The sequence below is a fragment of the Stenotrophomonas sp. genome, assembly GCF_032061965.1.
Classification (GTDB): Bacteria; Pseudomonadota; Gammaproteobacteria; order Xanthomonadales; family Xanthomonadaceae; genus Stenotrophomonas.
In genome coordinates, this window is the sequence record NZ_DAMBEF010000009.1 from 11,615 (window position 1) to 69,285 (window position 57,671).

General features: G+C 65.0%; 40 protein-coding genes and 2 pseudogenes (1 of these 42 cut by a window edge). 17 read left to right on the forward strand and 25 right to left on the reverse strand.

Annotated features, from left to right (window positions below):
- Positions 1-518: 518 nt before the first annotated feature.
- The 6 genes and pseudogenes from RT460_RS06620 to RT460_RS06645 form a co-directional block, all read right to left on the reverse strand.
- A pseudogene (locus RT460_RS06620) lies at positions 519-3,887 on the reverse strand (SbcC/MukB-like Walker B domain-containing protein); the annotation flags it as partial.
- 73 nt (positions 3,888-3,960) lie between these two features.
- A pseudogene (locus tag RT460_RS06625) lies at positions 3,961-4,581 on the reverse strand (DUF4194 domain-containing protein); the annotation flags it as partial.
- Positions 4,582-4,642: 61 nt separating this feature from the next.
- Positions 4,643-6,112, reverse strand: coding sequence for a DUF3375 domain-containing protein (locus RT460_RS06630; RefSeq protein ID WP_313317927.1), 1,470 nt, complete (start codon positions 6,110-6,112; stop codon positions 4,643-4,645).
- A gap of 22 nt (positions 6,113-6,134) precedes the next feature.
- The gene (gene folE, locus RT460_RS06635) at positions 6,135-6,734 is read right to left on the reverse strand and encodes a GTP cyclohydrolase I FolE (protein WP_313317928.1); all 600 of its coding nucleotides are present in this window, start codon (positions 6,732-6,734) and stop codon (positions 6,135-6,137) included.
- A 151-nt stretch (positions 6,735-6,885) separates the two neighbouring features.
- Positions 6,886-8,169, reverse strand: a complete 1,284-nt coding sequence (locus tag RT460_RS06640) for a HipA domain-containing protein (RefSeq protein ID WP_313317929.1) — start codon at positions 8,167-8,169, stop codon at positions 6,886-6,888.
- Positions 8,169-8,417, reverse strand: a complete 249-nt coding sequence (locus RT460_RS06645; protein ID WP_313317932.1) for a helix-turn-helix domain-containing protein — start codon at positions 8,415-8,417, stop codon at positions 8,169-8,171. The genes RT460_RS06640 and RT460_RS06645 overlap by 1 nt, the downstream gene beginning before the upstream one ends.
- A 406-nt stretch (positions 8,418-8,823) precedes the next feature.
- Here RT460_RS06645 and RT460_RS06650 point away from each other — a divergent pair, with 406 nt between their 5' ends.
- Complete coding sequence (locus tag RT460_RS06650; RefSeq protein WP_313317933.1) at positions 8,824-11,235, forward strand: membrane-bound PQQ-dependent dehydrogenase, glucose/quinate/shikimate family; 2,412 nt, start codon at positions 8,824-8,826, stop codon at positions 11,233-11,235.
- Between the two features lie 54 nt (positions 11,236-11,289).
- On the opposite strand, the gene RT460_RS06655 is transcribed toward RT460_RS06650, so the two are convergent.
- From RT460_RS06655 to recC, 5 genes are all read right to left on the reverse strand, one after another.
- A complete protein-coding gene (locus tag RT460_RS06655) occupies positions 11,290-11,805 on the reverse strand; it encodes a hypothetical protein (protein ID WP_313317934.1) in 516 nt (171 codons plus the stop codon).
- A 283-nt stretch (positions 11,806-12,088) separates the two neighbouring features.
- Positions 12,089-12,628: a DUF3828 domain-containing protein gene (locus RT460_RS06660; RefSeq protein WP_313317935.1), complete on the reverse strand. Its 540-nt coding sequence runs from the start codon at positions 12,626-12,628 to the stop codon at positions 12,089-12,091.
- A gap of 324 nt (positions 12,629-12,952) precedes the next feature.
- Complete coding sequence (gene recD / locus RT460_RS06665; protein WP_313317936.1) at positions 12,953-14,992, reverse strand: exodeoxyribonuclease V subunit alpha; 2,040 nt, start codon at positions 14,990-14,992, stop codon at positions 12,953-12,955.
- The gene (gene recB / locus RT460_RS06670; RefSeq protein ID WP_313317937.1) at positions 14,989-18,615 is read right to left on the reverse strand and encodes an exodeoxyribonuclease V subunit beta; all 3,627 of its coding nucleotides are present in this window, start codon (positions 18,613-18,615) and stop codon (positions 14,989-14,991) included. The genes recD and recB overlap by 4 nt, the downstream gene beginning before the upstream one ends.
- Positions 18,612-21,974 (reverse strand): exodeoxyribonuclease V subunit gamma, encoded by a 3,363-nt coding sequence (gene recC, locus RT460_RS06675; RefSeq protein ID WP_313317939.1) that lies wholly within the window; start codon positions 21,972-21,974, stop codon positions 18,612-18,614. Before recC ends, recB begins: the two co-directional genes overlap by 4 nt.
- Before the next feature lie 225 nt (positions 21,975-22,199).
- On the opposite strand from recC, the gene RT460_RS06680 reads away from it, so the two are divergent.
- The 6 genes from RT460_RS06680 to RT460_RS06705 all read left to right on the forward strand — a co-directional run bounded on the left by RT460_RS06680 (position 22,200) and on the right by RT460_RS06705 (position 26,442).
- The gene (locus tag RT460_RS06680; RefSeq protein ID WP_313317940.1) at positions 22,200-22,997 is read left to right on the forward strand and encodes an ABC transporter ATP-binding protein; all 798 of its coding nucleotides are present in this window, start codon (positions 22,200-22,202) and stop codon (positions 22,995-22,997) included.
- Between the two features lie 100 nt (positions 22,998-23,097).
- Positions 23,098-23,847, forward strand: a complete 750-nt coding sequence (locus tag RT460_RS06685; protein WP_313317941.1) for an MlaE family lipid ABC transporter permease subunit — start codon at positions 23,098-23,100, stop codon at positions 23,845-23,847.
- A 104-nt stretch (positions 23,848-23,951) separates the two neighbouring features.
- Positions 23,952-24,476, forward strand: coding sequence for an outer membrane lipid asymmetry maintenance protein MlaD (gene mlaD / locus RT460_RS06690; RefSeq protein ID WP_313317942.1), 525 nt, complete (start codon positions 23,952-23,954; stop codon positions 24,474-24,476).
- Positions 24,473-25,141 carry an ABC transporter substrate-binding protein gene (locus RT460_RS06695; protein WP_313317943.1) on the forward strand — a complete coding sequence of 223 codons (669 nt, stop codon included), beginning with the start codon at positions 24,473-24,475 and terminating at the stop codon, positions 25,139-25,141. The genes mlaD and RT460_RS06695 overlap by 4 nt, the downstream gene beginning before the upstream one ends.
- Positions 25,113-25,439: an STAS domain-containing protein gene (locus RT460_RS06700; RefSeq protein WP_313317944.1), complete on the forward strand. Its 327-nt coding sequence runs from the start codon at positions 25,113-25,115 to the stop codon at positions 25,437-25,439. The genes RT460_RS06695 and RT460_RS06700 overlap by 29 nt, the downstream gene beginning before the upstream one ends.
- Before the next feature lies 1 nt (position 25,440).
- On the forward strand, positions 25,441-26,442 hold the full coding sequence (locus RT460_RS06705) for an MlaA family lipoprotein (RefSeq protein ID WP_313317945.1): 1,002 nt from the start codon (positions 25,441-25,443) through the stop codon (positions 26,440-26,442).
- Between the two features lie 169 nt (positions 26,443-26,611).
- Here RT460_RS06705 and RT460_RS06710 read toward each other — a convergent pair whose 3' ends face one another.
- Entirely contained in the window at positions 26,612-27,157 is a 546-nt protein-coding gene (locus tag RT460_RS06710) for a glutathione peroxidase (RefSeq protein WP_313317946.1), read from the reverse strand.
- A 275-nt stretch (positions 27,158-27,432) separates the two neighbouring features.
- The gene (gene rmuC, locus RT460_RS06715; protein WP_313317947.1) at positions 27,433-28,971 is read right to left on the reverse strand and encodes a DNA recombination protein RmuC; all 1,539 of its coding nucleotides are present in this window, start codon (positions 28,969-28,971) and stop codon (positions 27,433-27,435) included.
- Between the two features lie 120 nt (positions 28,972-29,091).
- On the opposite strand from rmuC, the gene RT460_RS06720 reads away from it, so the two are divergent.
- Both RT460_RS06720 and leuE read left to right on the forward strand, forming a co-directional pair.
- Positions 29,092-29,637 (forward strand): nucleoside 2-deoxyribosyltransferase domain-containing protein, encoded by a 546-nt coding sequence (locus RT460_RS06720; protein ID WP_313317948.1) that lies wholly within the window; start codon positions 29,092-29,094, stop codon positions 29,635-29,637.
- 29 nt (positions 29,638-29,666) lie between these two features.
- The gene (gene leuE, locus RT460_RS06725) at positions 29,667-30,299 is read left to right on the forward strand and encodes a leucine efflux protein LeuE (protein WP_313317949.1); all 633 of its coding nucleotides are present in this window, start codon (positions 29,667-29,669) and stop codon (positions 30,297-30,299) included.
- A gap of 12 nt (positions 30,300-30,311) precedes the next feature.
- Here the strand turns inward: leuE and RT460_RS06730 are convergent, their stop codons facing one another.
- Entirely contained in the window at positions 30,312-31,109 is a 798-nt protein-coding gene (locus RT460_RS06730; RefSeq protein WP_313317950.1) for a rhomboid family intramembrane serine protease, read from the reverse strand.
- A gap of 94 nt (positions 31,110-31,203) precedes the next feature.
- Complete coding sequence (locus RT460_RS06735; protein ID WP_313318033.1) at positions 31,204-32,163, reverse strand: TerC family protein; 960 nt, start codon at positions 32,161-32,163, stop codon at positions 31,204-31,206.
- 283 nt (positions 32,164-32,446) lie between these two features.
- Between RT460_RS06735 and RT460_RS06740 the strand changes: the two genes are divergently transcribed.
- The 3 genes from RT460_RS06740 to RT460_RS06750 all read left to right on the forward strand — a co-directional run bounded on the left by RT460_RS06740 (position 32,447) and on the right by RT460_RS06750 (position 36,990).
- Positions 32,447-33,616, forward strand: coding sequence for a class I SAM-dependent rRNA methyltransferase (locus RT460_RS06740; protein WP_313317951.1), 1,170 nt, complete (start codon positions 32,447-32,449; stop codon positions 33,614-33,616).
- Positions 33,617-33,891: 275 nt separating this feature from the next.
- Complete coding sequence (locus tag RT460_RS06745) at positions 33,892-35,619, forward strand: hypothetical protein (protein ID WP_313317952.1); 1,728 nt, start codon at positions 33,892-33,894, stop codon at positions 35,617-35,619.
- A gap of 129 nt (positions 35,620-35,748) precedes the next feature.
- The gene (locus tag RT460_RS06750) at positions 35,749-36,990 is read left to right on the forward strand and encodes a dipeptidase (protein ID WP_313317954.1); all 1,242 of its coding nucleotides are present in this window, start codon (positions 35,749-35,751) and stop codon (positions 36,988-36,990) included.
- Positions 36,991-37,284: 294 nt separating this feature from the next.
- Here the strand turns inward: RT460_RS06750 and RT460_RS06755 are convergent, their stop codons facing one another.
- The 10 genes from RT460_RS06755 to rpmH all read right to left on the reverse strand — a co-directional run bounded on the left by RT460_RS06755 (position 37,285) and on the right by rpmH (position 49,327).
- Positions 37,285-38,721, reverse strand: a complete 1,437-nt coding sequence (locus RT460_RS06755; protein WP_313317955.1) for an amino acid permease — start codon at positions 38,719-38,721, stop codon at positions 37,285-37,287.
- A gap of 143 nt (positions 38,722-38,864) precedes the next feature.
- Complete coding sequence (locus RT460_RS06760; RefSeq protein WP_313317957.1) at positions 38,865-39,224, reverse strand: DUF488 family protein; 360 nt, start codon at positions 39,222-39,224, stop codon at positions 38,865-38,867.
- A 45-nt stretch (positions 39,225-39,269) separates the two neighbouring features.
- Positions 39,270-40,301, reverse strand: coding sequence for a glycerophosphodiester phosphodiesterase (locus RT460_RS06765; protein WP_313318034.1), 1,032 nt, complete (start codon positions 40,299-40,301; stop codon positions 39,270-39,272).
- 127 nt (positions 40,302-40,428) lie between these two features.
- Positions 40,429-42,042: an ATP-binding cassette domain-containing protein gene (locus RT460_RS06770; RefSeq protein WP_313317958.1), complete on the reverse strand. Its 1,614-nt coding sequence runs from the start codon at positions 42,040-42,042 to the stop codon at positions 40,429-40,431.
- A 214-nt stretch (positions 42,043-42,256) separates the two neighbouring features.
- Entirely contained in the window at positions 42,257-42,643 is a 387-nt protein-coding gene (locus RT460_RS06775; RefSeq protein WP_313317959.1) for a VOC family protein, read from the reverse strand.
- 56 nt (positions 42,644-42,699) lie between these two features.
- Positions 42,700-44,049, reverse strand: a complete 1,350-nt coding sequence (gene mnmE / locus RT460_RS06780; protein WP_313317960.1) for a tRNA uridine-5-carboxymethylaminomethyl(34) synthesis GTPase MnmE — start codon at positions 44,047-44,049, stop codon at positions 42,700-42,702.
- 3 nt (positions 44,050-44,052) lie between these two features.
- Positions 44,053-46,731 carry a polysaccharide deacetylase family protein gene (locus RT460_RS06785; protein WP_313317961.1) on the reverse strand — a complete coding sequence of 893 codons (2,679 nt, stop codon included), beginning with the start codon at positions 46,729-46,731 and terminating at the stop codon, positions 44,053-44,055.
- A gap of 255 nt (positions 46,732-46,986) precedes the next feature.
- The gene (gene yidC, locus RT460_RS06790) at positions 46,987-48,690 is read right to left on the reverse strand and encodes a membrane protein insertase YidC (protein WP_313317962.1); all 1,704 of its coding nucleotides are present in this window, start codon (positions 48,688-48,690) and stop codon (positions 46,987-46,989) included.
- Positions 48,690-49,148, reverse strand: coding sequence for a ribonuclease P protein component (rnpA, locus tag RT460_RS06795; RefSeq protein WP_313318035.1), 459 nt, complete (start codon positions 49,146-49,148; stop codon positions 48,690-48,692). The genes yidC and rnpA overlap by 1 nt, the downstream gene beginning before the upstream one ends.
- 38 nt (positions 49,149-49,186) lie before the next feature.
- Positions 49,187-49,327, reverse strand: a complete 141-nt coding sequence (rpmH, locus tag RT460_RS06800; protein WP_006404565.1) for a 50S ribosomal protein L34 — start codon at positions 49,325-49,327, stop codon at positions 49,187-49,189.
- A 252-nt stretch (positions 49,328-49,579) separates the two neighbouring features.
- Between rpmH and dnaA the strand changes: the two genes are divergently transcribed.
- The 5 genes from dnaA to RT460_RS06825 all read left to right on the forward strand — a co-directional run.
- Positions 49,580-50,911, forward strand: coding sequence for a chromosomal replication initiator protein DnaA (gene dnaA, locus RT460_RS06805; RefSeq protein WP_313317963.1), 1,332 nt, complete (start codon positions 49,580-49,582; stop codon positions 50,909-50,911).
- A 316-nt stretch (positions 50,912-51,227) separates the two neighbouring features.
- Positions 51,228-52,325 carry a DNA polymerase III subunit beta gene (gene dnaN, locus RT460_RS06810; protein WP_313317964.1) on the forward strand — a complete coding sequence of 366 codons (1,098 nt, stop codon included), beginning with the start codon at positions 51,228-51,230 and terminating at the stop codon, positions 52,323-52,325.
- Positions 52,326-53,513: 1,188 nt separating this feature from the next.
- On the forward strand, positions 53,514-54,614 hold the full coding sequence (gene recF, locus RT460_RS06815; protein ID WP_313317965.1) for a DNA replication/repair protein RecF: 1,101 nt from the start codon (positions 53,514-53,516) through the stop codon (positions 54,612-54,614).
- A 109-nt stretch (positions 54,615-54,723) separates the two neighbouring features.
- Positions 54,724-57,183, forward strand: coding sequence for a DNA topoisomerase (ATP-hydrolyzing) subunit B (gene gyrB, locus RT460_RS06820; protein WP_313317966.1), 2,460 nt, complete (start codon positions 54,724-54,726; stop codon positions 57,181-57,183).
- Between the two features lie 203 nt (positions 57,184-57,386).
- Positions 57,387-57,671: the start of a CPBP family intramembrane glutamic endopeptidase gene (locus RT460_RS06825; RefSeq protein WP_313318036.1), read on the forward strand. It continues 459 nt past the right edge of the window; only the first 285 of its 744 coding nucleotides appear in the window; its start codon is at positions 57,387-57,389; the stop codon falls past the right edge of the window.

The following is a 57,671-nucleotide window of genomic DNA, read 5'->3' on the forward strand; positions in this document are numbered from 1 at the left end:
AACAGCATCCCGCTGGGAGCAACGGCAAAAGCGCCCCCACCCGCCCCTTCGGGGCGCCCTCCCCCGCAGGCGGGAGAGGGGACAGCTGGGTCGGCTCGCGCCGGGTGGATTGCTGGGGTGATGCTTAGACTTTGCTTTTATGCCGTCATTCCCGCGAAGGCGGGAATCGCTCTGGCTCTTGCCTTACCTGCAAGTAAGGTCAACAGCATCCCGCTGGGAGCAACGGCAAAAGCGCCCCCACCCGCCCCTTCGGGGCACCCTCCCCCGCAGGCGGGAGAGGGGAGGACCGCTGGATCGGCAGCGGGAGAGGGGCCGACGGCGGGCTCCTGTGATCAAGCCGGAATGTTCTTCTTTGTTGAAGCCTTCTTCGCGGCCTTCTTCGCGACAGGCTTGGCTTCCACTTCCTGCTCGGCCTCGCCATCGCTCGCCACCGATACCTGTGTGGCAACCTCCGCCGCTTCAGCGGCAACAGCCGCCGGCACATCCACAGGCTGCTCGTCCTGTTCGCGCGCAACTGCACCGCGCGCGCGCTCGGGCAGCTTCAAACGGTTACCCGCTTCATCGTATTCGATCAGCAACACGCCCGAATCATGGCGACCGCTGATTTCGACGAAACAGGCGCCGCCGATGAACGGCTCCAGCGTCATGACCGACTTCAGCGGCGTTGCCACGACCATCTGGAAACCGAAGTTCTCGAAGATGTTCATCGCCAACGCGGTGAACTCGTTGTCGGCCTTGTCGAAGGCTTCGTCCAGGACCACTGCTGCGTAACGCGGCAGTTCGCCGTCCTCGCCGCCAAGCTGGTAGCGCAGGGCCGCAGCAAGGCAGGTCGTGGCCAGCTTCTGTCGCTGACCACCGGACTTGCCGGCGCCACTGCGATAGATCTCGACCTGCTCGCGGGTTTCGGCGTCCAGTTCGACACCGATGAACTCAACGTGCATGCGCACGTCCAGCACCTGCTCGCGCCAACGGCGCAGCTCCGGCTCCTGCGCACCCAGGCGTCGTACCAGTTCACGCAATACGTTGAACTGCGATTCGGCCAGCGAACGATCGTCGGTCTGCTGGTGGGTCAGCACCGCGCGCAGTTGCAGTTGGAAGTCCTGTACTTCCGGCAGCCGGCGATCACTGACATCGATGGCCAGCACCGTGCCGCGGTTGAACGCTACCTGCTCCAGCGAGGCGTTGACCTCGTCCATGCGCTGCTTGATCGCCTTGTGTGCTTCGGCAGTGTGACGCTGCAGTGCCAGCAGGTTGTTCTTGCTCTGGGTCTGCAACAGCTCGAAGAAGCGGCCTTCATGGCGCGGCAGGCCATCGCTTTCCAGACGCGCAAGACGTGCCAGGAAGTCATCGGCGCTGGTCAGCGACACGGTGAAATCACCCGAATCTTCCGGCCACTGCTGGATGTATTTGCGGAAGCAGTCCAACAGGTGCTGGCTGAGCTTGGCATCACGGCCCTGGCTCTGTCCCAGCTCCTCGGCCAAGCCGCGTTCGACCACGCGGAAGTGGCTTTCCAGGCTGTCCAGGTTCAAGCCCGGCAGAATCTGCAGGCGCGCTTCCAGGCCTTCACGCTGCTGTTCGGTCAGCGGCGCGCTGGCCACGCGGGCCTGGCCGTTGTCACGCAGCTGTTCCAGACGCGCGCGCTCACGCGAGAACTGGCCGCGCTCCAGGCGCACGTCTTCATACGTGCGCTTGCCCTGGTCGCGCAGGCCACGGGTCAGTTCGATCTGCTGGCCGATGCGGGCCAGGGCGCTGTCGCCCTCGCGCAGATCCAACAGCTGTTCGTCGATGTCGGTCATGCGCTGCAGGCGTGCACTGACGTCGATTTCATCCCAGTCGCGCTCGACCAGCGAGTGTGCGGCAAGCTGCTTTTCCTGACCGCTTTCGCGTTGCTTGCGCAGCATTGCCACGTCTGCTTCGCTGCGTGCGATGCGCTGTGCCAGTTCCTGCGCCTCGCGCTCGTAGACACGGCGCTTGTCGCGGTTGTCGTGGCCCAGCATCCAGCGCTTGCGGTCGTTGACGGCGTGGCGGTCGTCCTTTTCGTAACGGTCGCCGGGGTGCTTGATCTGGCCTTCGCGGGTGATCGCGCGATCTTCATTGCGCAGCTGGCCGGCGTTCTCCACGCAGGTGTAGTCGAAGCGACGCAGCAGCTCGTTGTAGACCCAGTCGCCATAGGCGTGGTCGCGCAGCTGCAGCTTGTGGATCAACGAACGCTTGTCCGGCTCGCGGGCATGCAGCAGTTCGTTGTCGCGCACGCGGAAGTACACCAGCTTGGTGCCCAGGTGCGTGCGGTTGGCCCACTCGGCCACCTGCTGGTGGTTCTTCTCGTCCACCAGCAGCGACTGCGCAAAACCGTGCAGCACGCGTTCGATCGAACCGCGCCAGCCAATCTGGTCCTCGCGCACCTGGATCAGCTCGCCAACGAACGGCACCGCCGCTTCGGACAGGCCGGTGTCTTCGCACAGGCGTGCGCGCATCTGCTGCAGCGGCGCCGGGATCGAGCTGGGTGCGGACTTCAGCGACTCAAGTTCGATACGCAGCGCGGAAAAGCGCTTCTCATCATCGCGACGCTCGGCCATGCGCTCGGCGATGGCGTCATCAACGGTGCCAGCGCCATCGCGGCTACCGTCAATCAGCGCACGCGCCTGCTCGACCTGCTCGGCGAAACCGGTGGCCGTATCGGCCAGGGCCATGCCCAACTGCCGGCACGCCAGCTCCAACTGCTTGCGACGGCGGCCGCGCTCTTCCACTTCACGTTCAAGGCGGGCGCGCTCGCGCTCCATTTCCTCGACGCGCTCGCCGCCCTGCTCGCGCTGTTGGCGCTCAAGGTCGACCAGCTTCTGTTCGTGGTTGTCCAAGGCCTGCCGGCGCTGCCCTTCCTCGCCCATCAGGCCGCGGTCGAGCATCTCCACTTCCTTGAGGCGCTCGTTGACCAGGGCCAGGCGCTTTTCCTCGCGGAAACCATCGATGCCGATCTGCAGATCGCGCAGCGTGGCCACGCCTTTGCGCAGCTCCATCAAGTTGTGGTGGAAGTCGCGTGCCGGGGTCAGGGTCTCGACCTGGCGGCGCGCGGTGACCACCGCATGGTGGGCACCATCCAGTTCGGCGAAGTCATCGACCAGGCGATCGGCGGCTTCGAAGGTACGCGGTTCTTCCAGCATGAAGCCACGCAGGAAGCCGTTGAGGTCGCCCAGGTTCTTGGCCGACTGGGTCTTGTGCAACAGGCGCAGCGCCATGTCGTTGCCGATGCCCAGCAGGTGACGGAAGCGCTCGGCATAACCGGTGAAGGTGTCGAAGTGGGCAACGTCATCGGCCAACCGCGCACGCAGCTTGCGCAGGTCCAGGTCGAAGCCTTCCATTTCCTTTGCCAGGTCGAAACGACGCGGGATCACCATGTAGTGCTTGCGCACGTCATTGGCCGAGGTGCCGGCACCAGCGATCCAGAACAGGCGCACGATCGACACCGCATCGCCGCGGGCGTTGAGGTATTCCAGCGCGAGCGCGCTCCAGGTAGCCCCCTTGCGCAGGTACTGGGTGGCGATTTCGCCGGACTCGCTGTCCTGCTGGTCAGCCCAGGCACCGCGCACATAGGACACCAGCGAGCGGTCACGACCGGACCGCTCGGCCTCGCGTGCGGCAGCATTGAAGTCGACGATGCTCGGCGGCGTCAGCAGCGCGCTCATGCCGTCCAGCAGGGTCGATTTGCCCGAACCCGAGCGGCCGACGAACAGGAAGCCGCGCTCGGCGATCGGCACCTCGGTCAGGCCCGAGAACGTACCCCAGTTGAGCACCTGCAGGCGGCGCATGCGGAACTGGCTTGCACGCGCGTCGCTGGCCGGGTCGTTGAACAACGCGGCAGTGGGAAGCAGGGTGTGGGACGTGGTTTCCATACGGCTCATCCTTCAACCACCGCGCAGGCGCGGCGGCAGTCATTCTTGGTCACGCTGGCACGGCGGCCAGGCATCATTCGTCGGCGTCGTCGCTGGCGGCGAACAAGGGGCTGTCGCCATCACGCAACTGGCGGTAGGCCTCGCCCAGCGCCTGCACGTCCTCGGCCGAGAACAGCAGCTTCAGCGCCGGCGACACTTCGTAGCGGTCTTCGCTGCCGCGCAGCTTGGACAGCAGCTGGTTCTCGCGCATCTTGGCGATGGCCGCGGCCACGCGCTTGCCGTAACCGGCCTGGTCGGTGGACACGTTCTTCTGGTAGATGCTCATCGCTTCCACCAGCTGGAAATCGGCCACCACCGCGCGTTCGCCGCGGGTGTCGGCTTCGGCCAGCTGCTGGCGCAGGAACAAAAGCAGCACCGACTCGATGAAGGTCAGCGGTGCCGAGCGCAGCAGCGTGGGCGAATCCAGCTCGGCGGTGTCGTACTGGCGGGTGAAGGCAACGCCACCGTCGCGGTCCAGCACCAGCTCCAGGAACAGCTCGCACAGCAGGCTGCGTACTTCGTCTTCGTTGCGCAGCAGTGCCGCCCACTGCGCCGGCTGGCGCTGTGCATCGACGCTGGGGCCGGCCAGCAACAGGCACAGCGCGCGACGGGCTTCCAGCGGCAGGCTGCCGGTGTCGCCGACAAACAGGGCGCCGCCGCTCAGTACCGGTGCGGCCGGTGCCGGCGTTGCCTCGATTTCGTTTTCGGTTTCGGTCTCAGACCAGTTCATCGCGTCTTTCCTTGAGGAACCAGACCAGCGGCACGCGGGCGCGTCGCACCACGCCATCCGCGCCGGTCCATTCCACGGTTTCCAGTTGGTCGGCCATCACCTTGCCGTGGCGGGTGCCGATGGAGAGATAGCCGATCACGCTGCCCAGGCCCTGCCGCGCCGGCCGCTCGCGCAGTACCTGCGAGATGCTCAGGCGCGGGCGGTTGCCCAGCAGCATGAAGAGATTGTCTTTCAGGGTGCGCACGTCGATTTCCGACTGCGCGACCAGGTCGCCGACGCTGTCCAGGCTGATCTCGGCGGCCTCGGCGTAATAGATCGACGTATCGACCTGGTGACTACGCGGGTCGTGCAGGCGCCATTGGCCGATCGAGCGCACGCGCGTGGAGGACAGCGGCAACACGAAACCGGTAGGCGCAGTGGGCCGCACCTCGTCGCGCAGCAGCAGTGCCTGGCCCTGCGCCTGCTTGAGCAGCTGGTTGAGGCGACGCTGTTCCAGATAGCCACGGCTCTGCACGAAGCCACGCAGGCTGCGCGCGAAATGCTGCATCACCTCGTGCACCTGGCCACCGCGCTCGAGCAGGGTGCTGGTGAAGTTGCGCAGGAAGGTGCGCTCGTTGCGGTCCAGCTTGCGGGTGAAGCCACGGTTGAGCACGGTGTCCAGCGCCGCATCAAGCTCGGCACTGCGCTGCGGGTCGTTGAGCAGGTCCCAGAAGGCCTGGAAGCTGCGCCCGGCATCGGACTCGCCGATCACATCGACGCCGTTGAACAGGCGGTCGAGTACATCGCCGCGTGCGCCTTCGTCGTCGATGATGCGCTCGCGGAAGCGGCGGTTGAGCTGCTCGAAGTCATCGCGCACGCGGCGGAAGTCCTCGGCCAGATCATCGGCCAGGCGGATCACGTCGCGGGTGCGTTCCAGCGCGCGCTTGCCATCCAGCGCGCTGACCTTGCCGGTGCCAACCTGCGCGATCTCGGCATCGATGCGGTCGCGCTCGGCCTTGAGCGCGGCCAGTCGTGCTTCCGGATCGGATTCGGTCTGCTGGGCCAGCTGCGACAGCTGCTGCATGACCATCGCCAGGCGGCTTTCCGTCGCCAGGCTGGCGTTGTGCTCGATGCCGGCGATGAAACGGATGGCCTGCGTGGCCTGCCGCGACAGCTCGTATTCTTCTTCGCTGGCACCTTCGGGCAGGCGCCGCTCCAGCCAGCCCTGGGCCAGCCAGTAGGCGATGTAGGCCTGCGCGGTACGCGGCAACTCGACATCGAGCTCCTCGCCGTTGAGCGCATCCAGCTGCTGTTGCAGGCGCTCGGCAAGGATGGAGCCGGGAATGCGGCGGTCCGCTTCCAGCAACAGCCCCTGCAGCAGGCCGATCAGGACCGGGGCGCGGTCGGAGGCCAGCAGTTTCCATAGCGGCTGCTCGCGCAGGCGCTGGTAGCTGGCGATACGTTGGCGGTACTTCATCGAGCGCGCGCGGTCCCTGGGCTCAGCGTCGGGCGTGGCCGACTTCGATGAAACGCAGGAACTCGGCGCGAGTGCGCGCGTCGTCGTGGAAGGTGCCGCGCATGCGCGAGGTGACCATCGACACGCCACGCTTGTGGATGCCGCGGGTGGTCATGCACTCATGCGAGCCTTCCACCACGATGCCCACGCCCATCGGCTGCAGCACGTCCTGGATCACGTCGGCGATCTGCGCGGTCATCTTTTCCTGCACCTGGAAGCGGCGCGCATAGGCCTCGACCACGCGAGCCAGCTTGGAGATGCCGACCACGCGGCCGTTGGGCACATAACCGACATGGACGCGACCGATGATCGGTGCCATGTGGTGCTCGCAGTGGCTTTCGTACTCGATGTCGCGCAGCACGATCATCTCGTCGTAGCCGGCCACTTCCTCGAAGGTACGGGCCAGATACTCGCGCGGGTCGTCATTGTAGCCCTTGAACCAGTCGCCATAGGCCTCGGCTACCCGGCGCGGGGTGTCGAGCAGGCCTTCACGGGCGGGATCTTCACCGGCCCAGCGCAACAGGGTGCGCACGGCCTCTTCGGCCTGGGCCTGGGTGACGGATGGGTTCTTGGAATCGGCCATTACAGAACTGCGCTTGGATTACGGGGTAGACATGCTACCAGCCGGGGGTGTGGAGGGCATGGAGAGGCCGATCATCACCTCACGCCCCTATGCCGGCCCATGAATAACTCTTTGTTTTTCAATGGTGTTTTGCATGAACGCCTGGCAGCGGTCAGGAACGGCTCCAACGGAACGCCCACGCCAGCGCATCGGTGATGGGGCCGTACACAATCTGCCGCAGCAAACGCGCCTCGCCCGGGTCCACCTGCTGGGTGATGCCCTGCTCATAGGCCTGCAGCATCGCCTGTGCTTCCCGCCACAGGTCCTTGGCCAAGCGCTCCAGCTCCAGCAAGGTCAGCCGTACCGGAACGCCGATGCTCTGACCAAACGCCCCTATCTCTGCCTTGGTGACATTGGCAAAGCGCGTGGCACCGCCCATCGGAAAGACCAGGTCCTCTGCATCCCACTCAGGCGCGCGATAGACCGACGTACTGAGCAGGTCGTAATGCGGTGCCAGCTCCCAGCCCCTGCCGCTCCATAGAAAACTGAGGTTCTTCAGATGGGCATCCGCATTGCCGATGAAGAAATTGAACAGCTGCCAACGCAGCAATGCCAAGCGTGTGGCCGCCGGCATCCGGGTGATGTCCAGCAGCTGCCGCAGGGCGGTGCTGTTGGCCTGTTGGTACTTGAAGACCGCGTCCAGCGACAGCAACTGGCAGCCGTCCAGTGCATAGCGGCGGCGCACCTGCAGCCCCTCGCCTTCACGGTCGAAACGGCGCACCAGATAGACCGCCTCCGGTACCCGCCGCACCTGCACCTCCGGCACCGGCAAGCCGCAAGCGCCGGCCAGACGCATGCAAAACCATTCATTGATCACACTGTGCGGGTAATCCTCCACCTGCTCATGGTCCGGCTTGAGGATGTGGGTGGAGGCGGCCTGGCCGACGGGTTCCCACAGCTGTTGCTGGTCCAACACCACGGCCAACTTGTGCTGCGCGCCGGCCAGCGACATGCGCTTGGGCGCGCCATGCGACAAGGGCAGCCGGGGCAAGGCCTGGATGCGGGCAGAGAGTTCGGCATCAGGCAGGGCCCGCAACTCGGCCGGCGACAGCTGCTGCCCGGGTGACAGCAGGGTCAATGCGCCGGCCGATTCCGGGCCAAACCGCTGCAACAGACCAAAGGCATCAGCGGCGTTGATGCCGGCATCAGCAGCAACCAGTTGGCGACCCGCCTCCTCCGGCAATAGGTTGTCGAAGAACCATTGCACCGGGCGCAGGCTGCTGCCGTCGTGGATCTCACCTGCGCTGCGCGGCAGCGCGGGTGACAGGTCAAAGCCATCGTCACGCCAGGCAGGGTCGTAGTGCAGTGCCCACACATTGCCCTGTTCGTGCAGTTCACCTATGCGCCGCTGCTCCAGCCAGACATCAAGCTGCCTCGGTTCGACCTCGATCGCCATCAGCCCTGCTCCGCAGTGGACGGGGGCAGCTCCACCGGCAGATCCAGCTGCACGCGGATCCCCAGCTGCCGCAGCAGTTCAAACACGCGGCCGATCTGCACGGTGTCCTTGCCCCGCTCCACATTGCCCAGCACCACGTGGCTGGTGCCTGCCATCGCCGCCAGATCATCCTGACGCAGGCCCTGCGCCTTGCGCACGGCGCGGATGTACTGGCCGATATCCGAAGCCTGATCGATCTGCACCTGCATATGACGCTCCAGATATAAAGCCTACGTTAGATTATTGAAGCCAATGACGAATAACAAGGGAAATATAACGTCTGCTTTATATTTTCAGCCACAGTCATCGTTCTTGGATGAAGTCTAATGCATGCGTTAGATTTTCTAGAAAAATCAGCAGAATCCAGTACCAACTAACGTCTGCGTTCTTTTCACTCTGCTGCCCCGTTTCGGCATTGCCTATCACCTTGCCTGCATCCTGACTCAGGCACTATTTCGTTTGTGCGGCGCAACATATGTCGCATTCACCGAAAGATCGGCCCGTCTCCACGACGGAAGGGGACTGCCTGAAGCGTCCTTCCGCCCCGCGCCTACGTGCGCCTGCCGGGGGCAATGCCGCTCTTTCCCTGATCCCGTCCACCGAGCGAGACATGTCATGGTCGACCCATCTGGATCACCGCGCGGCAGCCTGCTGCGTTCCCTCCCCCGCCTTCTATTGGCACTGGTACTGCTGCTGTCGGGCCTGGCCCTGCTTACCGGCGGTATCCGCCTGCTGAGCCTGGGCGGCTCCTGGTATTACCTGCTGGCCGGTCTGGCCTACCTGGTATTGACGGTGCTGGTGCTGCGACGCTCACGCCTGACCGCGGCGGCGTCGCTGCTGCTGTTTGCCGCCACCCTGGTCTGGGCGCTGTTCGATGCACCCAGGCTGGGCTACTGGGAACTGCTGCCACGGCTGGTGGTGCCGGCCCTGCTGCTGATGCTGACGCTGTGGTCCAGCGCGGGCTACCCCGGCACCGGCAACGCCGCCCGCCGCTGGCGCAATGGCGGCGCACTGGTCACCTTCGCGGCATTGCTGGCAACGCTGGTCGCCGGTTTCTTCCCGCATGGCGGGCTGTCCAACCCGGTAGCACTGAGCGGCAACCCTGCCGCCGCCAAGCCCAGTGACGGCAACCCGGGCAACTGGGAGTTCTTCGGCCGCAATGCCGCCGGCACCCGCTTCGCCCCGTACGCGCAGATCACCCGCGACAACGTGGACCAGCTGCAGGTGGCCTGGACCTACCACACCGGCCGCCGCACCTCGGTAGGCGTGGACGAGAACACCCCGCTGCAGATCGGCGCCACCCTGTACTCCTGCACCCCTGAGAACAAGGTGGCCGCCATTGATGGCGACACCGGCAAAGCGATCTGGAGCTTCGACCCCAAGGCCCGCACCGCCGAGCACGTGACCTGCCGTGGCGTGGGCTACTACGACATCGACAAGGACCGCAGCCTGGAAGCCGCCGCCAAGGCCGCCTACACCGACACGGTGTGCCGCCAGCGCATCCTGGTGTCCACCGTGGACGCCCGCCTGTTTGCGCTTGATGCGCAGACCGGCAGCCTGTGCCCGGGCTTCGGCAGCGACGGCTATGTCGACCTGAAGCCGCAGATGGGCCCCACCGAGGACAGCAAGCGCTACCACCCGACCTCGATCCCGGTGGTGATGGGCCACCTGGCGGTGATCGGCGGCTGGGTGCGCGACATCATGGAGGGTGAGCCCTCCGGCGTGGTGCGCGCCTTCGACGTGCGCGACGGCACGCTGGCCTGGGCCTGGGACGTGGGCAAGCCCGATGACCTGGCCCGGCCTGGGCAGGATTTCGAGCTGGCCACCCCCAATGTGTGGACCATCCCCACCTACGACCACGAACTGAACCTGGTCTACCTGCCCACCGGCAACGGCCCGCCCGATTACTGGGGCGGTGAGCGCAATGCGGTGAAGGAGAAGTTCGGCTCCTCGGTGGTGGCGCTGGATGCCAGCACCGGCAAGCTGCGCTGGAGCCAGCAGCTGGTGCACCACGATGTGTGGGACTACGACGTGCCCTCGCAGCCGGTGCTGTATGACGTGACCAATGCGCAGGGCCAGAAGGTGCCGGCGCTGATCCAGACCACCAAGACCGGCCACATCTTCGTGATGGACCGCCGCACCGGCGCCTTCGTCACCGAGGTCAAGGAAACCACGGTGCCGACCAGCCCGCAGGCCCAGGGCGAGCGCCTGTCGCCGACCCAGCCGCTGTCGGTGGGCATGCCGGTGATCGGTGCCGAGCCGCTGACTGAGAGTTCGATGTGGGGCGTAAGCCCGTTCGACCAGCTCTACTGCCGCATCAAGTTCAAGGACTCGCACTACCAGGGCATGTTCACCCCGCCCACCGAGCAGCCCTACATCGAATGGCCGAGCCTGCTGGGCGGCATGAACTGGGGCGGCATCTCGATTGATGAAACGCGCAACCTGATGTTCGTCAACGACATGCGCATGGCGCTGCGGATGTCGCTGGTGACCCGTGAGGAAGCCAGGAAATACAAGATCTCCACCGACGAAGTGCCCGGCTTCATGGGCACCATCCGTCCGCAGCTGGCCGGCCCCTATGGCGGCGTCAAGATCGACATCCTGCAGTCGCCGCTGGGCGTGCCCTGCCCGACCCCGCCGTTCGGCACCATGAGCGCGATCGACCTGACCAGCAAGCAGCTGGTCTGGCAGGTGCCGCTGGGCACCGTGCAGGACACCGGTCCGCTGGGCATCAAGACCCACCTGCCGATGCCGATCGGCATGCCGACCCTGGGTGGCCCCACCGCCACCGCATCGGGCCTGGTGTTCTTCGCCGGCAGCCAGGACTACTACCTGCGTGCGCTGGACGCGGACACCGGCAAGGAAGTGTGGAAGGTCCGTCTGCCGGTAGGCGCGGTGGCTGCGCCGCTGGTCTATGTGTCACCGAAGACCGGCAAGCAGTACGTGGTGATCTCGGCCGGCGGCGCCAGCCATTCGCCGGATGTCGGCGACTACCTGATTGCCTACGCGCTGCCAGACAGGAAGTAAGCCGCACGTCGGTAATGGACACGAAAAAACCCCGGCCTGCGCCGGGGTTTTTGTTCACCACGTCACCAGGTTGGATCTGGCCTTCTCCGGCGGAATGGGCATGTGAGGATGGGGATAGCCCAGATGCGGCGTGGTTGCCATCCCGGGCAACACGATGTGGACCTTGCGCGGTGGGGAGTCATCGTCAGGGCGTCGCCCCAGGTTCACCTCGAACATGCGTGATTGCCCCGCTTCCACGACGCTGGTCGGCCCTTCGCACAAATCCACCGGCCTTGGCTCCCAGTTAGGGGGATAACCGCCCTCAGGCAACGCCACAAACCACATCATCTGCCCATTGCAGTTGCTCAGGTACAGCGTGTCATCCGCTGTGGCGGTGATCACAACACGGTATTTGCCTGCGCCAATGCGCTCGGCATGCAGATAGCTCTGCTCAGCACTCGCCTGCACGGCGTTCTGCGCCGGAACATCGTTCGCCCGCGTGACGGGAGCCGGCTGCCCACCTGCATGTGCGGGCAGCGCTACTAGTGCGGCCAAGGTCACCAACGCTGACCAGCATCGAGATGCGTCCATCGAGCATTCCGCCGTAGTTTTCTTTTCTTTTAGAACAACGCCCGTGAAAGGAGCATTTTCTTCCTGGGCGCGACCACGTGCCGTAGCCCGGGTAAGCGCAGCGCACCCGGGGCTGTTGGCTGACACTCTGAAAGACTTCCATATCCCCATTCCCCGGGTGCGCTGCGCTTACCCGGGCTACGCCTGCTTCAAGCCTTGCGCGAAGAACAACGCTGCGCCCATCCGAGACGTGTCGTCTGGAGGAAGATGCACGACGGAGCGCTTCGGTATCGACCCGGTTATCTCAAGGCTTGGCGCTTTTCGTCGCCGTCGCGGTGTCGCGCTGCAGTGCCTGCAGCAGGCTGGGCACGCTGGGTGTGGCGATATCGGCAACCCGCCAGTTGCTGCCTTGGCGCTGCAAGGTCAACTGCAGGTCCAGGGGACGTTCGGGCTCATCCAGCCGGGTACTGGCGCGCAGCTGGCCATCTGCCAGTGGCTGGATGTCGAACGTGAGCTGGCGCAGGTCCTGCGCGGTGTCCTGGCAGTCGCAGAGCGGGTCGCCGTCCAGATAGCCGACTTCGCCGTCATGGGCTTCGCTGTTTGCCTGCATCGCCGCGAGCAGTATCGGCGCGTAGACCTCTTCGTCGGGCAGGATGGCGTCCAGCCCGGCGTCGGGGTGATAGCCGGCGTAGATATGGCTGAGGAAGACGCGGGCCGAAGCGATGTCCTGCTCGCTGCTGCTGGCTGATGCCGAGACGGGCGCAGGCGTGGCAGTGGCCGGTGCGTCCTTGTTGCAGCCGCTCAGGGCCAGGACCAGCAAGGCGGTGACGGTCAAGGTTTTCATCTGCTTCCTTGCGTGTTCGTTTGTCGGATCTTTTTAGGCGGGACTGTTGGGGAAAGCAAAGGCTTTCAAGCACCCCTCCCCAGCCCTCCCCTCCGCCTTCGGCGCAAGGGAGGGAGACAAGCGCTCTGCCCCCTCCCCTTGGCATAGCCAAGGGGAGGGTTGGGGAGGGGTGCTCTGCGCGGACTGACAGCACCGTAGCCCGGGTAAGCGCAGCGCACCCGGGGAACAGGGATCTGAAAGTCTTTCAGAGTGTCAGCCAACAGCCCCGGGTGCGCTGCGCTTACCCGGGCAACATCGGGGCCGCTCCAAGGCACTGCCCTTCGCCTACTGCAAAAGAGCGGGCGCCAAGCGCTGTGCCAGGCCCGACCAGCGGCTGGCATGGCGGGCCAGCGCGGCTTCGATCACCTCGGCGCTACCTGCCAGATGCAGGCCATTTCGCGCGCGGGTGATGCCGGTGTACAGCAGCTCGCGGCTGAGCACGCGGTTATCGCGGCGTGGCAGCTGCAGCCAGACCTGGTCGAACTCCGAGCCCTGTGCCTTGTGCACGGTCATCGCGAAGGCGCTCTCGTGCAGCGGCAATGCCGCCGGGTGGAAGGCGCGCGGGTTGGCCGGGTCGTCGCCGGGAAACCAGGCGCTGATGCCGCTGCCATCACGCAGGCAGATGCCGACATCGCCGTTGAACAGACGGTGGCGGTAGCTGTTCTCGCCAATGATCAGCAGCCGACCGTGGAACCAGCCCGGGCCCAGCGCGCGGCCGCGGTTGCCGGCCAACAGGTCCTCGATGCGGGCATTGAGCCCGCGCGCGCCCTGCGGGCCTTCGCGCACGGCAGTGAGCAGGCGCATGCGGCCGGCCAGCGCCAGTGCATCGGCCGGGCTGGCGGCATCGGCCAGTGACTGCCAGTACTGCTGCAGCGGCTCGCGCCAGGCCTGCAGCGGATCGATATCGCCTTCGTGGAAATGCACGCCGGCCAGTTGCGCCTCGCGCAGCAAGGCCAATGCCTGCCCCGCATCGCCGTCGCGCATGGCATTGGCCAGTGGCGCCAGCTGCAGGGCTTCACTCTGGCGGTAGCCGCGCTGCAATTGCACGCGGGCTCCGGCGAAGTCAGAAGGTTTGGTTTCGATCGCCTCGGCTGGCAGTTCGCCCAGCAGTGTGCGCAGAGCTTCGGCATCGGCCGCGTTGCTGCGCTGGCCATCACCGGCGGCACGCAGGATGGCGCTGAGTACGTCGCCGGCTTCCACCGACGGCAACTGGTCGGGATCGCCGAGCAGCACCAGCCGCGTGCCTGGGGCGATTGCTTCGACCAGCTTGGTCATCAATGGCAGATCGATCATCGAGGCTTCGTCGACCACGATGACCTCGTAGGGCAATGGGTTGTCGGCGTGGTGACGGAAGCGCGGGGAATCCGGGATCACCCCGAGCAGGCGGTGCAAGGTGGTGCCGGTGCTGGGCAGTTGTTCGCACAGGGCGCTGTCGATACCGGCGGCCGGCAGCTTCTGCAGGGCGTGGCGCAGGCTTTCGGCCATGCGTTCGGCAGCGCGGCCGGTGGGTGCAGCCAGGGCGACGCGCGGGGCCGGCTGGTTTGCCGCCTGCGCCTGTGCGGCCAGCAGCACCAGCAGGCGGGTGATGGTGGTGGTCTTGCCGGTGCCGGGGCCGCCGGTGATCAGCAGCAGGTTATGGCGCAGGGCGGTGGCTGCGGCGCGGGCTTGGTGATCTAAAAGCTTCCCCTCATCCGCCCTTCGGCCACCCCCGCCTTCGCGGGGGCAGGCCCTTTGATCTCCCGCAGGCGGGAGAAGGAAGAGATCCGACTGCGCTGAGGTCTGTGGGTCTTGCGGCGCTGCACGCTTCTGGCCCCCTCTCCCTCCGGGAGAGGGCTGGGGTGAGGGTGCGCCTAACAGATCTGTTTGCGATGCAACGGCTTGCCCCGGAAACAAGCGCGCAAACACTTCCGCCAAGCCGGCAACATCGCCGCCAACAACCGGTGCCTGGCCGATCCGCTGCAAGCCCGTTGCCAAGCGGCGCTCGTACTCACGATAGCGGCGCAGGTACAGCAAGCCGTTTTCCCAGACCAGCGGCGCCTGTTCCGACGCCGCGTTGTTATCCACAGCACTGGCTATCCACTTCGATGCAGCCAGCTGTGCAATCCACGCTTCGGCCGCCGGCCATTCCACGCCGGCATCCACCAGCCGCTGCGGCTGGGTCGGATCAAAGCCGGCGTGGCCCTGCGATACCGCCAGCGACGCCAAGGCTGCTGCCGCCAGCACCGCATCCGGTGTTTCCGGGTCCAGGCGGCGCAGGCTCTGCGCCAGGGCATGATCCAGCGCGCGCAACGCACCGGCTTTGTTCAATGCGGCCAGCAGGCTCATGCCTCGCCTCCCAGTCGTGCCAACAAGGCCGCGTGGCCGTCGCGACCACCGGCAAACAATTCATCCACGGCGTGCACCAGTTCCGCGGCGAAGTTGTGCGCGTACAGGCCCGGCGATGGCGTGCGTGTTGCATCCAGGCCGCGGCAGAACAGGTAGCGGATGCCGCCGAAATCACGCGCATAGTCGTAACCAGCACCGATGCGGAAGCGCAACCAACGATGCAGGGCCACGGTGTAGATCAGTGCCTGCAGGTCGTATTCGCTATGCCGCATGGCCGCGTCCAGTTGCGCCGGGGCGTAATCGGGCAGGCGGTTGGATTTGTAGTCGAGCACATACCAACGCCCGTCGCGGACGTAGGTAAGGTCGATCTTGCCGGTCATCAGCCCTTCCAGCTGGCGGCGCAGGCCAAAGCCTTGGCGGCCACGCACCACCCCGTGTGCATGCAGCACGCGCAGCAGTGCCGGCACCGTGGTCGGCTGCATGGCGAAGTGGAACTCGATTTCAGCGCGGCGCTCGCCCTCGCCCAGCGAATGCAGGGCGCCGCCTTCGGGCAGGGTGACGGTCAGGGTCTGGCCGATCAGTTGGGTCAGCAGCGCCACGCCGTCGGCGATTTCTTCGTCGATATAGCCATCGGCGCGCATGGCTTTCTCGATGATCTCGGCCTGCCCCTCCGGTGCCGCATCGCCGGGCTGCCAGTCGCGCCAGGCACCGAAGTCGACGTTTTCCAGCGCGGCATGCAGCACGTTGCCGAAGCGGCTGCCGGCAAAACGCGGATCGAATACTTCCGGCTGTGCGGTGCTGGCCTCGCTGGCCGGTTCGGCATCCACATCGACCTGCGCCGGTTCGTCGGCGGCACCGCCGCTGTCTTCGGTAGAGGCGGCGGCGGTGTCGTGGCCGCCTTCGGCATGGGCCAGCTGGGTGAAGCTGTACACCCACCAGTCGTGCGGCACGCTGCGGCGTACGTCGCGCACCGGCGGCAGCGCCTGCTCGCGCTCGGGTGGCAGCCGCGCCGGCGCCGGGCCGGTGTCGCCTTCGATCACCGCGATGTCGGCATGCGCCGGCAAGCCCTGCAGCATCGGCCCCAGCCGCGAGCTGGCCAGCCCGGTCAATGCGCCACCACTTATCCACAAGGCATGCTCGGCGCGGGTCAGGCCGACGTAGAGCAGGCGCGCGGTCTCGGCTTCTTCATCGGCGTTGACCTGTTGGCCGATGGCCTTCCAGTCCGGGTCTTCCTTGTCGATCTTCCAGTGCAGCACGCGTTGTTGACCATCGTGCACGGTGCGGTGGTTGCTGCTGTCCGGCGCATTGGTGGCGATGCCGACGAAGGGCAGGTAGACCAGCGGGTATTCCAGGCCCTTGCTCTTGTGTAGGGTGATGATCTGCACGCGGCGTGCGTCCGATTCCAAACGTAGCAGCTGCGCTTCGTCGCCTTCGTCGGCGTGCGCGATCTGGGTCTGCAGCCAGTCCAGCAGGCCGTGCAGGCCGATGCTGCGGTTGCTGGCTTCCTGCAGGGTTTCGGCCAGCTGCAGGTAGTTGGTCAGGCGGCGCTCGCCGTCGATCAGCAGCAACAGGCGCTCGGCCTGTTCGGCGCACAGGTCCGACAGCAGGGCCAGCACGCCGCCGCGCTGCCAGCGCTCGCGCCATTGCAGCAGGCGCTCCTGGTGCAGGCGCTGTTGTTCGCCTTCGTATTCCATCGCGGCGATGCGGGCGGCGCTCTCGCCCAGCAGCACGGTGGCCAGCGCGGCGCGCAGGCGGCCTTCGTCGGCCGGTTGCAGCAGGGCCAGCAACAGCAGGCGCAGTTCGTGGGCTTCGGCGCTGGCAAACAGGCTCTGCTTGCCGGCGGCTACCGCCGGGATGCCCAGTGCGGCCAAGGCCTGTTGCACGCGCGAGGCTTCCTTGTGCGAGCGCACCAGCACGGCGATATCGCCCGGCTGCACCGGTTTGCCATCGACCAGCGCGCGGCCTTCGCGGGCAGCGCTGAGCACCCTGTGGATATCTGCAACACAAGCCGCGGTGGCAGCATCGCGCGAGGCGTCGGCCTTCAAGGGTTTGCCATCGGCATCAGCGGCAATCAACTGCAGGGTCAGCGCGGGGGCGGGTTCGCCATCGAACAGATAGTCGGCGTCGCTGCGCTTGCTGCCCGGCAGGACCGGCTCGAACTGGATGCGTTCGTCGAGGAAGGCCTCGGGGCCAGCATTGTCGTACAGCGCCTGGATCGCGCGCAGCACGCCGGGACGCGAGCGGAAGTTGCGGTCCAGCGCCGGCGCCGCTTCGGCCAGCGCCTTGGCCTGCAGATAGGTATGCACGTCGCCGCCACGGAAGCCGTAGATGGCCTGCTTGGGGTCGCCGATCAGGAACAGTGCGGCGGCCTCGTCGTCCGCGGCGAAGATGCGGCGGAAGATGTCCCACTGGCGCGGGTCGGTGTCCTGGAATTCGTCAACCAGCGCAAAGCGGTACTGCGCGCGCAGGCGTTCGGCCAGATGCGCGCCATGCGGGCCGTGCAGGGCATTGGCGACGTTGTCGATCAGATCGTCATAGGTCTGCTGGCGGCGCAGCTGCTTGAGCTTGGCCAGACGCTGGCGGACCTCGCCGCGCAGCTGGTGCAGCAGCACGATGGATTGCTGGCGCTGCCACTGCGTGACCTGCGCCAGCGCCTGCAGGTAGTCGGCAATCAGTGGCTGCAACGGCGATTGCGGGGTGCTGCCGGCCTTGGCCTTGTTGGTCTTGGCGGTGAGTGCCTCCAGCGTCAGCCGCTCCAGACGCTCATCCAGCTCGGCGCCTGGATCCGGATGGCGGCTCCACTGCAGCAGTTGCTGGAACAGCGGCTCGATCCAGTCGGCTTTGTAGCTGGCCTTGTTGAGGATGCCGCCATCAAGCGCGCCACGCAGTTGCTGCAGGTAGCTCTCGCCGTGTTCTTCAATGCCGGCGGCAAGACGCTGCGCGGCGCCGTCGCGGAAGGGGCGCGTGTCTTCGATCAGGGTCTGCGGTGGCTGTGGATAAAGCGGCAGCTCGGCGGCCAGTGCGAGCAGATCACGGGCCAGGGCATCTGGGCTTTTCCACAGGCCCAGCAAGGCCTCCAGATGCTCGCCCTGCCCTGCATGCAGGCGCCACAGGTCGGCCGCCAACTCGTCATGCAGCGCGCGGGTATTGGCCAGCAGCTCGGGCGCGGCAAAGGTGTGGCCGCTCTCCAGCGCGTATTCGCCCAGCACCCGCGTGCAGAAGCCGTGGATGGTGAAGATCGAGGCCAGGTCGGTTTCTTCGGCGGCAATGCGCAGGCGCCGGCCCAGCTGTGCGGCGGTTTCGCTGCCTTGTTGCAGATGACGTTGCAGGATGGCGCGGGTGAGCGTGGTTTCCGGGCTGTCGTCGTCTGCGGGACTACTGTCGACCACGCGCGCGGCCAGTTCCAGCCGCTCGCGGATGCGCTTGCGCAGCTCCTGGGTGGCTGCATCGGTAAAGGTCACCGCCAGGATCTGGCCCATGCGCAGGCCCTGCTCCACCACCAAACGGGTGAACAGTGTGGCCACGGTGAAGGTCTTGCCGGTGCCGGCGCTGGCCTCGATCAGGCGCAGGCCATCCAGCGGCAGGTGCAGATAGGGATCGGATTGCAGCGCGTCAGTGCTCATGCGCCAGCTCCGGTGACAGCATCGGTTTGGTCGTCAAAATCGGGCAATACGCGGCCCTCGCGCAGGGCGGTGAATATCAACAAGGCGTTGTGGATAAACCTGTGTGCAGTGGCCGGCGAAGCGAACGGATCGCGGCCGCGCAAGGCCAGTTGCAGGGCTTCGCCATTGCGCTCGCCCCAGCTGTGTTCGCTGCCGAACCAGCGCGCCTGGGCAGCGCTTTCACGCTTGTCATCGGCAGCGTTGTAGATGTCCCAGCCGGTGTACGGGGCAAACAGCAGCGGCTGTTGCATGCCTTCGGAACGTAGCTGCAGCAAGGCTTTCAAGGCTGTTTGTGCGGCTTCTGGCGACAGCTCCGGCAAGTGGTGCGGGCCATAGCCGGCCTGCCCGTTGTCATGGAACTGCAGCATCGCCGACGGTGTTCCCGCGGCGTTGGCCAACAGCCAATCCAGGCCGCCGCGCAGCACATAGGCCACACCTGCGGAGCCCGCATGCAGGCGCACCAGCCCCTGTGGATGGATTTGATCGACACGCCCATGCAGGCGCACGCCATCCAGCTCCACTTCGTAGCGTTGCGAGTCCAGCGGCTGGCCGTCGTACCACTGCGAAAACGCCTCCGCACAGGGACGGATGCGGCTGAGCATGCGTTCGAACTGCTGCCGTCCCAATGCACCCGAAGGCAGCAGCGCGCGCGCACGCAGGCGCTGGTACAGGCCGGCTTCGCGGCCCTGCAGCAGTGCGCTGAGCACGTGCTGCTGCAAGGAGGAATGCAGACGGCCACCGCCGGGCACCAGCAGCGGCTCGACGTCTTCGCTGTCGTCGATTTCGCCCGCCAGACGCAAACCCAGGCGCTGGCTGAGGAACTGCCCCGCCGGGTCGCTGAGAAAGCGCCGCAGTGCGTCCAGCGACAGGCTGTCGTCGTTGAGCGCGCTGGGCAGCGGTGCGTCCAGCGGGCCGTCGAACCACGGTGCCAGGCGCTGGCGGCTGCCGCCGACCGCACTGGCGGCCGGGTGCCACTGGCGCCGGTAGCTGAAACGCCGCGGTTCGCCATCGCCACCAAACGCGGCCGGGGCAAACGGCTGCAGCGGGTGCCGCACCACCAGCTGCTTGCGGGCAGCGGCGGGATCCTGGTGATAGGCGGCCGCCGCATTGACCAGTTCACTGACCAGCACCGACGGCTCACGCACGCTGCCGTCGCGGGCATCGGCGCCCAGATAGCTCAGGTAGAACACTTCCTGGGCGGAGGCGAACAGCTGCAGGAACAGGAAGCGATCGTCCTCGCGCAGCGAGCGATCGCCATAACGGCGGCGCTCGGTGCCGAGTTCGGCGGTAAGCCGGCTCAGGCCGGCGGCCGGGTCGCGGCGGGGGAAATCGCCATCGTTCAAACCCAATACGCAGATCACCCGGAACGGCAGCAGGCGCATCGGCACCATGCGGCCGAAGCTGATGCCGCCGGTGAGCAGCGGCGCGCGGGTATCGGCCTCTGACAATACCGAGGCGAAATGCGCACGCACCACGTCGGCCGGCACCGACGCATCAAAGCCGGCCTTGGTGGCTTCCTCGGCAAACTCGTTGACCAGTTTGCGCAGCCGGTCCAGCGCGCGCACGGCGGACGGCTCGCTCGGGTTTTCAGGCAGCAGTGCGTTCAACAGGCCGAGCAGGCGCTCACGCCATTGGTTGGGGCTCAGGGCTTCGGCCAGGGTCTTCTGGTGGCGGGCCAGCACCCGCAGCAGGCGGATCAGCGCATCCAGCGCGGCCAGGCCGCCACCTTCCAGTTCCGGCCACGGGGCGACACCGCCGATGTCCTCATCGCTGCCGCTGGCGTGGCCGAGTAGCAGCCGGTCCAGCGCGAACTGCCAGGTGTAGGCATCGTCGGCCGGTGCCTGATGCTGCTGACGGTGCTTTGCGTCCAGCCCCCAGCGTGCGCCGGCGGCCTGCAACCAGGCGTGCAGGCGTTCGAAGGCCGCCGCGTCCAGGCCAGAGGCGGTCGCCAGTGGTGCGCTGGACAGCAGGTCGAGGATTTCATTGAGACCAAAGCGCGATACCGGCAGGCCCAACAGCTGCACGAAGACCTCGGCCAGCGGTTCGCCCTGCAGCGGGCTGGCATCGGCCAGCGCCCACGGAATATGCGCATCGTTGCCGCCACGGCCGCCGAACACCGATTCCAGGTAGGGCACGTAGGGATCGATATCCGGCGCCAGCACGGCGATTTCGCGCGGCTGCAGCGGCGGATCGAAGCGCGGGTCTTCCAGCAGCGCGCGCAGTTGCTCGTGCAGCACCTGCATCTCGCGCAGGCGGGTGTGGCAGGCGTGGATCTGGATGCTGGGGTCGTCCAGCCGCAAGGCTTCGAGCAGCGGTGGCGAGGGCAGCGCGCGGCGATGGAACAGGTCGGCCTGCAGGCGATGCAGCAGGCTGTCGCCAAGGCCACCGGCATCCAGGCCGGGCAGCGGGATGCTTTCCGGATCGACATAGGCGGCGATTTCGCCGCTGGGGTGGACCACTTCGTAATCGCCCAGCACCGCCATGAAGTCGCGGCCAGCCTCGCCCCAGGCCTGCAGCAACGGGTTCTCACCGGCCTCGATGCCGAACGGCTCGGCCAACCCGCTGCGCAGTTTTTCCTTCAAGGTCTGCAGGTCGCCCCAGTAGGAGCGGGTCGGCGTCGGCATATAGAAGTGCAGCGTGCCGACCCGTGCCTGGGTGGCGATCACCCGCAGCACGTCCGGCGAGACATTGAGCGTGGCGAAGGCGAACAGCCGCTGCGGCAGGCCCTGCGGCAAGGGCTGGTGCTCGCCTTCGAAGCGGGCCAGATAGTCGTTGATGCGGCGCGCGCGGTAATTCTGGCCACCGGCGATATGCCGCCACAGGATGGCCTGCGGGTCGTCCGGCTCGGCACCGTCCTCCCAGCGCAGCAGCCAATCACGGCGCCAGGCCTGGTACTTCTCGAACACCCCGCCCAACTCGGCCGCCAGCGCCCAGGGCCGCAGCGGATCATCGCGGTCCAGGTAGGCGCGCAGCCCGGCCATCGCCGGTTTCTGCATCACGGTGTTGTCGGTCAACGCCCCATATAGCCGCCAGTGCAGGCCGGTGGCGCCCAGGTCATCGCGCTCGCCCGGCACATTGGCCTTCAGCGCCTTGGCGACGAACTCACCGGGAGTCAGGAATTCCAGGTTGGCCGACACCCCGTACTCGGCCGCCAGGGTGGACTGCAGCCAGCGCCGCATCGCCACCTGCGGGATCAGCACGATATCGGCGGCCAACAAGGGCTGGCCGGGCGCCGGCTCACGCAGCGCGTGGGCCAACAGCTGGGCCAACACGTCCAGGGCATTGGAGTGGTACAGGCGAAAATCGGGGGCATTGCTCATCGCGCCATCTTGCCGCAGTGGCATCGCAAGCGGCGAGACATGAATGCGTTGCGCACATTTGCCGCCGCCTTACTCTCCCACCCCGTGCACACACTGTTGCTGTCAGAGTCGCAAGGTATGCATGGCGTTGGACGCTGGCAATGCGACAATACTGCACGGTCCAGTACGCTTATGTTCAGGCGGTGCTGGCAATCTTAGAACGTTGGTTTTCCGTTAAAGGCCATCATGCCCTCAGCTCGGACTCCCTTGGTGCAGTTGTCCAACGTGCGAATCGATCGCGGCGGACGCACCATTCTGCGCGATGTTTCGCTGCAGGTACCGCAAGGCAGCATCACCGCCGTGCTGGGCCCGTCGGGCAGTGGCAAGTCGACCATGTTGGCAGCACTGACCGGTGAGTTGCGGCCGGTCTCCGGCACCGTGCAGTTGTTTGGTCGGGATATCCCGCACGGCAACCGTGAGCTGCTGGAGATGCGCAAGAACGTCGGCGTGCTGCTGCAGGGCAACGGCCTGCTGACCGACCTGAGCGTGGCCGACAACGTGGCGCTGCCGCTGCGGGCACATACCAGGCTGCCCGAGCCGGTGCTGCGGCGCCTGGTACAGATGAAGCTGCATGCCGTGGGCCTGCTGGCCGCTGCCGATGCCTGGCCGCGTGAGCTATCCGGCGGCATGGCGCGGCGTGTGGCGCTGGCCCGCGCCTTGGCGCTGGACCCGCCGTTGATGATCTACGACGAGCCGCTGACCGGGCTGGACCCGATCGCCTCGGGTGTGATCATGAGCCTGATCCAGCGTTTGAACGACAGCCTGGGCCTGACCAGCATCATCGTCAGCCACCATGTGCATGAAACCCTGCCGATCTGCGATCAGGCCGTGGTGATCGCCAATGGCGGCATCGTGTTCTCCGGTACGCCGGACGAGCTTCAGGCCACCACCGACCCGCTGGTGCGGCAGTTCCTGCATGGCGAGCCGGACGGCCCGATCCCGTTTGATGCGCCCACGCGCAATTACGGATTGGAGAACGCGTGATGCTGAAGATGCACGCGGTGTCCGCTTCGGGCACCTTCTCCCGTAAACGGGAGAAGGGCATGTCGTCCAGCACCTTCAGTACCTCAAGGGACGCCAGCTGATGCCCTTCACCTCCTCCATCCGCTCGCTGGGTCGTGCCGGCCTGTTCTCGCTGACGGTGCTGCGCGGTTCCCTGCCGACCCGCGACTTCCTGGCCGAGCTGATCCGCGAGATCTACAAGATCGGCGCGCGTTCACTGCCGATCATTGCCGTTGGTGGTGCCTTCGTTGGCCTGGTGCTGACCCTGCAGGGCTACCGCACGCTCACCACCTTTGGTGCCTCCGATGCGCTGTCCACCCTGCTCGGCCTGTCGCTGTACCGCGAACTGGCTCCAGTGCTGACCGCGCTGCTGTTCATTGGCCGCGCCGGCAGCTCGATCGCCGCCGAACTGGGGCTGATGCGTGCCACCGACCAGATCAAGGCGCTGGAACTGATGGCCATCGACCCGGTCGCCAAGGCGGTTGCGCCGCGCTTCTGGGCGGCGGTACTGACCGTGCCATTGCTGACCGGCATCTTCTGTTCGCTGGCCATCGCGGGCGGCTACTTCGAAGCCGTGCATGTCCTGGGCCAGGACAACGGCACGTTCTGGTCGGGGTTGCGCGGCAGCGTCGACTTCTGGGACGACTTCGCCGTGGCCCTGCTCAAGTCGGCGATCTTCGGCGGTACAGCGGCACTGGTGGCGGCCTATGTCGGCTTCCACGCCGAACCGACCATCGAAGGCACCTCGGTGGCCACCACCCGCGCGGTGGTGAACGCCTCGTTGCTGGTGCTGATGTTCAATTTCGTGCTGTCGGCATTGCTGTTCCAGTGATGCCTGTTCCTCGCAAACGCCCGCACACCCTGGCGCGGGGACCAAACGAACAATCCGCTTCGACTGTTACGAAGCATCTGCTGGATCAGGAGTGAGATAACAACATGGCCATCCGTGGACCCAGACTCGAATTTTCCGTTGGCGCCTTCCTGCTGCTGGCCCTCGCCTCGCTGCTGGTACTGGCCGTGGCCTCGACCAACCAGCGCTTCGGCATGGGCGGCGGTGACTACGTGCTCAAGGCCCGTTTCACCCAGATCGGCCAGCTGCGTGCGCAGGCACCAGTGAAGGTCGGCGGTGTGACCATCGGCCAAGTGGCTGACATTCAGCTCGACCCGGTTAAATACGACTCCATCGTCACCCTAGCATTGGACAACAAGTTCAAGGACCTGCCCGCCGATACCTCCGCCGGCATCTTCACCAGCGGCCTGTTGGGCGAGAGCTACATCGGCCTGCAGCCCGGTGGCGATCCGGAAGCGCTCAAGTCCGGTGACGAGATCGTCTTCACCCAACCGGCGGTGGACCTGATCCAGCTGGTTGGCAAATACATGTTCAGCGGCGGCGGCAACAACGCTGGCGCTGCAAATGAAACCCCCGGCGCAGACGCGCCCGCTACGGAACCGCAACCATGAAAGTGAAACTGCTTACCGCCGTGCTCGCTTCTGCCCTGTTGGCCGCCGCACCGTCGGTCACGCTGGCGCAGACGCGCCCGGCCGCCACCGCCGCGCAGCCCTCGGCCGCCGCACGCACCGTGCTGGACTCCAGCACCCGCATCATCAACGCCCTGCAGACGCGACGCGCCGAGTTCCGCGCCAACCCGGCAACCCTGCGCAGCTTCATCGACGGTGAGCTCAGCCGTGGTTTCGACCGCGACTACGCCGCCCGCCTGGTGCTGGGCGTGCATGGCCGCGGCGCCGCCGATGCCGACGTCAAGCTGTTCGCCGATGCGATGGCCGACAACCTGATGTCGCGCTATGGCTCGGCCCTGCTCGATATCCAGGGCAAGCCAAGCTTCCGCCTCAAGAGCGAGCAGCCGCTGCCGGGCAACCGCGGCGTCAAGGTGTCCACCGAACTGGTGCGCGCCGGCAGCGAGCCGACCCCGGTCGAGTACCTGATGCGCAACGTCGACGGCCAGTGGAAGATCTTCGACGTGATGATCGAAGGCATCTCCTACGTGCAGACCTTCAAGAACCAGTTTGACGCACCGCTGCGACAGAAGTCGATCAAGCAGGTGGCCACCGAACTGCGCAGCGGCAGCATCCAGGCCAATGCTGGCCCGGCCCCCAGTGGCAGGTAACGCCCGCTATCGCACCGAGGGCGACACGCTGCTGTTGGCGGGCGTGCTTGACCGCGATGCGGTGGTTTCCTTGTGGCCCCAGCTTGCACGTGGCCTGGGGGCAACACGCTCGCTGGACCTGCAGGCGGTGGAACGCGTGGACAGCGCCGGGCTGGCGCTGTTGGCCGAGCTTGCCGCGCGCCTGCGGGCACAGGGCGGCGGCAGGCTGGTGGGCGCCCCCGCCGGCCTGGAAGAATTGAGCGCCGCCTACCGGCTGTCGCCTTCCCTCGATTTCAATGCCTCTTCAGCAGGAAGCTGACATGACGATTCTGCGTAACCTCCCCCTTCTGGCGATCATCGCCCTGCTGGCTGCCTGCGCCGGCAAGCCGGCGCGCGACGCTGCCCCGGTCTCCACTGTCGTCGCGCCACAGGGCGTTGATCAGGTCCAGGCCAGCAACGATGCCAGCACCGCCGTCAGCCAGGACGAACCCGCACCGGTCGCAGCCGACGCAGCGCAGGGCACGCCGGTCGCCGATACCGCCGGTGGTACCGCGCCTACCGATGCCGAAGACGACTTCGCCGCCCTGTATGGTGGCCCGACACCGAGCAGCAGCGACAACGGTGCCACGGCCGAAGGCGCACCGGCCTACGATCCGTGGGAGCGCTACAACCGCGGCGTCCACCGCTTCAACAATGCGGTCGACCGCGGCGTCGCGCGCCCCCTGGCCACGGCCTATGTCAATGTGGTGCCGCAGTTCGCGCGTACTGGCGTGAGCAACTTCTTCAGCAACCTGCGCTCGCCGTTGACCATGGTCAACCAGCTGCTGCAGGGCCATGCTGATGATGCCTGGGACACGCTGGGTCGTTTCCTGATGAACTCCACCTTCGGTATCGGTGGTCTGTTCGACCCGGCCAGCAAGGCCATGGTGCCCAAGCGCAGCGAAGACTTCGGTCAAACCCTGGGCGCGTGGGGCTGGCGTCGTTCGCGCTATGTCGAGCTGCCGTTCTTTGGCCCGCGTACGGTACGTGACGTGTTCGGCCTGGCCGGTGATATCCCGCTGTCGCCGATGCGCCAGATCGAGATGGACAAGGTCCGCATCGGCCTGCAGGGCCTGCAGCTGGTGGACATGCGTGCGCAGCTGATGGCGGTGGATTCGCTGCGTGACAGCGCCGTGGACGAGTACGCACTGACCCGCGATGCGTGGCTGCAGCGCCGCAGTTATCAGATCGAAAAGGATCTGCGTAATGGCGGCAAGCGCGACGGTGACGAACAGACCCCGATCCCGGTCGATGCGATGCCGATGCCCAATTGGGGCGATTGATCGGCGGATGTCGATGGATGAAAAAGCCCGGGGAAACCCGGGCTTTTTGCTTTGCTGCAGTCCATGGGGGCTGCGTCAGCGGCGAAGCCGTTGCATCAGCATTTCGCCGTTTGATGCGGTCGGTGCAGATTGCTTGCTTCGCCGCTTACGCCGCTCCTGCCGGTGTGGATCAGGCCGCCAGGGCGGCGTCGATCGCCTTGCGCAGGCCTTCGTCATCGGCGGTGGTATCCGGTGCGAAGCGGGCGACGACCGTGCCGTCCTTGCCGATCAGGAACTTCTCGAAGTTCCACAGCACCGCCGGGGCGGGGTTGGTCTCGATACCGAAGCCAGCCAGCTTCTCGCGCAGCGGGCCTTCGCCGATGGCGGCCGGCTGCGCGGCGGTCAGCTGCTGGTACAGCGGGTGGATGTCGGCACCGGCAACGCTGATTTTGGAGAACATCGGGAAGCTGACGTCATAGGTCAGGGCGCAGAACTGCTTGATCTCGTCCTCACTGCCCGGCTCCTGGCCGTTGAAGTTGTTGGCCGGGAAACCCAGCACTTCCAGGCCAGCATCCTTCTTTTCGCGGTACAGCTTTTCCAGGCCTTCGTATTGCGGGGTGAGGCCGCACTTGGAGGCGGTGTTGACCACCAGCAGCACCTTGCCGCGGTAGTCGGCCAACGATGCCGGCGCGCCGTCGATGGTGGTCAGCGCGATGTCGTAAACGGAAGCGGTCATGCGGTTGCCTGCTTGGGGGTTGGGGAAAGGCCAAGCATAAACGGCGGCCGTGGCGGTGGCACGACCATCAGGTTGTAACGCTGGGTTCTGTCGTGGTGTCGAACCATGCGGCTGTCGCTTCACCTGTAGAGCCGAGCCATGCTCGGCTGTCGCTTTACCTGTAGAGCCGAGCCGTGCTCGGCTGGGGCATTACCGGTAGAGCCTCTGCCGAGCATGGCTCGGCACTACATTGGGCCTTGCTGGTCGAGCCCTGCCGAGCATGGCTCGGCACTACCTCAGCTGTCGCTGCTTTCGGGGCTGTCTTCGTCTGCTTCGTCGTCGGTGCCCAGCATTGCCTGCGAGGCGTCGCTGGACAGCGACTCCACGCCACGCAGCTTGCGCTCGATGGTGCGCGTCTTGCGGCTGGCGTCGCCCAGGCTCTTGCCGACGGTGTTGATCTGCTTCTCGGCCTTTTCAAGGATGCCGGCGAACTTGCCGAACTCGCTCTTCACCGCGCCCAGCAGGCTCCACACTTCCGAGGAACGCTGCTCGATGGCCAGGGTGCGGAAGCCCATCTGCAAGCTGTTCAACAACGCGGTGACCGTGGTCGGGCCGGCAATCACCACGCGGTGCTCACGCTGCAAGGCATCGACCAGACCTGCGCGACGGATGATCTCCGCGTACAAACCTTCGGTCGGCAGGAACATCACTGCGAAGTCGGTGCTGTGCGGCGGCACGATGTATTTGTCGCTGATCGACTTGGCCTGGATGCGGATCGCCCGCTCCAACTGGTTGCCACTGTTGCGCACCGCCTCCACGTCGCCAGCTTCCTGCGCGTCGAGCAGGCGCTCGTAGTCCTCGCGCGGAAACTTGGAATCGATCGGCAGCCACACCGGCGTATCGGCATCGCCGCGGCCGGGCAGGCGCACGGCGAAATCCACCATCTCGCCGCTGTCGGCACGCAGCTTGACGCCGCGCGCGTACTGCTCGGCGGTCAGGGTCTGCTCGAGGATGTTGTCCAGCTGCACTTCGCCCCAGCCGCCGCGGTTCTTGACGTTGCTCAGCACGCGCTTGAGGTCGCCCACACCGGTGGCCAGTTGTTGCATTTCGCCCAGCCCGCGCTGCACCTGCTCCAGACGCTCGGAGACCAGCTTGAATGAGGAATCCAGGCGCGTGTTGAGCGTGCTCTGCAGCTTCTCGTCCACGGTCTGCCGCATCAGTTCCAGCTTGGCAGCGTTGTCGCCCTGCAGGTCCTTCAAGCGGGCTTCCAGGGTCTGCCGCATTTCGGTGATGCGCTGCTCGTTGCGCTGGGTCAGCTCGCCCAGCTTCTGGTTGAGGGTTTCGCCGAAGCGCAGCTGTACCTGTGCGCCCTCTTCGCGGCCCTTGCGGGTTTCCTCGACCAGGCTCTGCTGCAGGCCCGCCAGCTGGCGGGCGAAGGCTTCCATGCGCGCTTCCTGCTGCTGGCCGAACACGTCGAGCTGGCCGCGCACGTCCTGCAGGCGGGTGCCCAGCAACTGCGCCAGCAACTGCTGGGCGTTGGCGGTTTCCTCGCGGCCCTTGCGGGCGTCGTCGTTGAGGCTGTCGCGCAGCAGGTCCAGGCGTTGGTCGGTGCGGGTGGACAGATCGGTGAGGTTGCGGCCGAAGCCATCGATGCGGATGTCCTGTTGCCGCGCCATGGTTTCCAGCTGTTCGCGCAATTCGCCGCGACCACTGCGCTGCTCTTCGCGCAGGGCGGTTTCCAGCGTGGAATTGTCGGTACGGCGCAGCAGCAACAACAGTTGCAGCACGAGGACGGCAAGCAACAGGCCGCCGAGGATCAGGGTTTCAGTTTGCATGCGGCAAGTGTAGCCCTGCCGGTCTCACAAGCTGATCCCGGCCGCGTCCGGACCGGCAGCGAAAACTACCGCCGGCACGCATCTGCGATCATGTGCCTCCCCACCCTGCCGCTGCCCCCCATGAAGCCGTTGCCGCTGCTGTTGTCGTGCCTGCTGTCCCTGTTGCCGCTGGCAGCCCTGGCATCCGAATCGCAGACCGTTACCTCGCCGCAGCCGCTGCCTTCGGCGGACGCGCGGCCCAAGGTATTCCTGGCCGGCAGCATCGAGATGGGCAAGGCAGGTGATTGGCAGCAACAGGTGCGCGACGCGCTGGCCGACGAGGGCGTGCTGATGCTCAACCCGCGCCGTGGCGACTGGAACCCGGCCTGGCGCGCCGAGGCCGATGAGCCCGAATTCCGCCGCCAGGTGGAATGGGAACTGGCCGCGCTGGAACAGACCGACATCGTGCTGATGTACTTCGCGCCGGGTACACAGAGCCCGATCACCCTGCTCGAATTCGGCCTGTACGCGCGCTCGGGCAAGCTGCTGGTAGCGGCGCCCGCCGGCTACTGGCGCAAGGGCAACCTGGACATCACCGGCGACCGTTACGGCGTGCCGCGCTTTGATGACCTGCCGACGCTGATCGCTGCGGTCAAGCAGCGCCTGGCCGAACAGCGCGCGCCCTGAGCCCCCACTGAGACATTCGGAGAACCACCATGCCGTGGATGGGCATCAACGACCTGGGCACCTTCGTGGTGGCCGTCATCCTGTTCCTGATGCTGCCCGGTCCGGGCACCTTCACCCTGCTCACCGCCACTGCGCGCGGCGGCGTGCGCGCCGGTTATGCGACGCTGGCGGGTCTGATGCTGGGCGACCAGATCCTGATCGCCATCGCCGCCACCGGCGTGGCCGCGCTGCTGCAGGCACATCCGCTGCTGTTTGCCGGGCTGCGCTATGTAGGTGCTGCCTACCTGATCTGGGTCGGCATCAACCTGCTGCGTGAGCCGGCGGTGGCCGCCGCCGGCGAGTCCGCACCGGTCCAGCATGGCCGGCGCTGGTTCCGCCAGGCGCTGCTGGTCGGCGTGCTCAACCCGAAGGCCATCCTGTTCTACATGGCGTTCTTTCCGCTGTTCATCGACCCGGTTCGCCAGCGCGGCGCACTGACCCTGGCGACGATGGCGGTGCTGATCGCCCTGCTCAGCATCGGCTGGTGCTCGGTGTTGATCTTCGGTGGGCAATTCATCGCCCGGCGCCTGGCCGGCTACCCGCGTGTCGGGGTATGGCTGCGGCGCGCTGTCGGCATCTGCCTGGTGGTTTTTGGCGTGCGGCTTGGGCTGGACGGGGCCTGAGCCCCGATGGCTTCAGTCCTGCGGGCGCTGCTTGTCGTCACGCGGTGGGAACTGCAGCACCACGTAATCGCGGCCTTCGCGCGGCTCCCACAGCACCGGCACGTTCTGCGGTGACGGCGGCTCCAGCTCGCCATCGTCCTGCGCCAACTGCTCCTCTTCTTCATCTTCCCAGCTGTAGCGCTTGCGCGGTGCCTGCGGGTCGGCATTGCGGAACAACAGCGCAGCAATGACACCGGCGGCGGCGCCGCCCATATGTGATTGCCAGGACACGCCCGGTTCGTGCGGCAGGATGGTGATCAGCATGCTGCCGTAGAACAGGAAGCCGATCAGGCTGGCGGCAATTGCCGGCCGGTCGCGGCGCAGCAGGCCGAGTATGAACACCAGGAACATCAAGCCGTGGGTCACACCGCTGGCGCCCAGGTGGTGACTGCCGATATCGCCCAGCAACCAGGCACCCAGTCCCGAGCCTATCCACAGCAGGGGCAACGCGCGCAGCGTCGCCTTGGGATAGACGCTGCCGGCCAAGGTGCCGAGGATCAGCAGGGCGACCGCATTGGCACCCAGGTGCTCGACCGAGCCGTGCAGCAGCGGCGCGCCCAACACACCCCACAGGCCCTTGGCGTCCAGCGGTGCCACCGCCCAGCCACGCCAATCCCACCCACTGGTCTGGAGGGTGAACATCACCACCAGCAGCAGTACGAACCCCAGGCTCAGGTTGAATGCCCGCAGCACGCGACTGCGGTCGTTGCGGGCAAGGGTGGCCGGGGTCTGATCGATCCGGCCGTTGTCGGGCAAGGTTGGCGTGTCCATGATCAAGGGATTGCGGCAGCCCCTGCGAATGCAAGGGCGCCGCGCATGGGAACCGGCGTGCCACCGGCGGGACAATCCCGCCGGCGGTGCAGCATCAAGCCTTGTGGCCGCCCTTAGGCGGGATCTTCAGGCTCAGGACCACGGTGACCACCAGGATCGCGGCGACCACACCCAGCGACACCGGCACCGGGATCTTGAACAGGTCGATCAGCAGCATCTTGGTACCGATGAAGGCCAGGATGACCGCCAGGCCGTAAGGCAACAGGTGGAAGCGGTCGGCCATGCCGGCCAGCAGGAAGAACATCGCACGCAGGCCCAGCACCGCAAATACGTTGGAGGTCAGCACGATGAACGGGTCGGTGGTGATGGCGAAGATGGCCGGGATCGAGTCCACCGCAAAGATCACGTCGGTGACCGCGATCAGGATCAGCACCACGAACATCGGGGTGAACCAGCGCACGCCGTTCTTCTCGGTGACCAGGCGGTTGCCGTTGTACTCGTGGCTGATGCGCAGGTGCTTACGCATGAATTTCAGCGCCGGGTTGTTGTCCAGGCTGGGTTCTTCGCCGGCGGCAAACCACATCTTCCAACCGGTGAACAACAGGAAGGCACCGAATACATAGAGCAACCAATGGAATTGGGTGACCAACACGGAACCGGCGAAGATCATGATCGTACGCAGCACGATCGCACCCAGGATGCCGATGATCAGCACGCGCTGACGTTGCGTCTCAGGCACCGCGAAGTAGCCCATGATCAGCAGGAAGACAAAGATGTTGTCCACCGCCAAGGCTTTTTCGATCAGGTAACCGGTCAGGAACTGCAGGCCGATCTCGTTGGCCACGGCCGCACCGGCGGTCTCGTTCAGGTAGTACCAGAGGCCACCATTGAAGGCCAAGGCAAGCGCCACCCAGCCCAGCGACCAATACATGGCCTCCTTGAAGGTGACCTTGTGCGGGCCGCCGTGGCGCATCAGCACCAGGTCGACAAGCAGGGCGACGATGACGACGGCAATGAAGCCGCCCCAAAGCCAGGGATTACCAATTGTCTGCATCATGGGGAAATTCCGGTCGTGAACGGGGATAACTCGGAACCACAAAGGCCAAGAGCTGGACACGGAATCGGGGAGACCGGGGACAGAGCTTCGCCATTGCGGCGAAGGTCTTGCTCACAGTTCCAGTGGTCGGAACTGCCGTTGCACCGGAGCCTTGCGGCTCGAATTGACGGCGACAACGTCTGGGAGCTACTCCCCTTCTGCGGCGAATAGTGCCGGTTGGGGCCGTTACAGTCAATGAACGGTCAGCGGGACGGCCCGCCTGCCCGGCTACAATAGCGCCATGAATACCCCACTTCCCGTCGTACGCCTGAAGAACGCGTGGCGCTCCAGCCACCCGTGGATTTTCCAGAAACTGGTCGAAAAGCCGACCGTCAAGCCGAAGTCCGGCACCATCGTCGACGTGGTCGGGGTGGACGGCGAGTGGATTGGCCGTGGTTTCTACAATGGTCATTCGCGCATTGCCGTGCGCATCCTGGAAACCCATCCGGACGTGGCAGTGGACCAGGCCTGGTTCACGCAGAAGATCGCGCAGGCGGTGTCGCTGCGTCGTGACGTGCTCAAGCTGGACGCCATTTCCAATGCCTGGCGCGTCGTCCACAGCGAGGGCGACGGCCTGTCCGGCCTGGTGGTGGACCGCTACGACGACCTGATCGTGGTCGAGTTCTTCGCCGCCGGCATGTTCCGTCACCGCGAATGGATCTACGAGGCGCTGCGCGAGCAGTTCCCGGGTTGCCGTTTCCACAGCTTCGCCGACGAGCACGTACAGAAGCAGGAAAGCTTCGATTTCCACGGCAATACCACCACCGAGCCGGCAGTGATCACCGAGTACGGCATCAAGTTCCGCGCCGACCCGGCCGGCGCGCACAAGACCGGTTTCTTCGCCGACCAGCGCGAGAACCGTGAGTGGCTGAGCCAGCAGGTGGAAGGCAAGAGCGTGCTGGACCTGTGCTGCAACACCGGCGGCTTTGCGGTGTATGCCGCAGCGCGCGGCGCGGCCGAGGTGCTGGGCGTGGACATCGACCAGGACGTGATCCAGATCGCCAAGGGCAATGCGCGCTTGAACAACGCCAAGCCCAAGTTCGTGCAGGCCGACATCTTCCCGTGGCTGCGTGATGCGGCCAACCGTGGCGACCAGTACGACGTGGTGATCCTGGACCCGGCCAAGATGACCCGAGACCGCGACCAGGTCATCACCGCGCTGAAGAAGTACCTGGACATGAACAAGTTGGCCTTGGGCGTGGTCAAGCCCGGCGGCCTGTTCGCCACCTTCTCCTGCACCGGCCTGGTGGCCGAGGATCAGTTCCTGGACATGCTGCGGCGTGCGGCGTTCTATTCCAACCGCACGATCCAGATCCTGAAGGTGGCCGGCGCCGGCCCGGACCATCCGTTCATGGCGCACGTGCAGGAATCGCGTTACCTCAAGGCGGTGTTCTGCCGCGTGCTGGACTGATAGCCAGCCAGGCATCCCGCGTCAGCCGCGGGATGCCATCACCCAGCCCGGCACCCGGGTTGCGGCCTGGCCCCGGTATCCGCTCACAGCGGGCCGGGGACCCATCGGAATTTTGATAAATTCATCACACTTTGTGCCGGAAACTGCGCGCACTTGTGGGGGCTGCGCTCAGCAGACCGGGGGAGCAAGCGGCAACGGCCGGCATCACGCCGGGGGCATGCCGTGCCCCGGTTTGCTTGCAGGTGCCTCCGCGTCCGTCGCGAAGGATCCTGCCAATGACCGCACCCTCGACAACCCCCACGCGCGCTGTGGGCTTCTGCCTGCTGCTGGCGTTGCTGACCGCCCTGCCCGCTGCTGCGCAGACGGTGCGATGGGAAGACTACCGGGGCATCGCCAACAGCAGTGGCCTGGCCAATGTCACCTATACCGGCCCAGCCTCGGCGCCCACGTTCAACCACACCCTGGCCGGTGTCACCGCCTTGCGGACCCTCTCCAGCAACCCCGCCAATGCCGTGCGTACCGGCAATGCGGTGAACATCGATTTCCGCAATGTGCTCGATGACAGTGGCCTGTGCGACAACCGCACCGCGGCCGGCCGTAATACCGCCGCCTGCAGCAATCACGCCATGGGCAAGGTGATCTACTCGCTGATCCGTTTCCCCAATGCCGGCACCTACACGCTAGGCGTCGCGCACGATGATGCGGTGGAGGTGAACCTGTCCTCCAGCTACACCAACACCAACTACCGTGCCGCCACTTACGACGTGCCGGTGGGGGCACTTACCAGCTATACGGACGGTGAAACGACCTATCGCACGGTTGGCAGCTTCAACGCGGCCACGGCCAACAGCTGCGCCTTGATCCGCGTTTACTGGGTCAACGCCGGTGGTCAGAATTTCAATCGCCTGCGCTGGCAGCACCCCGCCATCAATGGCGGAACCCCGGAGATCATTCCTGCGGCCCAGTTCCGCGACCCCGCCGCAGCTGCCAGTTCTGCGGGTTGCCAGGGTTCGGTCGTATTCCCGGTGCCATCGATCATGATCAACAAGGTAGTGGCTGGCAGGATTGCCGCTGCGGACCAGTTCACCGTCTCCATCCTTCAGGGGACCACCGCGATCCGATCCGCCTCGACCACAGGCAGTGGGACTGGCCTGCAGGCCAGTACTGGCGCTGCGCAGGTCGGCACCGGCACCCACACCCTGCGCGATGCCATGGCAACCGGCAGCGCCGCCGCCATTGCCGACTACAGCAAGACCATCAGCTGCACCGCGTATGTCCTCAACGGCGCGGATCAGGTCGTCACACCTACTGGCAGTGGTCCGGACTGGAGCATCAACGTCGCGGCAAATACCCAGTACACCTGCACCATCACCAACACGCCACGGCCCTCGGTCACCGTCCGCAAGATCAGTGAGGGAGGAATCGGCACCTTCGCTTTCACCGGCAGCAATGGCATCACCGCCCACAGCATCACCACCACCAGCGCAGGCCAAGCCGTGGCCGGCCCGCCGCAGGTGTTCGCCAGCTTGAACACCGCCACCACCCTGACCGAGGCGCAGACCGCGGGTTACAGCCTCAGCGACGTGCAATGCAGTGGTTTGCCTGCCGGTCTCAGCGCAACGGTGGATCTGGCCAATCGGCGCGTCACATTGCCCGCTGCTGCTGCCGTGCAGGGCGCCAGCATCGTCTGCACGTTCACCAACAAGGCGGGCGCCGACCTGTCGGTGAGCAAGACCAACGCGGTGACCACGCTGGTGTCCGGCACCACCACGCGCTACGCCGTGGTGGCAAGGAATGCAGGCCCGGGGGATGCCAGTGACGCCGTACTGCGCGACGTCCCCGGCAGTGGCCTGAAGAACTGCACGGTCACCACGTGCAGCGCGACCAACGGCGCCGCCTGCCCGGCGACGCTCTCCAATCTGCTGACCCCTGCCGGCGTTGCCATCAGCCCGTTCCCCGTCAATGGGCAAGTAGAACTGCAGGTGCAGTGCACCGTGGAATGAGTCGGCCGAGCCGTCCACACGCCCTGCCTCGCCGGCGTGCGTTGCGGGGCAGCTTCCGTGTCGTAGGTCACTGGCTGTGCCTGCGGTGCTGGCGTTAAGGTCGGATTTTTCCGAACCCGGTGAGGCCCCATGACCCTGCGTCCGCTGTCCATGTTGATTGCCCTGTCCCTGTCCTGGCCGTTGGCAGCCTCTGCGGTGGAGTTCAGCCAGGCCGAACTGAGCAAGGCCACGGCCCTGCAGCAGAAGCTGCTGACCCTGGATTCGCACCTGGACACGCCGGCCAACTTTGCCCGCGCCGACTTCAACATCCTGCAGCGCCACGACCACAATGCGTTGTCGCAGGTCGATTACCCGCGCATGGTGGAAGGGGCATTGGACGGCGGCTTCTTCGCCATCTACACCGACCAGGGCGACCGCAGCCCTGCCGCGCATATCGCCGAGCGTGACCACGGCCTGCAGCGCATGCAGGAAATCCACGAAATGCTGGCCGCCAATCCGGACAAGTTCCAGCTGGCCCTGACCGCCGACGATGCCGCGCGCATCAAGGCCGCCGGCAAGCGCGTGGTCTATATCAGCATGGAGAACGGCAGCCCGCTGGTCGCCGACCCGACCCTGCTGAGCTACTACTACAAAGCCGGCCTGCGGCTGATGTCGACCGTGCATTTCGCCAACAACGAATTCGCCGACTCGGCCACTGATCCCAAGGGTGCCGAATGGAACGGCCTGAGCCCGGCTGGCAAGGCGTTGGTCAACGAGGCGGTCAAGCTGGGCATCGTGATTGACCAGTCGCATGCTTCCGATGCGGTGTTCGACAACCTGATCGAGATGATGCCGGTGCCTTTCATCCTGTCGCACAGCTCGGCCAAGGCCGTGTTCGACCACCCGCGCAACCTCGACGACGCGCGTCTGCGCCAGTTGGCCGCCAAGGGCGGGGTGATCCAGGCCAATGCCTATGGCGGCTATCTGATCGACGAAACCAAGAGCGCCGAGCGCAAGCAGGCCGAAGAAGAACTGGAGAAGCGCCTGGGCGGCTGGGAAAACATGACCATGGCCAAGGGCGTGGAGCTGCGCAAGGCCATGGCCGAGCTCGACCAGAAGTACCCGCGACGCAAGGCCACGCTGGATGACTTCTTCCAGCACTTCGGCCACATGCTCGACGTGGTGGGCCCGGACCATGTCGGCATCGGCATGGATTGGGACGGCGGCGGCGGCGTGACCGGCATGGAAGACGCAGCCGATCTGCCCAAGATCACCGCGTGGATGCAGCGTCGTGGTTTGAGCGATGCGCAGATCGCCAATATCTGGAGTGGCAACGTGCTGCGGGTGATGCGCCAGGCGCAGGACTACGCAGCGGCGCAGAAGAAGCCCTGATCGCGCGCTGTTGGATACTGGAATGACGAAGCGGGCTCAGGCCCGCTTTGTTTTTATCCACAAACTGCTGGGGATAAGTGGCTTGTCCACATGTGGGGCTGAGCTTTGAAGCTTTGACGCAGAAGCACCCCTCCCCTGCACGAGGCGCAAGGGAGGGGCGGCGCTGTGCCCCCTCCCTTTGCCGCAGGCAAGGGGAGGGTTGGGGAGGGGTGCTCTTCAAGCGGAACCCAAACACCCCAAATACAAAAAGCGGGCCGAAGCCCGCCTTTCGCTTTATCCACAACAGCCTGTGGATTACTTGCCGCGCCCGAGCACCGCATTGCGGCGGCTGTACAGCGCATACACCACCAGCCCCAATACGTTCCAGGCCAGGAACCACAGCTGGGTACGCATCGGCAGGCTGATGAACAGGTAGATGCAGCCACCAATGGCCAGCGGTCCCACCACCCACGCCAGCGGCGTGCGGAAGGTGCGCGGGCGGTTCGGCTCACGCTTGCGCAGCACCAGCAGGCACAGGCCCACGGCGGTGAAGGCCGCCAGGGTGCCGGCATTGGCCAGCGCGGCGATTTCATCCAGACGCGCCACACCAGCCAGTGCTGCCACCAGCACGGCAGTGAACAGGGTGATGGTGACCGGCGTGCCGGTGCGCTGGTTGACCTTGGACAGACCGCGCGGCAGCAGGCCGTCACGCGACATCACGAAGAAGATGCGGCTCTGGCCGTAGAAGAAGGCCAGCAGTACGGTCGGCAACGCAATGATGGCGACGATGCCGATCACCAGTGCAGCGGTGCCGTGGCCGAGTTCACGCATGATCAGCGCCAGCGGCTCGGCGCTCTTGCCGAACACGGTGTAGCTCATCGCACCCACCGCGGCCAAGGCCACCAGCAGGTAGATGATGGTGCAGCCGACCATCGACCCGATGATGCCGATCGACAGGTCACGCTTGGGGTTCTTGGTTTCTTCGGCGGCGGTGGAGATCGCATCGAAGCCGTAGAAGGCGAAGAAGATGATCGCCGCCGCCGCCATCACGCCCCGCTCCACGCCGTCGGCACTGACCGACTTGGGGAAGCCATAGGGCATGAACGGCTGCAGGTTGGCGCTGTCGAACGCCGGCAGGGCAACGGCCACGAACACCGCCAGCGCGATCAGCTTGAACACCACCAGCGCCGCGTTGACCGTGGCACTTTCGCGGGTGCCCAGCATCAGCATGCCAGCGACCAGGAAGGTGATGACGATGGCCGGCACATTGAGGAAGCCACCTTCCACATGTGGGCCTGCGACCAGTGCCTGCGGCAGGGCAACGTTCCAGCCGAACGAGGTATGCAGCCACTCCAGGAAGCCGACGAAGTAGCCGGACCAGCCGACCGCCACCGTGCTGACCACCAGCGAGTACTCCAGGATCAGGCTCCAGCCCACCACCCAGGCGATGGTCTCGCCCAAGGCGCTGTAACTGTAGGTATAGGCGCTGCCGGCGGCCGGCATCATCGTCGACAGCTCGGCATAGGCCAGCGCCGCACAGGCGCAGATCACGCCGGCGATGATGAAGGACAGCAGCACGGCCGGGCCGGCCTTGTCCGCACCCACGCCGATCAGCGTGTAGATGCCGGTACCGACAATGGCGCCAATGCCCAGTGCGACCAGATGGGGCCAGCTCAGCGACGGGATAAGGCGGCGCCCTTCCTCGTGTTCGGTAAGCTGGTCGATGGGCTTGCGCCGGAGCCAGGACTGCATGCGGACCTCTCGGTTCGTGATGATTCAGGAAGCGCCCGAGTGTGGCTTAACGCAGTGCAGCAAATCCAGAAAAACCCGTGATACCGAGGGGTTTTGCTGCGAATGGATGGCAATTTGCCGAATTCAGCACAAAAGCGCGGATGTCAGCGCCTGCGTCGGGGATGCGCCAGCAGGTAATCGCGCAGGACCCTGGCCTGGTTGTGCTGCTCGTCGCGGGCAGCAAACACCAGGGTGACCGGGCCGGCATCGATGGCATCCCGCAGCGCTGCCAAGCGCCCAGGCTGTGCGGCCAACTCGCTGCTGTAGCGCCTGCGGAACTCATCCCAGCGCTCAGGACGATGATCGAACCACCGCCGCAACGCATCACTGGGCGCCACGTCCTTGATCCAGCAGGCCTGCAGGGCCTGCCGGCTCACCCCGCGCGGCCATAAGCGGTCGACCAGGAAACGCTGGCCATCACTTTCACCGGCCGGCGCATAGGCACGCTTGCAAAGGATGTGCATGGCTGCGACCTCTCCTCGGCAGGGAGAGGCCATGTTACGCCCGCCTCAGGTCCCGTCGACCGCGCGCCGGCCCAGGGCCGGATCGTCGGTGAAGAAGGCATCGATGCCGGCCTGCAGGTAGGTCCTTATCTCGGCCACCGAGGCCTCGGGATTGCGGGCGTTCTCGGCGCCCTGGCGTGAGGCGGGCGGCAGGAAGGGGTTCTCCGGGCGGAAGCTGTAGGCCACTACCTGCAGACCTGCTGCATGGGCATCTGCAATCAAGGCGGTCGGCGCCGCCAGCTGGCCCTGGGCATCCAGCGGCACCAGTGCGCGCCGTTCCACGCCAATTGCATCGGCATAACTGGCGATATCGCGCAGCCCAGCCGGGGTCATCATCTGTGCATACGTCAGGTTGCCACCGGCCAATGCCACGTCAGCCGGCTTCTCGTCACCGCCATCGAACAGCTGCAACAGGCGGATGTTGCTGTCCTTGCCCAGCTTGGCGCGGATCTGCCGCAGGTTGGCGGTTTCAAAGGACTGCAGCAGGACTGGCGCGACCTTGGTGTAGCTGTTGCCCTGCAGGGTGGCCAGCAGCTTGTCTTCCATCGGCAGGCCGATGCCGCGGAAGTAGCTGCCGTGCTTGATCTCCGGGGCCAAGCCGATGCCACGGTTGGCGCGCCCGGCCTGCTGCACCAGGAAGCTGACGATTTCGTCCAGGGTGGCGATGCGGAACTGGCCATCGAAGGCGGTGCCGCGGATCTGCGGCAGGCGCTCGCGCGCGTACAGCGTCTTCAGCTCGGCAACGGTGAAGTCTTCGGTGAACCAGCCGTCCACCTTCTGCCCATCGATCAGCTTGCTGGTGCGGCGGTTGGCAAATTCGGGGTGGCTGGCAACATCGGTGGTGGAGCCGATCTCGTTCTCGTGACGGGCCACCATCACCCCGTCCTTGCTCATCACCAGGTCCGGCTCGATGTAATCGGCACCGTCGCTGATGGCCTGTGCATAAGCAGCCAGGGTGTGCTCCGGCAGCAGTGCGCTGGCACCGCGATGCGCGTACACCGGGACATTGGGATAGGCAGGAGCGGCCGAGGTTTCCATTGCCCAGCAGGATGCCACGCCCACGCTTGCCGCCACCAACCACGCCCAGCTTCGCACTGCCGTTACTCCGATAGGAAAGGGCCGTAGTTTGACCGAGGCATGTGACGGCGCGAAGAAAGCCCTTCCCTCACCCGCGCTGCAACTGCCAGCCCTGGTCACTGGCATGCAGGCGGCTGTGCACGCCGATGGCCTGCAGAAACGCTTCGTCGTGCGAAACCACCAGCAGGCTGCCGCGGTATTGGCAGAGCAGTTGCTCCAGCGCGCGCAGCGCCTGCAGGTCGAGGTGGTTGCCAGGTTCATCGAGCAGCAGCAGCTGTGCTGGCGGTTGTGCATACAGCGCACAGGCCAGCGCCAGCTTCAGCCGTTGCCCGCCGCTGAGCCGGGCATTGGGCAGCTGCACCAAATCTGCATCCAGGCCCAGCAGGGCCAGGCGGCTGCGCAGCTCACCCTCTGGCAGCGCGTGGTTACGCTCCCGCAATGCCTGCACGGCGGTGTGCCCGGGCGCCAACAACTGCAGCTGCTGGTCGAGCAGTGCCAGCGGTACCTGCACCCCGCAATCACCCGCCACTGCTGGCAGCTGCCCAGCAATCACGTTCAACAGCATGGATTTGCCGCTGCCGTTGGCACCGCTGATCGCCATCCGCTCGCCACGTCGCAGGGCGAAGTCCACGGTACTCAGCGGCCCGCCGACATGCGGCAGCCGCAGCTGCTCGCAGCGCAGCACCCACTCCGGGCCGCCAGTGTCGAGCTCGGGGTGCAGCAGTACCGGTGCGGCCTCCTCGATACCGGTCAGCGCCTCGCGGGTGGCGGCCTGCAGCTGTTGCTGGCGCTCCTGCAGGGCCTGCTTGGCCTTGCCGGTGTTGGCCTCGGCGCGTTGCCGCTGCAGGCCCAGCAGGATCGGGGCCTGGTTGGCATTGGCCGCCTCGCGGCTGCCGCGCGCACTGCGCTGTTCCAGCCGCTGCCGTTGCTCGCGCAGTACCTGCTCCCCCTTGCGCTGGGCATGGCGGCGTTGCTGTAGCAGCTCGGCGGCGGCCGCTTGCTCTGCCTCGCGCGCGGCGACATAGCAGGCGTGGTTGCCGCCATAGCTACGCAGCCCCTGCGGGCCCAGTTCCAGCACCCTGTGCACATGCTGCAACAGCAGACGATCATGGCTGATCAGCAGTACGCCCTGCCCACGCGCCTGCAGTTGCGCCTGCAGCCATTGCCGGCCAGCCAGATCCAGATGGTTGCTGGGCTCGTCCAGGATGAGCAGGTCGGTCGCTTGCAGCAGTGCCCCCACCAAGGCAACCCGCATGCATTGGCCGCCGCTGAGTGTATCCACCGGCGTGTCGGCATCCACGCCACTCAGTCCGGCATCGGCCAGCGCCTGTTGCAGGGTTTCAGCCAGCGTCCATTGCTCGCCGACCAGATCGAAGTCCGCCTGGGCGGTACTGCCCGCAGTGATGCGCGCCAGGGCATCCCATACCTCAGCCAGCCCGGCCAGTTCGGCCACGCGCTGGCCGGGCGGCGGCTGCACGTGCTGTGCCAGGTAGTGGACACGGCCAATGCGCCGGCAGCTACCGGCACTGGGCGCGCGCTGGCCGGCAATCAGCTGCGCGAGCACGCTTTTGCCCACGCCGTTGCGGCCGACCAGCGCGGTGATGCGGTTGTCGAACTGTGCGTGGAGATTGGAGAACAGGCAGCGCCCATCGGGCGTGTGCCACGCGACGCCATCCAGCGTCACCGAAACAGAAGTGGTCATGCGGTTTTCCATCGATGCCCGGAGCACCCAGCCGCCAATGGCAGCAGGGACTGGTAGGGACCGTCTTCACGACGGTGACATCAATGGCGCATTGGACCGGACTCCATAGGCGGGGGTATCCCGTAACGCGGCGAAGACTACCGCTGGCACACCGAACTGTCAGTAACCGGCGGCGCGTTGCCCGCCGTGCGACCGTGTCGGCAAGGCGGAGGGCTCAGGCCTTGGCCGGGCGATGCGTGGCACACAGCTTGTTGCCTGCCGGGTCCCGCAGATAGGCAAGGTAGAGCGGGCCGAACGGGCTTTGCCGCGGCCCCGGCGGATCTTCCACGCTGGTTCCACCGTTGCCCACACCGGCGGCATGCCATGCATCCACAACCTCGGCCGTGGCGCAGCTGAAGCCGATGGTGCCGCCATTGGCATGCGTGGCCGGCTCGCCGTTGCGCGGATGGCCGACGATCAGCAAGGCGCCGCCATGGACGTACACCACGTTGCCCTTGGGATCGATGAAACCCGGCTTGGCGCCGAGCGTGGAAAGCAGTGCGTCATAGAACGCCCTGGATGCATCCAGGTCATTGGCGCCCACCACGATGTGCGAAAACATTCACCACCTCCTGTTGTGTTGTCCAGCCGGTCGGCAAGCAGCGAACGGTTCCGATGCTATTTGCCGATGCAGAAACTCGAAAAGATCTTTCCCAGCAGATCATCGGCGGTCATGCGCCCGGTGATTTCGCCGAGTGCGTCATGCGCCAGGCGCAGTTCCTCGGCGGCCAGTTCCAGCTGGTCGTAATGCAGCTGTCCGTCGGCGGCATCCAGATGCTCACTTGCCACCGATAGCGCATCGACATGGCGCAGGCGCGCGGAGAACTCGCCCTGCATGCCCTCGCCTGCACCGTCGCTGGCGATCGCGCGCAGGCGCGCGTGCAGCTGCTCCAGGCCCGCGCCATTGGCGGCGGACAGGGCGATGCTGTCTTCGTCCATGTGCGGCGGCCACTGCGGCAGCAGATCGCATTTGTTGTAGATCCACAGCTGGCGCGCAGCCTGTGCGGCGGCATCACCAATCGCGGCCCTACCGGCCTCCGGATCGCGGGCATCGAGCACCACGATGGCTAGGTCAGCGCGCTGCATCTCGGCGCGGGCGCGGCGCATGCCTTCGCGCTCGATGGCGTCGCCGCCCTCGCGCAGGCCGGCGGTATCCACCAGCTCCAGCTCCAGGCCGTCGATGCGGATGGTCTCGCGCAGGGTATCGCGGGTGGTGCCGGCGATATCGGTGACGATGGCGCGCTCGCTGCCAGCCAGTGCGTTCAATAGCGAACTCTTGCCGGCATTGGGCGGACCAATCAGTACCGCATGCAGGCCATCGCGCAGCTTGCGGCCGCGTTCGGCGTCGATGCGCAGCTGGGCCAGCAAGGCCTTGGCCTGCTCGATGCCGGCGCGCACCTGCGCGCCACCGAGCGTATCCAGCGGTTCGTCGGCGAAATCGATGGCGGCCTCGACGTGGATGCGCAGCCGCACCAGTTGCTCACCCACCTCTTCCACCCGCCGCGAGAACACGCCATCGAGCGAGCGGCGCGCAGCGCGCGCGGCACGCACATCACCGGCGGCGATCAAGTCGGCGATGGCCTCGGCCTGGGCCAGGTCAAGCTTGCCGTTGAGGAAGGCCCGCTCACTGAACTCACCGGCGCGGGCCTGGCGTGCGCCCAGTTCGATGCAGCGCGCAAGCAGTTGGCGCAGCACGACCGGGCTGCCGTGGCCCTGCAGTTCCACCACGTCTTCACCGGTAAAGCTGCGCGGGCCGGGGAAATACAGGGCGATGCCGTCGTCGATCACGTCGCCGGCCACATCACGGAATTTGGCGTAGTGCGCGTGGCGCGGCTTGAGATCTGGACAACCCAAGGCAACCGCAATCCGCAGTGACTGCGGGCCGGACACGCGCAACATGCCGACGCCGCCGGCGGCGGCGCCGCTGGCGATGGCAACAATGGTCTGGCCTGTGGACATCTCGTTCATGGCTTACAGCTTCTGCAGTTGTGCGCGGGCCTGGGCGGCGCCGCTGCCTTGCGGCTGCAGCTCCAGGTAGGTGCTGTAGGCCTGCTTGGCCTTGGGCTTGTCGCCTGCATTGAAGTAGGCGTCGCCAAGATTCAGATAGGCTACCGCGCGCGAGGGATCGATCTTCAAGGTGTTCTCCAGCCAACGCGCGGCTTCGGCATAGCGCTGCTGGCGGTAGTAGACGAAACCCAGATTATTGGCTGCCTGGGCAAAGTCGGGGCGCAGCTTCAGCGCCTCGGTGAACTGCACGGCAGCGTCGTCGTAGCGCTTCTCGCGGTAGAGCTGCAGGCCGCGGTCATTGGCCTGCTGCGCGCGCTGGCGGTCGGAGGTCGGCACCGCCGCCGGCACCACCAGGGTGCTCTTGCCACCCTGCAGATCGGCAACGGTGACCGGGGCTTCGGCCTTGCCGGCTGGCTTGGCGTCCTGCGCCGCATCGACACGACTGTTCAAGGCGATGGCATCGGCCGAGAGCTGACGGGTATCAGCGTTGAGGTATTCCTGGCTGTCCGGCACCTGGAACACGAACTCACCGCCCTGCGAACCGGGCAGGCTGCCGAAGGCCGGGGTTTGCCGCGATACCGCCGACACCGCAGGCGCCACATACGCGGCCAATTCGGTGCCGGTGATCAGGCCATCGCCATTGAGGTCGCCCTTGCCGGCCAGCGCCTGCAACAGCACCCAGGTAAACACCGAATGCCCGTTCGGGCCGCTGTCGGCAACCTGCTGGTCGGCGCCACCGGCGGTGAGCATCTGCCGCGCGCTGCGGCGCGCATTCTCGCGCAGGAACGAAGAAGAACCGCCGCCGCGTGTGAGCCCCAGGCCGCTGTAACAAGCGTCCATCACGAACAGCACGTGCTTGGCCTGCATGCTCTCGGCGATGTTCTGGATATCGGTCATCGCGATCGCATCGGTGGCGAATTCCTTGGGGTCCGAATCCACCGGAATGATGTAGCCAAGATCGCGCCCTGAGGCGAGCTGGCGGGTGGCGCCATGGCCGGCGAAGAACACGAACACGCGGTCGTTCTTGCCGGTGCGTTCATCGGCCAAGCGGTCGTGGAAGGCAGCCAGGATGTTGTTGCGGGTAGCCTGCTGGTTCTTCAGCACGATCACCTGCGAGGACGGGAAGCCAAACTGGCCGGTCAGCGTATCGGCGATGGACTGCGCATCGCGGCCGGCATATTCCAGCTTTGGCCATTTGGCGTACTCGTCGATGCCAATGACAATCGCCCAGGATTTCTCGTAGCCAGTGGTGACCGTGGCATCGGCGACCGCGCCCTTGCGCGCGCGGCTGACGCTGAAATCGCGACCGTTCCAACCGGCGAACTGGTAGCCGTCGGCGATCAGCTTGTCCAGGATCTGCGGCAGCGCCTTCACCGCGCGGTCGTGGATGTCATGGAACAGGATGATGCCGCGCTGTTCCTTCTGCACCTGGTCGACCACGCGCTGCACGATGGATTCGGGCACCGGGTCGGCCCAGTCCATCGAGTCGATGTTCCACATGATGGATTTCAAGCCGGCTTCGTTGAGCAGCTGCAAGCCCTCGGCATTGCGTGCGCCATACGGGAAGCGGAACAGCGGTGCGCGCTTGCTGTCGACACCCTTGAGCAGGGTGTCGGTGTCGAGCACCTGCTGGCGCAGTGCGTCGCCGCTGGTGCGCGAGAGCTGGGCGTGGGTGAGGCTGTGGTTGCCCACCGCATAGCCATGTTCCATCAGGTTGCGGCTGATGCCGGCCATCGGCCCCAGCTTGACCTTGCCATCGGCTTCGACCGCGCCCAGGTTGCGGCCCACTTCGAAGAACACACCCGGCACGTCATAGCGCTGCAGGATGGCGACGATCTCATCGGTATAGGCCTTGTGCGGGCCGTCGTCGAAGGTCAGCACCACGGTCTTGGCCGGCAGGTCGCGACCGAAGATTTCGCGGTCGCTGTCCTCCATCGACATCGGATAAGGCTCGATCACGCCGAAGTCGCGCAGGATCGCCTCGCGCTTGTACAAGGTGTTGAGGTGGGCGACATAGTCGTCCCACTTCTCGCGCTTGAGCTCGATCGCACGGGTGCGCTCGAAGCGGCTGAAGATGCGGGTCAACTCCTGGTTGTAGTTGCGCTCGATTTCATCGAGCGCTTCCAGGTCTTCGCCGATGCGCTGGTGTAACTTCACCGCCGGCAGCGAAGAGTCAGCGCCTACGCGCTGGTGCAGATCACTGAGTACTTCGCGGAAGGCCAGGCGATCGGCGTCATAGAGCTCGGGCGAGGATTCGATGTAGTCCAGCACCGTGCCGAGCGTTGCAAAGCGCTGCGGGTTGGGATCGCGCAGCAGCGCATCGAACTGCGCGGCGATGGCCTGCCGCTGCTCCAGACCATCGTGGAAGAGCTGCTGGCCGATGCGGCTGGAGGTCTGGCGGTCGGCTGGCGATTGCTGCGCCTCATCGGCCAGCAATACAACGATGCGGCGATGCCCATCGAGCTGCTTCTGCAGCGCCGTCAACAACGGCGCTGCCGCCGGATTTGCCGCGGCGGCGGCTTGTGCACTGGCTTGGGTCGGCGTCGCGGTGGCCGTTTCCTTCTGGTCGGAGCAGCCAACCAGCGTCAGCGCGGCAAGCAACATGGCAGGCAAGGTCAGGCGGCGCGACAACGAACGTGGCATGGCGGGCTCAGGATGAAAGGGTGCAGCGGATGTGTCGATTCTACCGCCACCGGCCAAAAGGCCGGCTTGTACCGCCATGCGGCCACGACGTAGCGACGTAGCCCGGGTAAGCGCAGCGCACCCGGGGCTGTTGGCACCGAGCGGGAAGATTCGCGGGATGCCCACTTCCCGGGTGCGCTGCGCTTACCCGGGCTACGGTTCTGTTTGTGGAGCTTCCCCCACATGCGAAAAGCCCGCCTTGCGGCGGGCTTTTGCTTACTTGGCTTCGATCACCTTGCTCGGCGCATCTTCGCCGTGCTTCTTGATCATCCACCACTGCTGCAACAGGCTCAGGCCGCCGTTGACCACCCAGTACAGGACCAGGCCGGACGGCATGAAGGCCATCATCACGCCGAACACCAGCGGCATGAACTGCATCATCTTCTGCTGCATCGGGTCCATGCCCACAGCCGGGGTCAGCTTCTGGGTGAACCACATCACTGCGATGTTGATGATCGGCAGGATGAAGTACGGGTCACGTGCGGTCAGATCCTGGATCCAGCCCAGCCACGGCGCCTGGCGCAGTTCCACCGACTCCACCAGCACCCAGTACAGGGCGAAGAAGATCGGCATCTGGATCAGCAGCGGCAGGCAGCCACCCAGCGGATTGATCTTCTCCTTCTTGTACAGCTCCATCATTGCCGTCTGGAACTTCTGCTTGTCGTCGCCGTAGCGCTCCTTCAGCTGGGCGATGCGCGGCTGGAACTTGCGCATCTTGGCCTGCGACTTGAACTGCGCATTGGCCAGCGGGAACAGCGCCATCTTCAGCAGGATCACCAGGCCGATGATGGCCCAACCCCAGTTACCGACCAGCTTGTGCACCTGGTTCATCACCCAGAACAGGCCCTGGCCGATGATGGCCATGATCGAGAAGCGGCTGTAGTCGACCACGCGGTCCAGGCCCTTCACGTCTTCCTTGGCGATCTGGTTGACCAGCTTCGGGCCCACCCACAGGCGTGCCTCGGTGCTCACCTTCTGGCCCGGGGCCACGGTGAAGCCCGGGCCGCGCGCTTCGATCACGTTGCGCGGGCCGTTCTGCGACAGCAGGTACAGCGAGGACTGGTCAGCCTGCGGGATCCACGCGGTAAAGAAGTGGTGCTGCAGCATCGCCACCCAGCCACCACTGATGGTCTGGTTGAGGTTGCCGTCTTCCAGGTAGTCCTTGAACGCACGACGCTGGTAGCCATCAGACGGGCTGAACCAGGTGGCGCCATTGAAGCTGAAGGAATCCGGGTTGGTCATGCCCTTGGTGATCACCGGCGGCACGCGGTCGAGCTTGCGGAACACATAGCCCTGCCACGGCGTGGTGCCGGCGTTGACCACTTCGTCCTTCACACCGATGGCGTAATCGCCACGCTTGAAGGTGTAGGTCCGGTGGATGCTGACGCCGTTCGGGCCATTCCACACGAACGGCACCTGCACCTGGTCCTGGCCTTCAGCCAATACGACCTCGGTTGCACCTTGCAGCGGCTGGAAGCCGTTGGCGCCCGGGACCGGCGAATTGGACTGGCTGGCCCAACCGGCGGTGGCCGAATAAGGATGTGCCTGGTCTTCGGTCAGCAACTGCACCGGCGGGCTGCCGGCGGCCTTGGTCTGCGGGAACTGCAGCAGGTCCGCATCCAGCACGCTGCGACCGTCCAGCACCAGCTTCAACACGTCAGTGGTGACGGTCACGCGCGGTGCGGCAGTGGCAGCTTCAACGCTGGGGGTTGCCGCCGGGGCCTGGCCAGGTACGTTTGCTTGCGGCACGTTGCCGGCGGCGGGCGGCGCCAGGTCGGCGTCGGTAGCGGCAGGTACGGCGGGCTGGGTTGCTGCAACGGTGGCCGGGTCCGGCGCGTTCTTCTCGCGACCCCATTCCATCCACAGCAGCACGGCCACCATCAGCCAGGCGAAAATCAGGAATACACGGGTCTGGTTCATCAGCAGGCAGGCTCGGCTCGACCGGGTGAGGCATCCGGTCCATTCAAAGGAAGGGGTTCAGCGCCCTCGCGCGGCGGCATTGTGCCGCCCGCAGCCGCAACGGGCAATGCGCCGGCACGGCGCAGCAGGCGTTCGAACGCCTCGCGGATCTGTTGGTTGCTGGCAGTCTTGGCCGCCGAACGGGCAACGATGACGTAATCGCCACCGGCCAGGCACGACCGTAGATGGCGTGTTGCATCCCGCAACACACGCTTGATTCGGTTACGACCGACCGCACGCGTATCGACCTTGCGTGACACAGCCAGACCGAGTCGAGCGGGGCTATCCCCTTTCAACCAGTGGAGTGTCATCAAAGGATCGGATACACGGCGGGCGCCGTTGAAGACCGTTGTATATTCGGCACGCGTACGAACCCGCGCAGAGCGAGGGAATCGCTTGCGCGGGCAGGTACTGATCACGATCGGTGTTGCGATTGCCGCATCACGCGGCAACGCAATCAAGCGCTGAGGACTTTGCGGCCCTTGGCGCGGCGACGCGACAGGATCTTGCGGCCGTCGGCGGTCTTCATACGAGCACGGAAACCGTGATCGCGCTTGCGCTTGAGGTTGCTGGGCTGGAACGTGCGCTTGGTGGCCATTGGGGCACCTGTATGAAGTGGACGGAAAGAACCGGAAATTCTATAGACCTTGGCTAGGGTCCGTCAACTATTGCGTGGCAACGATATCCACAGGGCGGTGTACATCTTGTGGATGAGCCTGTGAATAAATTCGGGACAAGCATTCCCGGTTCGGCCCGGCGGTGGTAGTCTGGGCTATCCACTTTTCCCTTTCCGGCTTGTGGCCAGGCGGCGTTCCGCGCCCGGCGCACAGGCCTTTGACGATTATTTCTGATGGATGCCTGGTCACTTTGCCTAGAACGTCTCGAGGCGGAATTCCCGCCCGAAGATGTCCACACCTGGTTGAAGCCGCTACAGGCCGACCAACGCGCTGACAGCCTTGTGCTGTATGCGCCCAATGCCTTCATTGTCGAGCAGGTGCGCGAGCGCTACCTGTCCCGTATCAGTGAACTGCTGAGCCATTTCGCCGGTTTTGGCGAAGTCATGCTGGAAATCGGTTCGCGCCCGCGCGCGCCCGAACCGGCTCCGCTGGCCCCGATTGCCTCGTCCGTTGCTGCGGTGTCGGCGCCGGTGGTGCCGTTCAACGGCAACCTTGACGCGCATTACACCTTCACCAACTTCGTCGAAGGCCGCAGCAACCAGCTCGGCCTGGCAGCTGCCTTCCAGGCAGCACAGAAGCCGGGCGACCGGGCGCACAACCCGCTGCTGCTGTACGGCGGCACCGGCCTGGGTAAAACCCACCTGATGCTGGCCGCCGGCAATGCGATGCGCCAGGCCAATCCGGCGGCCAAGGTGCTGTACCTGCGTTCGGAACAATTCTTCAGCGCGATGATTCGTGCGCTGCAGGAAAAGACCATGGACCAGTTCAAGCGCCAGTTCCAGCAGGTGGACGCGCTGCTGATCGACGATATCCAGTTCTTCGCCGGCAAGGACCGCACCCAGGAAGAGTTTTTCCACACCTTCAACGCCTTGTTCGACGGCAAGCAGCAGATCATCCTGACCTGCGACCGCTACCCACGCGAAGTGGAAGGTCTGGAAGCACGCCTGAAATCGCGTCTGGCCTGGGGTTTGTCGGTGGCCATCGAGCCGCCGGATTTTGAAACCCGTGCCGCCATCGTGCTGGCCAAGGCGCGCGAACGAGGTGCCGAGATCCCGGACGACGTGGCCTTCCTGATCGCCAAGAAGATGCGTTCCAACGTGCGTGACCTGGAGGGGGCGCTCAATACGCTCACCGCCCGCGCCAACTTCACCGGCCGCGCGATCACCACCGAATTCGCCCAGGAAACCCTGCGCGACCTGCTGCGTGCCCAGCAACAGGCGATCAGCATCCCCAACATCCAGAAAACGGTCGCCGACTATTACGGCCTGCAGATCAAGGATCTGCTGTCCAAGCGCCGCACCCGTTCGCTGGCACGTCCGCGCCAGGTAGCAATGGCGCTGACCAAGGAATTGACCGAACACAGCCTGCCGGAAATCGGCGATGCCTTTGCCGGGCGCGATCACACCACGGTGCTTCATGCCTGCCGCCAGATCCGCACGCTGATGGAAACCGACGGCAAGCTGCGCGAGGACTGGGACAAGCTCATCAGGAAGCTCAGCGAGTAAGCCATTGGTACACCGGGGTGGGAAGAAGCCGGACGAATGATGCATCGACGCCACACAGGCGTCATCGCACAAAACGGTGCATCATTCGGGGGTAGACGTTGGGCAAGTTGTGGATAAAAAAGCGGTCGCCAAAACCGGAAAACTTATCCACAGCTTCACCCACCCGTTCCGGGGTAGTAGTACAGAGGGTTTCGGTGTAATTAAATCCTTTGAAAACAGTAACTTGGGTGTGTTTTAAACCAAATCTGGCTCTACCAGCACCACCAAGCTTTTGATTTAACCCACATCTTTTAAAAGCATAGGGGCACGAAACCACATGCGTTTCACACTGCAGCGCGAAGCCTTTCTCAAGCCGTTGGCCCAGGTCGTCAACGTGGTTGAACGCCGCCAGACTCTGCCGGTTCTGGCCAATTTCCTCGTCCAGGTGCAAGGCGGCCAGCTGTCGCTGACCGGCACAGATCTGGAAGTGGAGATGGTCTCCCGCATCGCGGTCGAAGATGCCCAGGACGGCGAAACCACGATTCCGGCCCGTAAGCTGTTTGAAATCATCCGCGCCCTGCCCGACGGCAGCCGCATCACGGTTTCGCAGACCGGTGAAAAGATCACGGTGCAAGCTGGCCGCAGCCGCTTCACCCTGGCCACCTTGCCGGCAAACGACTTCCCTTCGGTCGACGAAGTCGAGGCCACTGAACGCGTCGCTGTTGCCGAGTCGGCCCTGAAAGAACTGATCGAGCGCACTGCCTTTGCAATGGCGCAGCAGGACGTCCGTTATTACCTCAACGGCCTGTTGTTCGACCTTCGCGACAAGACCCTGCGTTGTGTGGCCACCGACGGTCACCGCCTGGCACTGTGCGAAACCGAGCTGGAAAACGGCACCGGCAAGCGCCAGATCATCGTGCCGCGCAAGGGCGTGACCGAGCTGCAGCGCCTGTTGGAAGGCGGCGATCGCGAAGTTGAGCTGGAAGTCGGTCGCAGCCACATCCGCGTCAAGCGCGACGATGTGACCTTCACCTCCAAGCTGATCGACGGTCGTTTCCCGGATTACGAAGCAGTGATCCCGATCGGTGCCGACCGCGAAGTGAAGGTTGAGCGCGAAACCCTGCGCGCATCGTTGCAGCGTGCGGCCATTCTTTCCAACGAGAAGTACCGCGGCGTTCGTGTCGAGGTAACCCCGGGTCAGCTGAAGATCAGTGCACACAACCCCGAGCAGGAAGAAGCGCAGGAAGAAATCGAAGCCGACACCACGGTCAGCGATTTGGCCATCGGCTTCAACGTCAACTATCTGCTTGATGCCCTTTCGGCATTGCGCGATGAGCACGTTGTCATCCAGTTGCGTGATTCGAACTCGTCGGCGCTGGTGCGTGAAGCCAGCAGCGAAAAATCGCGCCACGTGGTGATGCCGCTGCGTCTCTGACAGCGAGGTTCCACGTGGAACACCAAGGAGCCCGGCTTGATGCCGGGCTTTTTGTTGCCCGTCGTCCGTTCAAGGTTCCACGTGGAACTGCACGCCGGGACCGCTGAGTTGCTGATGCGTGCGCGGGCTCGCCCGCCTGGTTTGCAGGGCTTGGGACAAACTTGAAGTGGATCCGAGATTTCCTACGAAACAGCGAGCGTGATGTCGATCCATCAGAGCCGTCCGTGGATCACGACTGGGCAGGTGACTATTGCCATATCACCAAGCTTCCCAGTGTCGTATCGCATTTTCAGACGTGAGCTACGCCGGTGTTTTGCTCAGCTGAGCCACACGCACAGTGGTAATCACTGTTTTCAGAACCTGGATATCCCCCTCCAGAACGCCGCGTGTGGCAGATCGGGCATATCTGCGTTGCATCAAAAGAAGCGCTTGCGATGAACCTGTTCGGGGATTCCTGACTGCTCTGGCTCACAGGAATGCAGTAGCCGCCAAGCAGGTGCAGTTGCCAGGTTCTGCGTGAGCCTCGGATTCAGCATTGAATCCTTGCAATCCGAGGGTATGGACCACCACCGGTGAATCAGATTTCAAGAAATCTGCCGCTGTTCCACGTGGCAAGTACCGGCGGCAGCAAAGGCCCCAACAGACGTACGCAAGCACACTGCCGATTTCTTGAAATCTGAAACGAGCAGCAGTATCTCCGCCTGCAGATTTGAAGAAATTCGAGCGCTTGGTTTGAGGCCTTTCTGGCGACTGTTTTTCTCAGCTCTATGCTTTAAATCTGAGAATAAATCAAAAGCTTGGTGGTGATGGTAGAGGCAGATTTTATGTAAAACTAGCTTAAGTAGCTGTTTTATTTGGATTTATTGGGGGCGAAACCCCCTGTAAAACTGCCCTTCTAGCCTGTGGATATCTGGGGATAAGCTTGATCGGGAGCAATACAGTCATATTTATCCACAGCTCGCCCCACTTATACACAGGGTTTGTCCCCTGACCTATACCGACCTCCATTAAACGCCAGATTTCGCCAAATCTGCAGGAGCCAGGTCCCCGCTGCCCTCCAGATTTGAAGAAATCCGCACATGTTCCACGTGGCACGCACTGCGGCCTCCGGTGCAGTGGCGGATGCTTTAAGCTGCGCATGGCCAGCCGCGGTTCCGGTGCTGGCGCCCTGCTTTCTTTCGAGCGTCAATGCATATCGTCCGAGTTGCCTTGAACCGTGTGCGTCGGTTCGATTCGGTGGAACTGGCTCCCCGCCCGGGTATCAATCTCATTACCGGCGCCAACGGCGCGGGTAAGACCAGCGTGCTTGAAGCACTGCACCTGATGGCCTATGGGCGCAGCTTCCGTGGCCGCGTCCGCGACGGCTTGGTACAGAAAGGCGCCGAAAATCTGGATGTTTTTGTCGAATGGCAGGAGCGAAGTGACGCAGAACAAGGCGTTTCCATCCGCCGTGCTGGCTTGCGCCACAGCGGGCAAGGCTGGAAAGGTCGTCTGGATGGTGAGGATGTCACCCAGTTGGGCAATCTCTGCGCCGCTTTGGCGGTGGTGACCTTTGAACCGGGCAGTCATGCACTGGTTAGCGGTGGTAGTGAACCCCGCCGCCGTTTCATTGATTGGGGATTGTTCCACGTGGAACCAGACTTTCTTCCCCTGTGGAGGCGATACACCCGGGCTCTGAAGCAACGCAACGCATTGCTCAAGATGGGAGCCCCGGGAAAACAGCTCGATGCCTGGGATTGGGAGCTGGCCGAGGCTGGAACGCCGCTTACCTCACGACGTCAGCATTATCTGGAGCGCCTGCAGGATCGGGCCACCGCCATTGCTGCGGATCTGGCACCGGGCCTGCAATTGAATACCATGGAACTGCAGCCGGGCTGGCGTCGGCATGAAATGTCGTTGGGCGATGCCTTGTTGCTGGCGCGCGAGCGTGACCGCAGTACGGGCTACACCTCGGTAGGCCCCCACCGTGCCGATTGGACCGTGGGGTTTGCGCAGATTCCAGGCCGGGATGCCTTGTCACGAGGTCAGGCCAAGCTCACCGCCTTGGCGTGTCTGCTCGCCCAGGCGGACGATTACGCAAGTCTGCGGGGGGAATGGCCGGTGATTGCGTTGGATGACCTCGGTTCGGAGCTGGATCGGGGCCACCAGCAGCGCGTGCTGCAGCGCTTGGCCGCGACACCCGCGCAGATATTCATTACTGCAACGGAAACCCCGGCTGCACTGCAATCCGAATTGCGCCCGGCAGCCATGTTCCACGTGGAACACGGCACCATCAATGCCATGAACTGAGCCTTCAGGGCGGAAATCCCCCCGGCAGGTATAATCGGAACGTCATCCCCTATCTCTCATGCCCGATCCACGGATCGGTGCATGACCTGCGGAGCCTACGGCAAGCGCAATGAGCGAAGAACAGAACACCCCGGTCAACAACGGCAATTACGACGCCAACAGCATTACCGCCCTGGAAGGTCTGGAGGCTGTTCGCAAGCGTCCAGGCATGTACATCGGCGATGTGCATGACGGCACGGGCCTGCACCACATGGTGTTCGAGGTGGTCGACAACTCCATCGACGAAGCCTTGGCAGGACATGCCGACAACGTGGTGGTGACCATCCACGCCGATGGTTCGGTTTCGGTCTCCGACAACGGCCGCGGCATTCCGGTGGGCAAGCACGCGCAGATGAGCCAAAAGCTCGATCGCGAAGTGTCTGCTGCAGAAGTGGTCATGACCGTCCTGCATGCCGGCGGTAAGTTCGACGACAACAGCTACAAGGTATCCGGTGGCTTGCATGGCGTCGGCGTCAGCGTGGTCAACGCCCTGTCGCAGAAGCTGATGCTGGATATCTACCAGGGCGGTTCGCACTACCAGCAGGAATACGCCGACGGCGCAGCGCGTACCCCACTTAACAAGCTGGAAGCCAGTGATCGTCGCGGTACGGTCGTTCGTTTCTGGCCGTCGGTGAAGGCATTCCACGACAACGTGGAGTTCCATTACGAAATCCTCGCCCGCCGTCTGCGCGAGCTGTCGTTCCTCAACTCCGGCGTCAACATCACTCTGGTGGATGAGCGTGGCGAAGGCCGTCGCGACGACTACCACTACGAAGGCGGCATCAAGAGCTTCGTGGAACACCTGGCACAGGTGAAGACCCCGCTGCATCCGAACGTGATCGCGGTGACCGGTGAAACCAACGGCATCGTGGTCGAGGCTGCATTGCAGTGGACCGATTCCTATCAGGAAACGATGTACTGCTTCACCAACAATATTCCGCAGAAGGACGGCGGTACCCACCTTGCCGGCTTCCGCGCTGCGCTGACCCGTACGCTCAACAACTACATCGAGCAGAACGGTATCGCCAAGCAGGCAAAGATCAGCCTGACCGGCGATGACATGCGCGAAGGCATGATTGCCGTGCTGTCGGTGAAGGTGCCGGACCCGAGTTTCTCCAGCCAGACCAAGGAAAAGTTGGTCAGCTCAGACGTCAAGCCGGCGGTGGAAAGCACCTTCGGTGCCAAGCTGGAAGAATTCCTGCAGGAAAACCCCAACGAAGCCAAGGCCATTGCCGGCAAGATCGTCGACGCTGCCCGTGCCCGCGAAGCCGCGCGCAAGGCCCGCGATCTGACCCGCCGCAAGGGTGCATTGGATATCGCTGGCCTGCCGGGCAAGTTGGCCGACTGCCAGGAAAAGGATCCCGCGCTGTCCGAGCTGTTCATCGTCGAGGGTGACTCGGCAGGTGGCTCGGCCAAGCAAGGCCGCAACCGCAAGAACCAGGCGGTGCTGCCGCTGCGCGGCAAGATCCTCAACGTGGAACGTGCACGCTTCGATCGCATGCTGGCTTCCGACCAGGTGGGTACCCTGATCACCGCGCTGGGTACCGGCATCGGCCGTGATGAGTACAACCCGGACAAGCTGCGTTACCACAAGATCATCATCATGACCGACGCCGACGTCGACGGCGCGCACATTCGTACGCTGCTGTTGACGTTCTTCTACCGGCAGATGCCGGAGCTGATCGAGCGCGGTTACGTGTATATCGGCTTGCCGCCGCTCTACAAGATCAAGCAGGGCAAGACCGAGCTCTACCTGAAGGACGACCCTGCGCTGGATGCTTACCTGGCAAACAATGCAGTGGAAAACGCCGCGCTGATTCCTGCCGCAGGCGAGCCGCCGATCGAGGGTGTCGCGTTGGAAAAGCTGCTGATGACCTACGCTTCGGCGCAGGACGCCATCGAGCGCAATGCCCATCGCTACGACCGTCACCTGCTGGAAATGCTGGTGGATTTCACGCCGATGGACCTGGAGCATCTGCGCACTGCCGGCGAAGGCGAGGGCTTGGACGCACTAGCCAAGCGCCTCAACCAGGGCAGCCTGGGCACGCCGCGTTTCACCCTGACCTTGCAGGAGCCGAACGAGCATCGCCCGGCCGCCGTGCTGGTAACCCGTCGCCACATGGGCGAAGAGCACACCCAGGTATTGCCCCTGGCTGCCTTCGAGTCGGGCGAACTGCGTCCCCTGCACCAGGCCTCGCAGATGTTGCATGGCCTGGTGCGCGAAGGCGCCGTCATCAACCGTGGCAACAAGAGCAGCGAGATCACCGGCTTCGCCCAGGCCCAGGCCTGGTTGATGGAAGAAGCGAAGAAGGGCCGTCAGATCCAGCGCTTCAAGGGCCTGGGTGAAATGAACCCGGAACAGCTATGGGACACCACGGTGAATCCGGATACGCGCCGCCTGTTGCAGGTCCGTATTGAGGACGCCGTGGAAGCGGATCAGATCTTCAGCACCTTGATGGGCGATGTGGTGGAGCCGCGCCGGGACTTCATCGAAACCAATGCCCTGAAGGTGATGAACCTGGACATCTGATCCAGGTCAGCCACCCAGCGGGCGCCTTGTAGGCGCCCGTTTTTTTGCCAACGCTCCACTCTTTCGGGTCCGCGATGTCCACTCCTCCGCCGATTTCGGGCAACTCCGGTGATGCCTCCGCCAGTGCCCCATCCGCTCGTTCGGTAACGCCTGTCGCGCCACGCAACCGTTCGCCGATAGCCGGTTTCCTGCTGGACCTGGGCATGGGCGTCGGGTTTTTGCTGGTGCTCAGCCTGCTGTCGAGCCTGGTCTGGGGTCTCTGGCGTGGGGTGGAGGTGGTCCGCGACGCCAAGCAGAGCGGCATGCCGATACCGGCGGCAGGCGACATGGCCAGCGCGATGGGCGTGCCTGGGGCATTGGCGCAGATGTTGATCGCGCTGGTTGCTACCGGCGGCAGCGCATTGCTGCTGTATTTCTGGCGGCGCCGCGCTACCCCGGCAGAACGGAGCCAATCCCTGCAGGCCTTGCGACGACCGTCAACCTGGGGA

Coding starts and splice junctions, on each gene's coding strand:
- RT460_RS06630 (WP_313317927.1), bottom strand. CDS start 6,112: ATGAAGTACCGCCAACGTATCGCCAGCTACCAGCGCCTGCGCGAGCAG.
- folE (WP_313317928.1), bottom strand. CDS start 6,734: ATGGCCGATTCCAAGAACCCATCCGTCACCCAGGCCCAGGCCGAAGAG.
- RT460_RS06640 (WP_313317929.1), bottom strand. CDS start 8,169: ATGGCGATCGAGGTCGAACCGAGGCAGCTTGATGTCTGGCTGGAGCAG.
- RT460_RS06645 (WP_313317932.1), bottom strand. CDS start 8,417: ATGCAGGTGCAGATCGATCAGGCTTCGGATATCGGCCAGTACATCCGC.
- RT460_RS06650 (WP_313317933.1), top strand. CDS start 8,824: ATGGTCGACCCATCTGGATCACCGCGCGGCAGCCTGCTGCGTTCCCTC.
- RT460_RS06655 (WP_313317934.1), bottom strand. CDS start 11,805: ATGGACGCATCTCGATGCTGGTCAGCGTTGGTGACCTTGGCCGCACTA.
- RT460_RS06660 (WP_313317935.1), bottom strand. CDS start 12,628: ATGAAAACCTTGACCGTCACCGCCTTGCTGGTCCTGGCCCTGAGCGGC.
- recD (WP_313317936.1), bottom strand. CDS start 14,992: ATGAGCCTGCTGGCCGCATTGAACAAAGCCGGTGCGTTGCGCGCGCTG.
- recB (WP_313317937.1), bottom strand. CDS start 18,615: ATGAGCACTGACGCGCTGCAATCCGATCCCTATCTGCACCTGCCGCTG.
- recC (WP_313317939.1), bottom strand. CDS start 21,974: ATGAGCAATGCCCCCGATTTTCGCCTGTACCACTCCAATGCCCTGGAC.
- RT460_RS06680 (WP_313317940.1), top strand. CDS start 22,200: ATGCCCTCAGCTCGGACTCCCTTGGTGCAGTTGTCCAACGTGCGAATC.
- RT460_RS06685 (WP_313317941.1), top strand. CDS start 23,098: ATGCCCTTCACCTCCTCCATCCGCTCGCTGGGTCGTGCCGGCCTGTTC.
- mlaD (WP_313317942.1), top strand. CDS start 23,952: ATGGCCATCCGTGGACCCAGACTCGAATTTTCCGTTGGCGCCTTCCTG.
- RT460_RS06695 (WP_313317943.1), top strand. CDS start 24,473: ATGAAAGTGAAACTGCTTACCGCCGTGCTCGCTTCTGCCCTGTTGGCC.
- RT460_RS06700 (WP_313317944.1), top strand. CDS start 25,113: ATGCTGGCCCGGCCCCCAGTGGCAGGTAACGCCCGCTATCGCACCGAG.
- RT460_RS06705 (WP_313317945.1), top strand. CDS start 25,441: ATGACGATTCTGCGTAACCTCCCCCTTCTGGCGATCATCGCCCTGCTG.
- RT460_RS06710 (WP_313317946.1), bottom strand. CDS start 27,157: ATGACCGCTTCCGTTTACGACATCGCGCTGACCACCATCGACGGCGCG.
- rmuC (WP_313317947.1), bottom strand. CDS start 28,971: ATGCAAACTGAAACCCTGATCCTCGGCGGCCTGTTGCTTGCCGTCCTC.
- RT460_RS06720 (WP_313317948.1), top strand. CDS start 29,092: ATGAAGCCGTTGCCGCTGCTGTTGTCGTGCCTGCTGTCCCTGTTGCCG.
- leuE (WP_313317949.1), top strand. CDS start 29,667: ATGCCGTGGATGGGCATCAACGACCTGGGCACCTTCGTGGTGGCCGTC.
- RT460_RS06730 (WP_313317950.1), bottom strand. CDS start 31,109: ATGGACACGCCAACCTTGCCCGACAACGGCCGGATCGATCAGACCCCG.
- RT460_RS06735 (WP_313318033.1), bottom strand. CDS start 32,163: ATGCAGACAATTGGTAATCCCTGGCTTTGGGGCGGCTTCATTGCCGTC.
- RT460_RS06740 (WP_313317951.1), top strand. CDS start 32,447: ATGAATACCCCACTTCCCGTCGTACGCCTGAAGAACGCGTGGCGCTCC.
- RT460_RS06745 (WP_313317952.1), top strand. CDS start 33,892: ATGACCGCACCCTCGACAACCCCCACGCGCGCTGTGGGCTTCTGCCTG.
- RT460_RS06750 (WP_313317954.1), top strand. CDS start 35,749: ATGACCCTGCGTCCGCTGTCCATGTTGATTGCCCTGTCCCTGTCCTGG.
- RT460_RS06755 (WP_313317955.1), bottom strand. CDS start 38,721: ATGCAGTCCTGGCTCCGGCGCAAGCCCATCGACCAGCTTACCGAACAC.
- RT460_RS06760 (WP_313317957.1), bottom strand. CDS start 39,224: ATGCACATCCTTTGCAAGCGTGCCTATGCGCCGGCCGGTGAAAGTGAT.
- RT460_RS06765 (WP_313318034.1), bottom strand. CDS start 40,301: ATGGAAACCTCGGCCGCTCCTGCCTATCCCAATGTCCCGGTGTACGCG.
- RT460_RS06770 (WP_313317958.1), bottom strand. CDS start 42,042: ATGACCACTTCTGTTTCGGTGACGCTGGATGGCGTCGCGTGGCACACG.
- RT460_RS06775 (WP_313317959.1), bottom strand. CDS start 42,643: ATGTTTTCGCACATCGTGGTGGGCGCCAATGACCTGGATGCATCCAGG.
- mnmE (WP_313317960.1), bottom strand. CDS start 44,049: ATGAACGAGATGTCCACAGGCCAGACCATTGTTGCCATCGCCAGCGGC.
- RT460_RS06785 (WP_313317961.1), bottom strand. CDS start 46,731: ATGCCACGTTCGTTGTCGCGCCGCCTGACCTTGCCTGCCATGTTGCTT.
- yidC (WP_313317962.1), bottom strand. CDS start 48,690: ATGAACCAGACCCGTGTATTCCTGATTTTCGCCTGGCTGATGGTGGCC.
- rpmH (WP_006404565.1), bottom strand. CDS start 49,327: ATGGCCACCAAGCGCACGTTCCAGCCCAGCAACCTCAAGCGCAAGCGC.
- dnaA (WP_313317963.1), top strand. CDS start 49,580: ATGGATGCCTGGTCACTTTGCCTAGAACGTCTCGAGGCGGAATTCCCG.
- dnaN (WP_313317964.1), top strand. CDS start 51,228: ATGCGTTTCACACTGCAGCGCGAAGCCTTTCTCAAGCCGTTGGCCCAG.
- recF (WP_313317965.1), top strand. CDS start 53,514: ATGCATATCGTCCGAGTTGCCTTGAACCGTGTGCGTCGGTTCGATTCG.
- gyrB (WP_313317966.1), top strand. CDS start 54,724: ATGAGCGAAGAACAGAACACCCCGGTCAACAACGGCAATTACGACGCC.